Origin of the sequence: Micromonospora sp. NPDC048830 (assembly GCF_043198215.1) — a bacterium.
Classification (GTDB): Bacteria; Actinomycetota; Actinomycetes; order Mycobacteriales; family Micromonosporaceae; genus Micromonospora.
The window spans coordinates 149,429-205,529 of record NZ_JBICUP010000002.1 but is presented as its reverse complement, the minus strand read 5'-3'; the positions used below and the strand labels follow the sequence as shown (position 1 = coordinate 205,529).

Sequence of the window (56,101 nt, the reverse complement as noted above, 5' to 3'; positions counted from 1 at the left end):
GGCCGCCGACCCCGCCCTCGCCCCGCTGGTGGCCGCCGAGCCCGGGGTGCGCGTCCCGCGCGCCGCCGACGGCTTCGAGATGGCCGTCCGCGCCGTCGTGGGCCAGCAGGTCTCGGTACGCGCGGCGCGCACCACCCTCGCGCGCCTCCTGACCGCCACCGCCCCCCTCACCAGCGTCGATCATGGAGTTGGCGGCCGGATCGATCTCCGAAACGGCGGTCAACTCCATGATCAACCCGGGTTCCGGGGCGGGCTGCGGGGGTTTCCCAGCGCCGGGGAGGTGGGTCTGGTCGGGGATGACGCGTTCGGGATGCCCGCGGGGCGGCGGGAGACGATCCGGGCGGTGGCGCGCGGGGTCGCCGACGGGTCGCTGGACCTCGATCCCGGCGGGGACCGCGCGGAGGGCGTGCGGCGACTGCTGGCGGTGCCGGGAATCGGGGCGTGGACGGCCGGCTACGTGGCCATGCGCGCCCTCGGCGACCCCGACATCTTCCTCCCCACCGACCTGGCCGTACGGCGGGGCGCGGCCGCCGTCGGCCTGCCCGACGACCCGAGGGCCCTCGACGCGTACGCGCGCCGCTGGCGCCCCTGGCGCTCGTATGCCGTCATCCGGCTGTGGCGAGCAGCATGACAGTCCGCTGCGGAAAGCACACGGCCACCGGACACCGAAGAGCGACATGACCATCCGACACCGGAAGGCAGCATGAACAGCATCGGCACCACCCTCGACAGCGCCGTCGTCGACACGCCCGCCGGGCCGCTGAGCATCCTGACCGGCCCCGGCGGGGCGGTCCGGGCGGCCGGCTTCACCCCCGAACCGGAGTCGCTCGTGCCGCTGGTGCACCCGGCCCTGCGCGGCCCGGTGCGGCACCGGGCGGACCTCGGGCCCGTGACCGCGGCCGTCGCCGCGTACCTCGACGGCGAGCTGACCGCGATCGACGCGGTGCCCGTCGAGCAGCACACCGGGGGCGCGTTCATGGCGCACGCGTGGCGGGTGCTGCGGGAGGTGGAGCCCGGCCGGCCGGTGACGTACACCGGGTACGCCGAGCTGGCGGGCCGGCCGGCGGCCGTACGCGCCGCCGCGGCGGCCTGCGCCCGCAACGCCGCGGCCCTCTTCGTGCCCTGCCACCGGGTGCTGCGCACCGACGGCGGCCTCGGCGGCTACCGCTGGGGGCTGGACGTGAAGCGGTGGCTCCTCGCCCACGAGGCGGCCCCCGGGCGGTAGCGAGGGACGCCGTGCCGGGATCGTGGCGGGCCAACGCAGGTCGCGGCGGCCGGCGGGGGCAGCGCCGGGCGGCCAGCCGGCGGGGCACCGGACACGCTGGATAAGCCGTGGCCCGTGGCGGGGCGGCTGCCTACGATCGACCGATGACCGACACGGCGAGGACGGCCCGCGCCGGCGTCCCCGAGCGTCCCACGCTGGACGGGCTCGAGGAGACCTGGGCGCGCCGCTGGCAGGAGGAGGGCGCGTACGCGTTCGACCGCTCGAAGCAGCGCTCGGACGTGTACGCGATCGACACCCCGCCGCCGACCGTATCGGGCGAGCTGCACATGGGGCACGTCTTCTCGTACACGCACACCGACACGGTGGCCCGGTTCCAGCGGATGCGGGGGCGGACGGTCTTCTACCCGATGGGCTGGGACGACAACGGCCTGCCCACCGAGCGCCGGGTGCAGAACGTGTACGGGGTGCGCTGCGACCCGTCGCTGCCGTACGACCCGGGCTGGCGGGCGCCGGACGCGCCCGTGGACGACGCGGCCCGGAAGAACCCGACGCCGATCTCCCGACGCAACTTCGTGGAGCTGTGCGAGACGCTGACCGCCGCCGACGAGCGGGCGTTCGAGGCGCTGTGGCGGCGGCTCGGGCTGTCGGTGGACTGGTCGCTGACGTACACGACGATCGGCCGCCGGGCCCGGGCCGCCTCGCAGCGGGCGTTCCTGCGCAACCTGGCCCGGGGCGAGGCGTACCAGGCGGAGGCGCCGACGCTGTGGGACGTCGGGTTCGCCACGGCCGTCGCCCAGGCGGAACTGGAGGACCGGGAGCGGCCGGGGGCGTACCACCGGCTGCGGTTCGCCGGCCCGGACGGCCGGGAGGTGCTGATCGACACCACCCGCCCGGAGCTGCTGCCGGCCTGCGTGGCGCTGGTCTGCCACCCCGACGACGAGCGGTACGCGGACCTGGTCGGCGCGGCTGCGCGTACCCCGGTGTTCGGGGTCGAGGTGCCGGTGCGCGCGCACCCGCTGGCCGACCCGGCCAAGGGCACGGGCATCGCGATGGTGTGCACGTTCGGCGACCTGACCGACGTGACCTGGTGGCGGGAGCTGGCCCTGGAGACCCGGGCGGTGATCGGCCGGGACGGGCGGCTGCTGCCGGTGCCGCCGGCCGGCGTGCCGGCCGAGCCGTACGCGGCGCTGGCGGGGCAGACCGTGGCCGGCGCCCGGCGGACGATCGTCGAGTTGCTGGCCGACGCCGGCGGCCTGGTCGGCGAGCCGCGCCCAATCACCCACCCGGTCAAGTTCTACGAGAAGGGCGACCGGCCGCTGGAGATCGTCACCACCCGGCAGTGGTACCTGCGCAACGGCGGCCGGGACGCCGCCCTGCGCGGCGAGCTGCTGGCCCGGGGCGGTGAGCTGCGCTGGGTGCCGGAGCACATGCGGCACCGCTACGAGCACTGGGTGGCGGGCCTGACGGGTGACTGGCTGGTCAGCCGGCAGCGCTTCTTCGGCGTGCCGGTGCCGGTGTGGTACCGGCTCGACGACACTGGCGAGCCGGACCTCACCCACCCTCTCACACCCGGCGAGGCGGCGCTGCCGGTCGACCCGTCGAGCGAGCCGCCGCCCGGGTACGAGGAGGCCCGGCGCGGCCGGCCGGGGGGCTTCGTCGGCGACCCGGACGTGCTGGACACCTGGGCCACCTCGTCGCTGACCCCGCAGATCGTCGGTGGCTGGGCGGACGACGAGGACCTGTTCCGCCGGATCTTCCCGATGGACCTGCGCCCGCAGGGCCACGACATCATCCGCACCTGGCTGTTCTCCACCGTGGTCCGGTCGCACCTGGAGCACGGGGTGCTGCCCTGGCGGGACGTCGTGCTCTCCGGCTGGATCCTCGACCCGGACCGCAAGAAGATGTCCAAGTCCAAGGGGAACGTCACCACCCCGATGGGGCTGCTGGAGCAGCACGGCTCGGACGCGGTGCGGTACTGGGCGGCCAACGGGCGGCCCGGGATGGACCTGGCGTTCGACCCGGCGCAGATCAGGGTCGGCCGGCGCCTCGCCACGAAGCTGCTCAACGCGTCGAGGTTCGCCCTCGGGCTGGGCGCCGCCGACGCGCTGCGCGCCCCGTGCGACAACTCCAGCTCGGCGCGTCTGACGCCGCGCCGCGACCTGGAGCTGTCGGCCACCGAGCCGCTGGACACCGCGATGCTCGCAGAGCTGTCCACCGTGGTCGCCGCCGCGACCGCCGCCTTCGAGGCGTACGACCACACGGCGGCGTTGCAGGCCACGGAGGCGTTCTTCTGGCGGTTCTGCGACGACTACATCGAGCTGGTGAAGGAGCGCGCCTACGGTTCCGGGCCGGGGGCCGACTCGGCCCGGGCGGCGCTGGCCGCCGCGCTGTCGGTGCAGCTGCGGCTGTTCGCCCCGGTGCTGCCGTTCGCGACCGAGGAGGTGTGGTCCTGGTGGCGGTACGGCTCGGTGCACCGCTCCCCCTGGCCCACCACCTACGAGGTGGGGCGGGCGGTGCGCGGCGAGGGCGACCCGGAGCTGCTGCGGCTGGCCGGCGACGCGCTGAGCCAGGTGCGGCGGGCCAAGTCGGAGCGAAAGCTGTCGATGAGGGCCGAGGTGCCGCTCGCGGAGGCGCTCGGCCCGGCAGCCCTGCTCGACCGGCTCACGCTCGTGGCGGACGACCTGCGCGCCGCCGGCCGGATCGGCAAACTCGACCTGCTGCCGGACCGCACGCCGGAGCTGGTGGTCGCCTGCGCCTTCTGAGTCGTCGGGCCCGCCCGGTGTCGGCGTCGGTCACGGCGGAATGAGCCGCCACCACGGGCCGCCGCCGCGCCGGGAGCGCTCACCAGCCGCGCAACATCCGCACGCCGAGCAGCGCGGCGACCACGGCGGGCCCGATGAGCAGGGTGACGGCCTGCCCACCAGTGGAACTCGCCGGTCGACTGCGCGAGCGTCGTGGTCGCCGCCGCGGCCGCGCCCGCGACCGCCAGGCTGGTCGCCCAGCGCCGGGCCCATGCCGGGTACGACCGCCGGGGCGCCGCCCGGCCCGTGTCCGCCACCATGGCCCCCAGCCTGCCGGGGGCGACCCGGCCGGGTCCATCCGGCCAGCCCTACCCTTCCCGCTGGGGCCGGCCGGCCCCACCTCTCCCGCCGCGCCTGGCCAGTCCTGCCTTTCCCGCCGCGGCCGGCCGGCTCGCTGACCGCCGAGGGGGACCGGCGCGCCCACGATGGCCGCCACCTCGGAAGATCGTGACGGTAGGGTTTGGTGGGCCGACGGACCGTGACGACGGACTCGGTTGACGGAAGAATGGCGCCATGTCTCCCGCCCTGTCGCGCCGCCGCGCGGTCGCCGTCGTCGCCGCCGTCCTCGCCCTCGGCGTTGCCGCCGGCCTGATGTGGTTCAAGCCGTGGACGTACGTCACCGACACCGAGGTCGACGAGCCCCTGTCGACGATCGCCACGGCGCCGGCCTCCCCCGCGGCGCCCGGCGCTTCGGCCGCCCCGAGCCCGGCCGGACCGACCCTGGTCAGTCAGGGCGAGTTCGTCGGCCAGGAGTTCGACACGTCGGGCACCGCCCGGATCGTCCGGAAAGTCGACGGCCGGTACCGGTTGGAACTGGTCGGGCTGGACACCACCAACGGGCCCGACCTGCGGGTCTGGCTCACCGACCAGCCGGTCCGCCCGGGGCCGGGGTCGCGGGGCTTCGACGACGGCCGCTGGGTCGAGGTGGGCCGACTCAAGGGCAACCTGGGCAACCAGGCGTACGACATCCCGGCCGGCACCGACCTCACCGGCCTGACCAGCGTCTCGCTCTGGTGCAAGCGCTTCACGATCTCCTTCGGGGCCGCGCCGCTGCGGGCCACCGTGTAACCGGTCGCGCCCGCCGGCCACGGTACGGGGAGTGGCGGTCTCGACCGATCGCCGGTCGGCTGCGAAACTGTGTGGCGGCCAGTGAGTGGGGGGTGCGATGAGCAACGGGTGGGTGCTGCCCGACGAGGTGCTGCGGGACGCGCCGGCGTACACGCCGCGTCCCGGGGAGCTGGCCGATCTCGGGCTACTGCTCAGCGGGGCGTACGCGCCGCTCACCGGCTTCATGACCCGGGCTGACCTGACCTCCCTCACCCGTCGCGGGCGGCTCGCCGACGGCACGCCGTGGCCGGTGCCGGTGGCCCTCCAGGTGCCCGCCGGGCTCGCGGACGGCCTGCACCCGGCCGACCCGCTGCGCCGGACGCTGGTGCTCACCGACGGCGAGGGCGCGCCGGTCGCCGCGCTGGAGGTCACCGACGTCTGGACGGCCCGCGAGGGCGTCGCCGGGATCGGTGGCCCGGTGCGCCGGCTCGGCGACGGCGGGCACGGCCCGTTCCAGCGGTTGCGCCGCAGCCCGGAGGAGGTGCGGGCGCTGCTGCCCCCGGGGCGGGTGCTCGGGGTTGTCGCCGACCGGCCGCTGCACCGGCCGCAGCTCGCCCAGATCGCCCACGCCGCCCGTACCCTGAACGCGCACCTGCTGGTCATGATCCCGGTCGGCGAGGGGGTGATCAACGGGCTGCCCCCCGAGGCGCTGGTCCGGGCGGTCTTCGCCGCCCGGGACCGGATGCCCCCGGCGACGCTGGTCGCGGTGCCGCTGTCCCGGCGCCGCGACGAGATCAGCGACGCCCTGCTCCAGGCCCGGGTGGCTGCCGCGTACGGGGTGACCCACCTGCTCTCCACCCGCGAGGTGCTCTCCGGAGCCGGGCTGCGGGTGCTGGTCCCCCGCGAGCTGGCCTACGACAACCGGGACGGGCAGTGGCGCTGGCGGGAGGACATCCCGCCGCGCAACCGGCGGCTGGCGCTGAGCCAGGCGGAGCTCGACGACCTGCTCGACCGGGGCTTCCCGCTGCCGGAGTGGCACACCCCGCCGGCCGTGGCCAAGGAGCTGAGCAGGGCCCGTCCGCCCCGGCGGCACCGGGGCCTGGTGGTGTTCATGACCGGTTTCTCCGGCTCCGGCAAGTCCACGATCGCCCGGGGCCTGGCCGACGTGCTGCGTGAGGGCGGCGACCGGACGGTGACGCTGCTCGACGGCGACGTGGTGCGGCGGGAGCTCTCCGCCGGGCTGGGCTTCAGCAAGGCCGACCGGGACCTGAACGTCCGCCGGATCGGCTGGGTCGCCGCCGAGATCGCCCGGCACCGGGGGGTGGGCATCTGCTGCCCGATCGCCCCGTACGCGCAGGCACGGGCGACCGCCCGGGAGATGGCGCAGGCGGCCGGGGCCGGGTTCGTGCTGGTGCACGTGGCGACCCCGATCGAAGTCTGCGAGCAGCGCGACCGCAAGGGCCTGTACGCCCGCGCCCGGGCCGGCCTGCTCACCGGGATGACCGGCGTGGACGACCCGTACGAGGAGCCGACCGACGCCGACGTGGTGGTGGACACGACCGCCCTGACCATCGAGGAGGCGGTGCAGGCGGTGATGCACCACCTGACCGAGACCGGCTGGGTGGAGCCCCGCCTCCAGTCCACCTGATCCTGCCGCCGCTTCGGGTCCGGCCCGGGCCGGCTGCTCCTGTCGCCGTGGCCGGGCCGTGCTTCCATACGGCCAACGCGCGCGCTAGTGTTCGCTTCTGTTGGAACGCGTTCGATCGCGTGCGAGACGCGCGGAGGAAGCCGGAGGTGCGGCGGGGTGCTCGCGCGGCAGCGGCAGGCGGCCATCCTGGAGCGCGTCCGGGCGGCCGGCGGCGTACGGGTGACCGAGCTGGCCGCCGAGTTCGGCGTCTCCGACATGACCATCCGGCGCGACCTGGAGGCGCTGCACGAGCGCGGCCTGCTCGCCAAGGTGCACGGCGGCGCGACGGTGACCGGGGCCGGCTCGGCCGACGAGCCGGGCTTCCGCGCGAAGTCGGTGCGCCAACTGCCGGAGAAGGCCGCCATCGCCGCCCACGCCGCCGGCCTGGTCCGGCCGGGTGCGGCGGTCGCGCTCTCCGCCGGCACCACGACGGCCGAGCTGGCCCGCCGGCTGGTCGACGTGCCGGGGTTGACCGTGGTGACCAACTCGCTGCCGGTGGCCGAGATCCTGCACGCCGGCGGCCGACCGGACCAGACGGTGGTGCTGACCGGCGGGGTGCGGACGCCGTCCGACGCGCTGGTCGGGCCGCTGGCGGTCGCGGCGGTCCGGTCGCTGCACCTGGACCTGCTCTTCCTCGGCGTGCACGGGATCGGCGAGCGGGCGGGCTTCACCACGCCCAACCTGCTGGAGGCGGAGACCGACCGGGCCCTGGTGGCCGCCGCCGACCGGCTGGTCGTGCTCGCCGACCACACCAAGTGGGGCACGGTCGGCCTCTGCTCGATCGTCGAGCTGGCCGCGGCCGACGTGCTGGTCACCGACGACCGGCTGGCGCCCGAGGGCCGGCGGGTGCTGGGCGAACAGGTCGGCGAGCTGGTGCTCGTGGGGTCGGAGCCGGGTGGGCGCCCGGCCGGGGAGGAGACGGCGGAGTGAAGCGCACGGCGATCGAGCTGGCCGACGGCCGGGAGCTGATCTACTTCGACGAGCGGGACGACGCGGTCCGCGACCAGCCGGACCGGCGGGAGCTTCCGTCGCCGCCCCGCGCGTCGCAGCTGCGGTACGACCCGCTGACCGACGAGTGGGTCGCGCTCGCCGTGCACCGGCAGACCCGCACCTTCCTGCCGCCGGCCGACCAGTGCCCGCTGTGCCCGTCCCGGGGTGACCGGCTCAGTGAGATCCCGGCGCCCGACTACGACGTCGCCGTCTTCGAGAACCGGTTCCCGGCCTTCAGCGGGCGGGTCGGCGAGGAGCCGGCGGAGATCACCCCGTTCACCCCGGTCCGGCCCGGCCGGGGTCGATGCGAGGTGGTCTGCTTCACCGACGACCACGACGCCTCGTTCGCGGGCCTCCCGCCGCGCCGGGTCCGCACGGTGCTCGACGCCCTCGCCGACCGGACGGCCGCGCTGGGCGAGCTGCCCGGGGTGGAGCAGGTGTTCTGCTTCGAGAACCGGGGCGTGGAGATCGGGGTGACCCTGCACCACCCGCACGGGCAGATCTACGCGTACCCCTTCGTCACGCCGCGCACCCGGGCGATGCTCGGCGCGGCCCGCCGGCACGCCGAGCGCGCCGGGGGCGGCAACCTCTACGCCGACGTGCTCGCCGCCGAGCGCGCCGCCGGGACGCGCGTGGTGGTCACCAACGAGCACTGGACGGCGTACGTGCCGGCGGCGGCCCGGTGGCCGTTCGAGGTGCACGTCGCCCCGCACCGGCCGGTGCCGGACCTCCCGGGGCTGACCGACGAGGAGCGGGACGCCTTCGGCCCGCTCTACCTGGACCTGCTGCGCCGCTTCGACGGGCTGTTCGACCTGCCGATGCCGTACATCGCGGCCTGGCACCAGGCCCCCGTACGCGTCGAGCGCGAGCTGGCACACCTGCACCTGCAGCTGTTCAGCATCCGGCGCGCGCGGGACAAGCTGAAGTACCTGGCCGGCGCGGAGTCCGGGATGGGCACGTTCATCAGCGACGTCGCCCCCGAGCACGCCGCCGAACTCCTGCGCGCTGCCTGACCCTGTTGACACCGCCCGCACGGGGCGCGGGGGGCCCGGGACAGGGCCCCCCGCAGGGAAGGGACGGCTGGCTGCGTGCGACAGCCGGGAAGGTCGGCTGATCCGCGCCCGCGCCGCGGGGCGATCCCGGCCTTCCTTGGACGCGACTGGCACCACGTCCACCAAGCTCAACGAGCTACGTCACCCACGGTGACGCCTGTGCGGGACGCCCTGGACTCCGGCCGGCCCGGCATCGCCGCCGCGAGGGGGCCCGCCGGGGCGTACCGGACGACCGAGCCCGCTAGGGCATACCGGACGACGGAGCCCGCCGGCGCGGGGGCCGGCGGGCTCGGTCGGTGTCGCGGTGGGTCAGGCGGCCAGCTTGCGCGCCAGGTTCTCGTCCAGGGCGTTCATGAACTCGTCGGTGGTCAGCCACGGGGCGTCGCGCGAGATGAGCAGCGCGAGGTCCTTGGTCATCTGGCCACCCTCGACGGTGTCGATGATGACCTGCTCCAGCGTGCTGGCGAACTCGGTGACCGCCGGGGTGCCGTCGAGCTTGCCGCGGTGGGCCAGGCCCCGCGTCCAGGCGTAGATCGAGGCGATCGGGTTGGTCGAGGTCTTCTCGCCCTTCTGCCACTGCCGGTAGTGCCGGGTGACGGTGCCGTGCGCGGCCTCCGCCTCGACGGTACGGCCGTCCGGGGTCATCAGGACCGAGGTCATCAGGCCGAGCGAGCCGAAGCCCTGCGCGACGGTGTCGGACTGCACGTCACCGTCGTAGTTCTTGCAGGCCCAGACGAAGCCGCCCTCCCACTTGAGCGCGGCGGCGACCATGTCGTCGATCAGCCGGTGCTCGTAGCTGATGCCGGCCGCCTCGAACTCCGCCTTGAACTCGTTCTCGTAGACCTCGGCGAAGATGTCCTTGAACCGGCCGTCGTACGCCTTGAGGATGGTGTTCTTCGTCGACAGGTACACCGGGTAGCCGCGGTTCAGGCCGTAGCGCATGGAGGCGCGGGCGAAGTCGCGGATGGAGTCGTCGAAGTTGTACATGCCCATGGCGACGCCGCCGCCGGGGAACTTGGCGACCTCCATCTCCACCGGCGCGGAGCCGTCGGCCGGGGTGTAGGTGATGGTCACCGTGCCCGGGCCGGGGACGACGAAGTCGGTGGCCTTGTACTGGTCGCCGTGGGCGTGACGGCCGATGACGATCGGCTTGGTCCAGCCCGGGACCAGCCGCGGCACGTTGGACATGATGATCGGCTCGCGGAAGACGACGCCACCGAGGATGTTGCGGATGGTGCCGTTCGGCGACCGCCACATCTTCTTCAGGCCGAACTCCTCCACCCGGGCCTCGTCCGGGGTGATGGTGGCGCACTTGACGCCGACGCCGTGCTCCTTGATGGCGTTGGCGGCGTCGATGGTGACCTGGTCGTCGGTCTCGTCGCGGTACTGGATCGACAGGTCGTAGTAGTGCAGGTCGACGTCGAGGTAGGGCAGGATCAGCTGCTCCCGGATCTGCTTCCAGATGATCCGGGTCATCTCGTCGCCGTCGAGCTCCACGACCGGGTTGTTTACCTTGATCTTCGCCATCGGCCGGCGCTCCTCTCGGGGGACACGTGCTCAAGCAGTACGAGCGTACTGGAAACCGGACGGCGCCCCCCAGCCGGCCTGGCGTCGACGGCGGGAACCGGGGTGCGCGGCGCGGTGGACCCCTGGCGCCATCGGCCGATGCCACTGAGCCGCACCCTCGGGTCTATCACGGTCACCGCCCTCCTCGACGGGGAGGGGCCGTTCTTCCAGCCCCGCGAGCAGGCGTTCCCGGACGCCACGGCGCGGGGCTTCGCCCCGGTGAACGGCGCGTGCCGGATCAGGGGGCCTCGCCCGGCGCGTGCACCCACTGCACCAGCTGGAGGATCACCCCGTTCGGGTCGGTGACCTGGAAGAATCGCTCCCCCCAGGGCTCGGTCTGGAGCGGAGTCGTGACCGGCACGCCGGCGGCCTGGATCCCGGCGTACTCGGCGTCGATGTCGTCCACCACGAAGGCGACGATCAGGCCCTGGGCCCGCTGCTGCTTCAGGCTCTCCGGCTGGAGGCTGGCCAGCCCGGTACGCAGGAAGATCAGGTTGAAGCCGACCCCCTCGCGGGCCAGCGAGACGAATCCGTCGGCCGCCATCTCCTGCCGGAAGCCGAAGTGCTGCTGGACGAACGCGGCCGAGGCCGCCGGGTCGTCGACGTTGAGCGAGACGGCCGCTGCGGTGATCTGCACGTGGGCTCCCTGGGATCGGACGGCTTACTTCGTACGCTGTACATAGTACTGCGTACGGGGTTTTGGCCTGAGAGGATCAGGGGGTGCCCAACCACCGCAGCGGAGCCGGCGACCCGGCGCGCACCCTGCGACTGCTCTGGCGGCAACCCGACGAGAGCCCACGCCGGGGTCCACGCCAGGGCCGGTCGCTGGACGAGATCGTCACGGCCGCGATCGGACTGGCGGACACCGACGGGCTGGACGCGGTGACCATGCGGGCGGTCGCCCAGGCCGTCGGCGTGGCGGCGATGACCCTCTACACGTACGTGCCGGGCAAGGCCGAGCTGCTCGACCTGATGCTGGACGCGAGCTACGCCCGGATGCCCCGGCCGGACCGCTCCGGCGAGCCGTGGCGGGTGCGGGTGGCGGCGCTCGCGCAGGACAACCGGGAACTGTTCACCGCCCATCCCTGGGCCGCCGAGGTCGCCACCGGCCGGCCGCCGCTGGGCCCCGGCATGATGGCCAAGTACGAGTACGAGCTGCGCGCCTTCGACGGCACCGGCCTGGACGACGTGCAGCGGGACGCGGCGTTGACCCACGTCCTCGACTTCGTCCGGGCCTCGGCCCGCTCGGCGACCGAGGTGCGGCTCGCGCAGCGGGAGAGCGCGTGGAGCGATGAGCAGTGGTGGGCGGCGAACGCCCCGCTGCTCGCCCGCGTCCTCGACGAGCAGCGGTACCCGACCGCCGTCCGGGTCGGCGCCGCGGCGGGGGCCGCGCAGCACTCCGCGTACAGCCCGGAGCACGCGTACGAGTTCGGCCTGGCCCGGATCCTCGACGGCCTGGGCGTCCTGATCGACGGGGTGCGCAGCGGCCGGAGCCGCTCCGCCGCGGCCACGGCTGATCCCGGCGCGGAGCAGAGCGACTGATCCCGGCCCGGACCGGCCCGGCTGACCCCGGTCAGGACAGGAAAACGCCCCGCGACCGGCGGCCGCGGGGCGCTTCGGGTGGCTGGGATCACAGGTTGGCGACGTCGCCCTGCTTGGCGCGGACGGCCTCGGCCGCCTCCTTGAGCGCGGCGATCTCGTCGGCGTCCAGGTCGGTCTCGACGACCCGCCGCACGCCCTCGCGGCCGATCTCGGCCTCGACGCCCAGGTAGACGCCGGCGATGCCGTACTCGCCGTCGACCCAGGCGCAGACCGGCATGACCTCGCCCGAGTCCTCCGCGACGGCCTTGGCCATCCGGGCGGCGGCGGCCGACGGGGCGTAGTACGCCGAGCCGGTCTTGAGCAGGGCCACCACCTCGGCGCCACCGTTGCGGGTCTTGACGACCAGCTCCTCGATCTGCTCGGCCGGCATCACCTCGCGCAGCGGCTTGCCGTCGACGGTGCTGCGCGACGGCACCGGCACCATGGTGTCGCCGTGCGAGCCGAGGGTCAGCGTCCTCACCGACCGCACCGGTACGCCCAGCGCCTCGGCGACGAAGTTGGTGAACCGGGCGGTGTCCAGCATGCCGGCCTGGCCGAGCACCCGGTTCTTCGGGAACTGGGTGGCGAGCTGGGCGAGCGCGGTCATCTCGTCGAGCGGGTTCGACACGACGATGACGACGGCGTTCGGGGCGTACTTGGCGACGTTCTCGGAGACCTGACGGACGATCTTGGCGTTCGTCTCCAGCAGGTCCATCCGGCTCATGCCCGGCTTGCGCGGCAGGCCCGCGGTGATCACCACGACGTCCGAGCCCTCGATGGCCTCGTAGCCCTCGCCGTTCGGGCCGGTGGTGACGCCGACGAGCTTGGTCTCGAAGCCCTCGATCGCGCGCGACTGGTTGAGGTCCAGCGCGAGACCGGCCGGCTTGCCCTCCACGATGTCGGTGATCACGACGGTGTCGAAGACGTCGTACTCGGCCAGGCGCTGCGCGGTGGTGGAGCCGTAGAAGCCGGCCCCGACGACAGTGACCTTCTTACCCATGGTCGTCCCACTCCCTGCTACCAGTCGGTTTTCCGGACCGTATCAGTCATCCTGGCACCGATCAGGCCAGGGGCGGCGGCCAACGGCCGGATGGGGCGAAGGTCACGGCCCCCGTCCAGGTTCGGCCGCGGTCGGCTCGGTGGCGGCGTCCTCGGACACCTCTATGTCGGCGACATCGCGGCGTCCAGCCCTCTCCGACACCCCCATGCCGGCGACATCGCGGCGTCCGAGGCAGCCGGCGACCTGGCGGCCCGCGCGACCTCAGCCGCGCTCGGCCCGCTCGACCACGTTGGTGAGGAGCATGGCCCGGGTCATCGGGCCGACGCCGCCGGGCATCGGCACGAGCTTGCCGGCCACCTCGGCGACCTCCGGGTCGACGTCGCCGGTGTAGCGGCCCTTGCCGTCCGCGCCGACCACCCGGGTGATGCCGACGTCGACCACCACCGCACCCGGGGTGATCATCTCGGCGGTGAGCAGGCCCGGCACCCCGGCGGCGACGATGACGATGTCGGCGGCCCGGGTGTGCGCGGCGAGGTCGAGGGTGCCGGTGTGGCACAGGGTCACGGTGGCGTTCTCGCTGCGCCGGGTGAGCAGCAGGCCGAGCGGGCGGCCCACCGTGTTGCCCCGGCCGACCACCGCGACCTTGGCGCCGCGCAGCGCCACGTCGTGCCGGCGGAGCAGCTCGACGATGCCGCGCGGGGTGCACGGCAGCGGCGCGTCGTAGCCGAGGACGAGCCGGCCGAGGTTGACCGGGTGCAGGCCGTCGGCGTCCTTGCCCGGGTCGATCGCCTCCAGCGTCCGCTGCGTGTCCAGGTGGCCGGGCAGCGGCAGCTGGACGATGTAACCGTGGCAGGCCGGGTCGGCGTTCAGCTCGGCGAGCACGTCGTCGAGCTGCTGCTGGGGGGCGTCGGCGGGCAGCTCGCGGCGGATCGAGGCGATGCCCACCTCGGCGCAGTCGCGGTGCTTGCCGTTGACGTACGCCTGGGAGCCGGGGTCGGCCCCGACCAGGACAGTGCCCAGCCCGGGGATCGTGCCGCGCTCCGCCAGCGCCTTGACGCGTACCCGCAGCTCGTCCTTGATCTCCGCCGCGGTCGCCTTGCCGTCCAGGATCGTCGCCGTCACGCCCAGATCGTCTCATGGCCGGGGCGCGCCGTTCCGCGGACCCGTGTCCCGGCGCCCGACCCGAACCGGCCGGGCCGACCGGACGGGCGCCACCGGACCGTAACGATCCGTCACGTGGCATTAGTCGCGGGGGTAATTCGGGCCATGTATCGGGATCGGGCGCCGAGTCCGAGAACGCCCTGGACCCGGCGAGCGGTCGACATCGGGACGGGCGACGCGGGACGCCGCCGGGCATGTCCTGGCTGACAAGGCGTACAGCTCGAAGGCCATCCGTGCTCACCTGCGCCGCCGCGGTATGAAGGCCACGATCTGGATCAAGGCCGATCAGGCGGCCAACCGCCGCAAGAAGGGATCTCGCGACGGCCGGCCACCGACCTTCGGCCGGGAGCGCTACAAGCAGCGCAACGCCCCCGAACGCGCGTTCAACAAGCTCAAGCAGTTCCGGGCGGTCGCGACCAGGTCAGCACACCTTGGTGCTGCTGGCGCGGTCGTTCCAGCCGTACGCGCGGAAGTCACTGATCTGCGTGTTCGGCGGGAACACCAGGTAGTTGCCACTGTAATTCGCGTGCTCGTAAAGGCACCACCTGTAAATCGATTTGTTCACGGCAGAGCTGGCCACGTCGTTGAAGTTTACGTAATTGAAGTTGGAATTCTGGGTCGAGCTGAGGCCCGTGGGACGGATGTAGTCCCACCCGGTGAAATTGATGGGGTTCCAGATGCAGAACTGGCCCGACGGGCAGTCCGACGAAGCGGCGCTTGCCGGAGACGGGCTGACGAGAGGGGCAAGCATACCCGCCAGACCGACGGTAAGCGCGGTAGCTAGCAGCGTGCGCATCCGCTTCACGTGGTTCCATCCTTCACGTTCGGTGATGTACTGGGACCCTACTGTGGATCAGTTGCGCCTGACACGCGCGCAACATCTCTGCAGTGGAACGGGCGCATCCGGTGCTGGGTTCACGGAACCTCGCAGAAACTTTCCCCAATCGGCCCGGCTCTTCGTCGCGTCCGGCGGCCAAGCCAGCGACGCCTGGCGCGACCTGCGCCGCAACCCGATCTTCTGGATCAGCCTGGCCCTGGTCGTGGCGGTCGCCGCGATGGCGGCCCTGGCACCATGGGGGGATGCGACGGCATCGGGGCATCTCAATGATCGCGGTGGCGGCGGCCCTGACGGCCGCGAGCTGTACGGACGCCGGGGAGCGGCCCGACGGCGACGGCACCGGCGGCCGTACGACGGAGGTCTCCGCCCCGCCGTGCCCGGCCGACCACCGCTACGGCACCGGCCTCGCCGAGGTCGCGGGCACGCCCGGCGTCTTCTGGGCGCTGCTCTTCATCGACGGCGCGGAGCTGCGCGCGGGCCGGTTGACGAAGATCGCCTTCCGGGTCACCGGCCACGGCGACCTGACGCTGGCCGCCGCGGGGCCCGCCGGCGCCCGGCTGGAGCCCGCGGACGTCACCGGGCACACGGGCGGCAGCACCTGGCAGCGCCCGGGCGACGAGTGGGGCAGCCGGTGGACCTTCCCCACGGCCGGCTGCTGGACCATCCGGGCGGAGCGCACCGACGGCACCCGGGCCGCCCTCACCCTCCGCGCCGGCTGACCGCTGCCGGCAAGGCGGTGCGACGGTGCGGGCGCCGGCGGCACACCCACGCGCTCCCCGGTCGCTCAGTGGAAGAAGTGGCGGGTTCCGGTCAGGTACATCGTCACGCCGGCCTCCTTGCAGGCGGCGGCGACCTCCTCGTCCCGGATGGAGCCGCCGGGCTGGACGATGGCGCGGATGCCGGCCTCGATGAGGATCCGCGGGCCGTCGGCGAACGGGAAGAACGCGTCCGAGGCGGCGACCGCCCCCCGGGCCCGGTCGGCACCGGCGCGGGTGACCGCGAGCCGCGCGGAGTCGACGCGGTTGACCTGGCCCATGCCGACCCCGACGGTCGCGGCGTCCCGGGCCAGCAGGATCGCGTTGCTCTTCACCGCGCGCACCGCCCGCCAGGCGAAGGCCAGGTCGCGCAGCGTCTCCTCGTCGGCCGCCTCGCCGGTGGCCAGCCGCCAGGCGGCCGGATCGTCGCCCTCGGCGTCCACCCGGTCGCGCAGCTGGACCAGGACCCCGCCCGTGACCTGCCGCCACTCCGCCGGCAGCGGGTCGAACGCGGGGGCGTGCAGGAGCCGGATGTTCTTCTTGCCCCGCAGGATCTCGACCGCGCCGTCCTCGTAGCCGGGGGCGACCAGCACCTCCGTGAAGATGTCGGCCACCTGCCGGGCCAGCTCGACGCTCACCGGGCGGTTCACGGCGATCACCCCGCCGTACGCCGACACGGGGTCGCACGCGTGCGCCTTGCGGTGCGCCTCGGCCACGTCGGCGCCGACCGCGATCCCGCACGGGTTGGCGTGCTTGATGATCGCCACCGCCGGCTGGTCGGCGAAGTCGTTCGCCGCGCGCCACGCGGCGTCCGCGTCGACGTAGTTGTTGTAGGACATCTCCTTGCCGTGCAACTGCTCGGCCTGGGCCAGCCCCGCCGGGCTGGCCGGGTCGGCGTAGAGGGCGGCGGCCTGGTGCGGGTTCTCGCCGTAGCGCAGCACCGCCCCGCGGCGCAGCGTCAGCCCGGCGAACCGCGGCCAGTCCTCGGCGTCCGGGGCCAGGGTGACCGCGCACCACTCGGCCACGGCCAGGTCGTACTCGGCGATCGCGGCGAACGCGCGGGCGGCCAGCGCCCGGCGCTCGGCCAGGGTGTAGCCGCCCTCGCCCAGCGCCGCCAGCAGGGCCGGGTACGCCGCCGGATCGGTGACCACGGCGACCGAGGCGTGGTTCTTGGCGGCGGCCCGGACCATCGCCGGCCCGCCGATGTCGATCTGCTCCACGCACTCCTCGACGTCGGCGCCGGAGGCGACCGTGGCCTGGAACGGGTAGAGGTTGGACACCAGCAGGTCGATCCCGGCGATGCCGTGCTCGGCGAGCTGGGCGGCGTGCGACTCCTTGCGCAGGTCGGCCAGGAGGCCGCCGTGGATCTTCGGGTGCAGGGTCTTGACCCGGCCGTCGAGGATCTCGGGGAAGCCGGTCACCGACTCGACCGGGGTCACCGGCACCCCCGCCGCGGCGATGGTGGACGCGGTGCTGCCGGTCGAGACGATCTCCACCCCGGCCCCGTGCAGGGCCCGGGCGAGCTCGACCAGGCCGCTCTTGTCGTACACGCTGACCAGCGCCCGCCGGATCGGGCGGCGCTCGTCCTGAGTGGAACTCACGGGACCGTGACCTTTCTTCCGGTGATCGTCCAACCTTCGCGGACCAGGCGACCGACCTGCTCGACGAGCTGGCGCCGCTCGGCCTCCTTGATGCGCTCGGTGAGCGTCTCCTCGTCGTCGTCGTCCAGCACGGGCACGGCGACCTGCGCCACGATCGGACCGGTGTCCATCCCGGCGTCGACGAAGAACAGCGTCGCCCCGGTGACCTTCACGCCGTAGGCGAGGGCGTCGCGGGGGCCGTGGATGCCGGGGAACGCCGGCAGCAGGGTGTTGTGCGTGTTGAGGTACCGGTCGCCGAACGCGGCGAGGAAGTGCGGGCCGACCAGCTTGAGGAAGCCGGCGGAGATGACCAGGTCGGGCCGGTGCTCGGCGACCCGCGCGGTCAGCGCGACGTCCCAGTCCGCCCGGGTCGGGTGGTCCTTCACCCGCTCGACGAACGTCGGCACCCCCACGGCGGACGCCCGGTCCAGGCCGGCGATGCCGTCCCGGTCGGCGCCGACGGCCACCACCCGCGCGCCGTACGCCGGATCGGCGGCGGCGTCGAGCAACGCCTGGAGGTTGCTCCCGGAGCCGGAGACGAGGACGACGATGCGGGCGACGGGCGCGGTCACTCGACAACCCTATCGGGCAGGTCGAAGGGGGTGACGCGCGGGCGCGTGGGGGGCGCGGACGCCGCTGCGGGCCGCCCCGGATCCCGCGCGCCCGGGGGCAACCAGGATGCGGACAACGGAAAACGGTGACCACCGTTGTCGCCGGCACCCTGTACGCTCCCGTCGCTCGGGGCCCCCCGCACGCCCGGCGCGCGCCCGGCCCCGCACCCGTCAGTGATCCGACATGTGCGTTGTGTCGATGAAAAAGGAGTAGGCAGCGATGCAGCCCGGTTACCAGGCGCCCCAACCGCAACAGATCAATAACAACATGACGATGTCCATCGTGGCCATCTTCCTCTTCTGGCCGCTGGCCATCCCCGCCATCATCAACGCGTCCAAGGTCAACGGGCTGCTGCAGCAGGGCGACTACGCCGGAGCGCAGGCGGCTGCCGCCGAGTCGAAGAAGTGGTCCAAGTGGGCCATCATCGTCGGCATCGTGTGGTTCGTGATCGTCCTCGTGTGCTGCGCGGTGGGCGGTCTGGCCGGGATCATGGGTGCGGACACGAGCACCAGCAGCTACTGACAGCACCCTCAGCCAAGGAGCACCAGCGAATGCAGCCCGGTCAGGACCCGTACGGCCAGCAGCCCCACGATCCGTACGGCCAGCAGCCCCACGACCCGTACGGCCAGCAGCCCCACGACCCGTACGGCCAGCAGCCGCAGGCGCCGTACGGTCAGCAGCCCACCTCGGGCCAGCCGTACGGGCACGACCCGTACGGCCAGCAGCCGCAGGCGCCGTACGGCCAGCAGCCCACCTCCGGGCAGCCGTACGGGCAGCCGACGTCGGGCCAGCCGTACGGACAGCCCACCTCCGGGCAGCCGTACGGGCAGGACCCGTACGCCCAGCAGCAGCCCTACGGCGCGGCCCCGTCGTACCCGGGCGCCGGCTACCCCCAGGCGCAGGGGCAGCAGAACACGCTGGGCCTGGTGTCGATGATCCTCGGCATCGCGTCGATCCCGCTGGCGTGCTGCCTGTACCTGGGCATCCCCGTCGGCATCGCCGCGGTCGTCACCGGCCACCTCGGCCGGCAGAAGGCGGCCCAGGGCCTGGCCAACAACGACAGCCAGGCCAAGACGGGCTTCATCTGCGGCATCGTGGGCGCGGGCCTCGGCATCCTGGTGCTGATCCTGGGCATCGTGGCGAACGTCAGCCTGCCCACCACCTGAGGCGGGCCGGCCCGGCCAGCAGGGGCGCTCCGGATCTCCGGGGCGCCCCTTCCCGCGTCCGCGCCCCGGCTGCGCCGCGAAGCGCGCCGCCGGCGCGGAGCGCCGGCCACAGGCGGGCAGGTGAGAGCCGCCCCACCGGAGACGTCAGGCGGGAGCCCTACCTTTTCCCCAGGGCGCGGGGGGCGGCGGCCCCGAGCAGGGCACCGACGGTGATCACGGCGGTCGCCACCGCGGCCACCTGCCACGGGACCGGGCCGATCTCGGCCAGCCGGCCGCCGCCGAGCGGGCCGCCGGAGGCCGCCGCGAGCGCCCCGAGCAGCAGCCCGGCGACCGGTCCGGCGAGCGCCGCCGGGCCGAGCAGCGCCGGCCACGCCACCTCGACGCGGTCCTCCGCGGCCAGCCGGAGCAGCCGGCGGGCGAGCAGCCAGCCGGCGGCCATGCCGGCCAGCGCCGGGACCGCGAGCAGGGCGGCCCCGAACCCCTCGACCGGGCCGCCGGGCAGGCCGGCCAGCAGCGGTACGGCCGGCAGCGCGCCGACGGAGACCTCGCTGGTGCGTACGGCGGTGTCCGTGCCGACGGCGAAGCCCGGCCCGAGCAGGTAACTGGTCGACCAGATCGTGGCGTTGGGCGCGTAGGCGAGGCTGACCAGGGTGATTCCGGCCTGGCCGGCCACCCCCGTGTGGTAGGCCGCGATAAGGTCCGCGGCGTCCCCGCCGCCGGTGGCCACCGCCAGCCCGGCTGCTCCGGCCCCCGCCCCGAGCAGCAGCAGGCCCGCAACCAGGCCGGTGCGCAGGCCGTCGCGCGCCACGGCGGGCGCCCGGGCGGCGAGCAGGCCGGCCACCCCGGTGGTGCGGACCGCCCCGGCCAGGGCCGCGAGCGCGCCGAACACCGCGAAGGTCACCCCGGCGCGGACCGGGGACGCCCGGAGCCCGCCGCCGCTGACCAGCACCGCGGCGAGCGTGCCGAGGACCGCGTACCCGACGCCGACGGCGCCGGCCGCGGTGAGCGCCTGGCGGGGGGAACGCCGACCCCGGGCGCCGATGGCCCGGCTCGTGTGCACGCCGGCCCGGGTCAGCCGCCAGACGGCCAGCACGGCCAGCGCCAGCGGGGCCAGGCCGAGCGGCCCGGCGTCGGTGGACAGCGGCACGCCGTGGCCGAGCAGCCATCCGGCCAGCCCGGCGCGCAGCGCCCCGGTGACGGAGCCGGCACCCTCGCTGAGCTGGGCGAGGCCGAGCACCAGGGCGACGGGCAGGTACGACGTGAGCGCGGCCCCGACGGCGGCGACCCCGGCGGCCACCGCGAGCGGCGCGCGGCCCCGGGGCGCCTCGCCGGCCCGGGGCGCGGGCACCCGGGGACCCGGGACGCGGGCCGCGGGCCGGTCGTCGGCGCCGACCCCGGCGTCCGGACGGCGGGGCTGGTCAGGGGTGACGGAGGACATCGGCTCTACTCTGGCATGCCGCGCGGATGCCGGCAGTCCGATAACACCCCGGGCCCGCCGCGAGTTCGGTGATCCAGCGCCCAGCGGCCCCGATCCGGAATAGCCTCGGCCCAGTACGCGACCTTTCCCAGGGACCGCTCGGAGGAAGCCGTGAACGCTCCGTATCCGCCGCCCCCACCGCCGGCCGCCGCCGGCCGCGACCGCACCACGCTGTGGGGTGTGCTGGGCATCGTCCTCGGCCTGCTCTGCTGCGGCGTCCTGGGGATCATCTTCGGCTACCTGTCGATCCGGGACGCCAAGCGGTACGGGAAGTCCCCCGTGCTCGGCTACCTCGCCATCGCGTTCGGCGTGATCAACATCATCGCCAGCGTCATCCTACGGGCCGGCGGCAACCATCCGCTCTACCGCTGACCGGACGACGCGAGGGGGCCGACCGTTGTGGTCGACCCCCTCGGCGCCTCGGAACTGCGTCAGCCGGCGGACATGATCTCCCGCATCAGCTTGGCGGTCTCGGTCGGGGTCTTGCCGACCTTCACGCCGACCGCCTCCAGCGCCTCCTTCTTCGCCTCGGCGGTGCCCGCCGAGCCGGAGATGATCGCGCCGGCGTGGCCCATGGTCTTGCCGGGCGGGGCGGTGAAGCCGGCGATGTAGCCGACCACCGGCTTGGTCACGTTCGCCTTGATGAACTCGGCGGCCCGCTCCTCGGCGTCGCCGCCGATCTCGCCGATCATCACGATGGCGTCGGTGTCCGGGTCGGCCTCGAACGCGGCGAGGGCGTCGATGTGGGTGGTCCCGATGATCGGGTCACCGCCGATGCCGACGCAGGTCGAAAAGCCGATGTCGCGCAGCTCGTACATCATCTGGTACGTCAGCGTGCCGCTCTTGCTGACCAGGCCGATGCGGCCGGAGCCGGTGATGTCGGCCGGGATGATGCCGGCGTTGGACGCGCCCGGCGAGGCGATGCCGGGGCAGTTCGGCCCGATGATCCGGGTCCGCTCCCCCTTGGCCACGTTGTACGCCCAGAAGGCGGCGGTGTCGTGCACCGGGACGCCCTCGGTGATCACCACGGCCAGCGGGATCTCCGCGTCGATCGCCTCGATCACGGCCGCCTTGGTGAACTGCGGCGGCACGAAGATGACGGTGACGTCGGCACCGGTCTCCGCCATGGCGTCGGCGACGGTCGCGAAGACCGGCAGCGCCGTCCCGTCGAAGTCCACGGTCTGGCCCGCCTTGCGCGGGTTGGTGCCGCCGACGACGTTGGTGCCGGCGGCGAGCATCCGCCGGGTGTGCTTGGAACCCTCGGAGCCGGTCATCCCCTGCACGATGACCTTCGAGTCCTTGGTCAGCCAGATAGCCATGATTCAGACCCCCGCAGCGGCCAGCTCGGCGGCCCGCTCGGCCGCGCCGTCCATCGTGTCGACCCGCTGCACCAGCGGGTTGTCGGCCTCGTCGAGGATCGCCCGACCGGCCTCGGCGTTGTTGCCGTCGAGGCGGACCACGAGCGGCTTGGTGACCTTCTCACCCCGCTGCTCCAGCAGGGCCAACGCCTGCACGATGCCGTTGGCGACCTCGTCGCAGGCGGTGATGCCGCCGAAGACGTTGACGAAGACGCTCTTCACGGCCGGGTCGGACAGGACGATCTCCAGCCCGTTCGCCATCACGGCCGCGCTCGCGCCACCGCCGATGTCGAGGAAGTTGGCCGGCTTGACGCCGCCGTGCCGCTCGCCCGCGTAGGCGACCACGTCGAGGGTCGACATGACCAGGCCCGCGCCGTTGCCGATGATCCCGACCTCGCCGTCGAGCTTGACGTAGTTGAGGTCCTTCTCCTTGGCGGCCTGCTCCAGCGGGTCCACGGCGGCCTGGTCGACCAGCGCCTCGTGGTCCGGGTGCCGGAACGCCGCGTTCTCGTCCAGGCTCACCTTGGCGTCGAGGAGCAGCAGCTTGCCGTCCCCGGTCTTGGCCAGCGGGTTCACCTCGACCAGCGTGGCGTCCTCGGCGACGAACGCCTTCCACAGCCCGACGGCGACCTCGACGACCTGGTCGGCGACCTCGGCCGGGAAGCCGGCGGCGGTCACGATCTCCCGCGCCTTGGCCTCGTCCACGCCGGTGTTCGCGTCGATCGGCTCCTTGACGACCTTCTCCGGCGTCTCGGCGGCGACCTGCTCGATGTCCATGCCACCCGCGACGCTGGCGATGCAGAGGAAGGTACGGTTCGCCCGGTCGAGCAGGTAGGAGAAGTAGTATTCCTCGGCCACGTCCGCGGTCACGGTGATCATGACCTTGTGGACGGTGTGCCCCTTGATGTCCATGCCCAGGATGTCGGTGGCCCGGGCCACCGTCTCGTCCGTGCCCTCGGCCAGCTTGACGCCGCCCGCCTTGCCTCGGCCGCCGACCTTCACCTGCGCCTTGACGACCACCCGGCCGCCGAGGCGCTCGGCGATCGCCCGCGCCTCCTCCGGGGTGTCGGCGACGCCGCCGGCCAGCACGGGCAAGCCGTGCCGCTCGAACAGGTCCCGCCCCTGGTACTCGTACAGGTCCACGATTGCGCGTCCCGTCCTGTCTCCGCGGCGCGCCGTCGCGCCGCCACCAGCGTTGTGAAAACAGTTTGACGCCTGTCATCAGCTGACACAGGCCATTGCCGCAGCCTAGCGAGGCCGGCACGACCGGCAACCGAGCGGGTGCGCGGTGTGCCCTACTCCACAGCGCCCCCGGGCACGCGTACCAGCCCGGACGGTCCCACCGGTCGCGGCCGGCGGCCCGGCGAAAATCTCCGGACGATGTTGGCCGGGCGCGTAACCCCGCCGTGGGGGCGTCGTTGAGTCAGATGTCGGAGCGCTGGTCAGCGCGATGACGGGAGACGGCCGATGCCCTGTCGGTCGAGGGGTGGCGGCGGGGCATCGTGCATAGAGGGGCCGGACGTGTGAGGGGTGCGTCCGGCCCCTCCCCCCGTTCTCCGGGGGGAGGGCCGGCCCGTTCGTCGCCCGAGGGCGCCGGCCCGGGTCAGCCGACCGGCTGGGCCACGTTCGCCCGGACCCACTCCACGATCGACTGCGTGGTCGCGCCCGGGGTGAAGATCTTGGCGACGCCGAGCTGCTCCAACTCGGGAATGTCGGCGTCCGGGATGATCCCTCCGCCGAAGACGACGATGTCCCGGGCGTCCCGCTCGCCGAGCAACTCGATCACCCGACGGAACAGCGTCATGTGCGCCCCGGAGAGCACCGAGAGCCCGACCGCGTCGGCGTCCTCCTGGATCGCCGTCTCCACGATCTGCTCCGGAGTCTGGTGCAGGCCGGTGTAGATGACCTCCATGCCGGCGTCGCGCAGGGCGCGCGCGACCACCTTGGCCCCGCGGTCGTGGCCGTCGAGGCCCGGCTTCGCCACGACGACCCGGATACGAGAGCTCATCAGCGGACACCCTTCCCGGCGCTACGACTGTCACCTGAACGAACGGTAACCCGACCGGCCGCCGGCGGGGAATCCGGGCGGCGCCACTCGGAGGCCCCGGGGCGCGGCGGCCGGGCCGAACGTGTCCGCCGTCACGCTACGCGACGAAAGCGCTCCGCAGGGGTGCCATCCGCCAAAGCGACTAGATCTGACAATACGGGATGCAAACGGACAGATCGACACGCCAATTCGGCCGTCTGGCTTGTGACCAGCGTGGCCGTTGGCTACGGTGTCCACGGTTGTCATCAGATCCACGGACGGGTGACGACGCGGCCAGCCGAGGTTCACCATCGCTTCACGGACGCCAGCGGGTCGTATCGGAACCCCGACAACGGAGGGTGTGCGTGCGCCAGCGCCTGTCGTCTGAGCCCGATAGATATCGCGGTCGCCGCCGCGTGCCCACGCCCCCGCGGAGCCGCTACGCCGCCGTCGTCACCACCGCGTTCGTCGGTGCTGGCATGGTCGCGCTCGGCGCGGCCGCCCTGCCGGACGCCAAGAGCGTCGACCCGGCGGTCCTCGACGATCTCAGGCAGGCCTCCGTCGCCAGCCAGGACGCGACCCTACGCGCCGACTCCGCCGACCGCGCCTCCCGCGCCGACCGGTCGGAGACCAAGGCCTCCACCGAGCAGGACGTCTGGCTGCTGCCCCTGCAGGGCTACGACTTCGACTCCGCGTACGGCATGCGCTGGGGCAAGCTGCACACCGGCGTGGACCTGGTCGCGCCGGAGGGCACCCCGTACGTCGCGATCCACGACGGCACGGTCACCAAGGCCGGCTGGTTCGGCGGCTACGGCTACACGGTGATCGTCAAGCACGCCGACGGCAGCGAGGCCATCTACGGCCACTCCTCCGCCCTCACCGTGCAGGAGGGCCAGCAGGTCAAGGCCGGCGACCAGCTCGGCCTGGTGGGCGCCACCGGCCACGCGTACGGCTCGCACCTGCACCTGGAGATCCATGTCAAGGGCGAGCCGAAGGACCCGGTGCCGTGGCTGCAGGAGCGCGGAGTGGACATCAAGATGCAGGTCGAGGCTTTCTACACCGAGGTAGCCGCGTCCTGACGCTGCGTATCGCCCGTTGACCGCCCGGATCGGCCGATCCGGGCGGTTTTTCGTCGACGTCACCGGTCGAATGTCTACTGCGCCACACAGACAAGTGTGACGGGCGACACGGGCCGCATGATCAATTATCGGGACAGATCGGCGAGGCGGGGCACACAACGGGCGCGGGCGTTCCCCCGGCCGCCGCCCGCACCCCGCCCCCGTACCCGGCCGGACCGGCGCGGACACCAGTATTTCGAGGTCCGCCCCACCCCGAGACGTGAAGGCCCGCCCGTGCAGGAAGACGACATCCACAGCGGAAGCACCACGGCCGCCCCGGGCCGGCACCGCCTGGACCGCCGCCGCCGCGGCGGCCGTGCCCTCGTGGTCGGCGGGGTGGCCCTGGTCGGGCTCGGCCTGGCCGGGGTGTCCGTCGTCACCGCCGCCGGCGGTAGCGACGAGCCGACCGCCGCCGTCGCGGTCGACGCCCAGGCCCGCGCCGAGGAAGCCGCCCGCGCTGACCGCTCCACACGGGACTCCGCCAGCCCGGTCACCCCCTCGGCCGGCCCGGCCACCTCGTCCCCGAGCCCGTCGACCGCCAGCCCGAGCCCGACCAGGACGCTCAACTCCACGCCCACCGCCACGGCGAAGCCGAGGACGACCAGCAAGCCCACTCCCGCCTGGGTCATCCCCATGAAGGGCGCCCAGATCACGTCCTGCTACGGCCAACGCTGGGGCACCCTGCACGCCGGCATCGACTTCGCGATGCCCGCCGGCACCCCGATCCACGCCGCCGCCGCGGGCACCGTGGTCAAGGCCGGCGACGTCGGCGACGGGTACGGCATCTCGGTCTTCGTCGACCACGGCAACGGCTACCTCACCCACTACGCCCACCAGAGCCGCACCGCCGTCAGCGTGGGGCAGCGGGTGAAGGCCGGCCAGGTCCTCGGCTACGAGGGCGCCACCGGCGACGCCACGGGCCCGCACCTGCACTTCGAGGTGCACAAGGGCCAGATGTGGAACCAGATCGACCCCGCGCCGTTCCTGCGCGCCCGGGGCATCGACGTGGCCTGCTGAGCCTCTGCAGATCCTTCCCAGCCCCTTCGCACCGCGCTCCGGGCAGGCGTCACGAGCCCAGCGGGGAGGGCGCCGGATCTGGTTCCGGTGCGGCATCGCGCTGCCCCGAGCGGACCCGGCCGCCGGCGACTCGGCGACGTAGCCACCGCACTGGTCGGACGCGTTCGATCGGCAGGAAGCTCAACATCGCCACCTGGTGCGGAAGGAAAGAAATCGAGATGGCCGCGAACGTCACGAGGTGAAACAGATAGAAGCCGGAGATCGCGACGTAACGGGCACGCTTGCGCAGGACGAAGACCAACGGACTGGCCAGTTCGAATGCCACGATGCCGAACTGCGCGGCGATGAGCAGGCCGGGCACGTCGGTCAGCAGTTCCGTCCATTCCGCGCCCCGGCGGACGACGGCCCGGGTGAGTGTGGCTCCCGTGAGCCACCCGATACCTCCGTAACGGAGCTTCGCCCACGCGGCGAGGAAGTACGTGGCGACAACGGCGAGTTGGGTCACCCGCAGGGACCACCCACCGCGAACGCTTCTCGTCGAGTCGCCATGTCGGGCGCGCCCGACGGTCGGCAGGGTCAGGAGCGCGACAAGGAGGGCGAACCGGTCGTGGTCGACTTTGCCGTAGCTGAAGACGATCACCAGCCACTCCAGGTACAGGGCGGCGACGGTCCACCCCAGCAGTCGGGGCGCGCGACCGGTGGCGGCGACGAGCGCTGACACCAGGAGCACCCAGAACACGGTGGTGACCACCGCGGCGGTGGGAGCCGGCAGCGGCAGGATCCGACCGATACGCAGTGGCTCGTACAGCTCCGGTGGCACGGCGGTGCGGTTGCGAACCCAACCGGTGAAGATCGTGATGTCGGCGATGACGAACAGGTAGACACACGTGCGGAGGGCCGCCACGCGGCCGAGCGGCACCGGGGGCATCAGCCACTCGGTCACCCGCCTCATCGGGGCACCTGCCACTCAGCGACTACCTCGTCCCGGAAGGATCCAGTGGGGCGCCCATCGGACAGCTCATGCCGGCGGATGATCACGGACACCGTGGCGAGCCGGACGTCCGGATGCCGCCGCCGATAGGCGTCCGCGATTATCCGCAGCTCCGTGGGATCCGCGGTGAACCGCCCCACCTGGCCCTCCACCTCGGCTCGCCGCACCCCGGTGTCGTTCTCGGTCAAGATGATGCGCCTACCCGTGTCGGTGGCCGCCAGAACGAGTGCCTCGGACACCGGCTCGTCCGGACTGTCCGCGTAGGCGTACATTTTGAAGGGACCGAACGGGAAGTCGTCGTCACTTCCCGCGACAGTGCCGGCCACGAGCAGGCCGGCGGTCAGAACGGTGACGACGAGGCGCGCAAGCCGACCGGGCCTGGTCATGGAGTCCATGCCAGCACCTTACTGTTGACGGGCATGCGGGCTGCCCCCTCGAGTTGGCTCGCGGGGAGGAAAGAATGCAGCCGCAGGGTAGGCGGACGCTCTGGTTGGCCCGCACCGGTCTCTGGTTTGCGGTCGCACTCGTCGTGGCCCTGCAGGTGGCGGGAGCGCTGAACCGTCCGGTCCGGGACCGCCTGGCCGACCTCCATGTCTACTGGGGCTCCGTGCGGGTGCTCCTGGACGGGGGCAGTCTCTACGACTTCGCGGCGGGGAACGATGCCCCCTTCACGTACCCGCCTTTTGCCGGCCTGCTGTTCACGCCCCTGGCCTGATAGCCGAGGCGCCACTGCGGGTGCTCCGGACGGCGGCGACGATCGGCGTGGTGATCGGGCTGGCGGTGATCGTCAGGCGGGCGGACGGGCTCCGCCGGGTCGATCCCGCGCTGCGCGTACCGGTCGTGGCGCTGCTGCTGTTCGGCTCCGCGCCGGTGTCGAGCAACCTCCGCTTCGGGCAGATCAGCGTGGTACTGGTCGCCCTGGTGCTGGTCGACTGCCTCGGCATCCTGCCCACCCGGTACCGCGGCGCACTCACCGGCATCGCGGCGGCGATCAAGCTCACCCCCATGATCTTCGTGGTGTACTGGTGGGTTTCCGGCCAGCGGCGGACGGCGATCAACGCCGTGGCGGCGTTCGGCGCCTGCACGGGTATCGCCTGGCTTGTCCTGCCGGGGGAATCGGTCCGGTTCTGGTTCACCGAGATCTGGAACGTGGACCGCGTCGGCAACATCGCCACCGGTGGCAACCAGTCCCTCAACGGGGCCCTGCTCCGCTTGGAGCTGCCGGACACCTGGCGTACCGCCCTGGCGGGGACGATCGGCGTCGCGGTCGGGGGGCGGCGCGGCACCATCGCCTGGTTCGCGCTGGTGGCGGCAGTCATGGTCCTACCCGTGACATCGCTCGGGGCGGCGCTGCCGACCACGGCCCTCACCGGAAACGCCCGGCTGCTGCTCGCCGTGGCCGTGGCGTGCCTGGTGCCGTTCGCCGCGCTGCGGAGGAAGAGGGCGGATCAGGAGCCGGCGGCGAGACCGTCCGCCGGCGCGCTGTCGATGGACGCCGGCCCGGTCTGATCCGACGTCAGGCGGCTGCGGTGCGCGGGCGGGGAGGCGTCGGCGGGCGAGTCCTTCGACGCGGCCCACCGCCACGGCCAGATAACCTTGGGCCCCATGACCACGAGGCTCACAGAGGCGTCGCCCGCCGCGCCGGATGTCGAGAGGCCGGAGCTGCGCAGGCGCCGGATGCGGGCGGTGGGGATCTGGACGGCGGCCTTCGGCGCCGGCTGGTTCCTGATCGGGCTACCGACCGATCCGCTCTACGCGTTCTTCTGGCTGTGGGCGTTGACCATCGCCTGGCGCAGCCACCTGCCCTGGCGGCGGCATCTCGCCTTCGCCCGCGACTGGGTGCCCGTGGTGGTCCTGCTGGCCGTGTACAACTTCTCCCGGGGCTTCGCCGACAACGGCACGGTTCCGCACGTACAGGAGCTCATCGACGCCGACCTGGCCATGTGGGGCTGGGCCACCGGCGGCCAGGTGCCCACCGTGTGGTTGCAGAGCCACCTCTACGACCCGGATTCGATCCGCTGGTACGACGTGCTCGCCAGCTGGGTCTACTTCTCCCACTTCGTGGCATCGCTCGGTGCGGCCGTGTACCTGTGGTTGCGGTCCAGGCCCCGTTGGGCGAAGTTCATGCGGAGATGGTTCGCGCTCAGCGCGGCCGGCCTGGCGACGTACTTCATCTACCCCGCCGCTCCGCCGTGGTGGGCGGCGGAGTACGGCTACCTCACCGAAGAGGTGGCCCGCATCTCCACCCGGGGATGGCACGCGTTCGGCATGCACGGTGCCGGCAATCTGGTCAACCTGGGTCAGTACGCCGCCAACCCCATCGCCGCCATCCCGTCGCTGCACACCGCGTTCGCGCTGTTCGTGGTGCTGTTCTTCCTGCCGACGACGCGGCGGCGCTTCTGGCCGCTCCTGTTGGCCTACCCGCTGGCCATGACCTTCACGCTGGTCTACGCGGGCGAGCACTACATCATCGATGTCCTGATCGGTTGGGCCTACGTCGTGGTGATCTTCCTGCTGGTCGGTGCGGGCGAGCGCTGGTGGAGCGCCCGCCGCCGCACTAACTCTCCCGGCCCTGACCTGGACCGGCGCGTCGAGTGCTCCTGACGGTGCCCCGGGCCGGTGGGTCCGGGGCACCGCCGCGTTCCTAAAGCTTCTCGATGGGCGCGTGCCGCAGCACCAGCCACATCGTCTGGTCCCCGAAGTCGATCTGGACACGCGCGCCGGGGCCGTGCCCCTCGACGGCGAGCACCCGGCCCAGGCCGTACCGCTGGTGGTTGACCCGGTCCCCGGCCGCCACCTTCGGCGCCTGCGGCAACTCGCTCGCCGTCGTCAGCCGGCTGCCGTCCACGCCGAGCCGCTTGGCCAGCTGGGCGGCCCGGGGCGTGCCGCCGGTGAAGCCACCGCCCCCGCGGTCCGCGCCGCCCGCTCGGCCGCCGACCCCGCCGCCGCCCCCGGCCCACGACGTGTACGCCCCCTCGGTGCGCTCCCACCGGACCAGTTCCGGCGGCAGTTCCTCCAGGAAGCGCGACGGCGGGTTGTAGGCCGGCTGCCCCCACGCCGATCGGGTCACCGCGCGGGACAGGTAGAGGCGCTGCCGGGCCCGGGTGATGCCCACGTACGCCAGTCGGCGCTCCTCCTCCAACTCGCGGGTGTCGCCGAGGGAGCGCAGGTGCGGGAAGACGCCGTCCTCCAGCCCGGTCAGGAACACCACCGGGAACTCCAGGCCCTTGGCGGTGTGCAGGGTCATCAGGGTGACCACGCCCTGGTGGTCGGGGTCGTCGGCGGGAATCTGGTCGGCGTCGGCGACCAGCGCCACCTGCTCCAGGAAGCCCGCCAGCGTGGCCCGCTCCCCCTCGGCCCCCAGCGCCTCGACCCGCTCGGTGTACTCCCGGGCGACGCTGACCAACTCCTGGAGGTTGTCCACCCGGCCCGCGTCCTGCGGATCCAGGCTCTCCTCCAGCTCGGTCAGGTAGCCCGAGCGGGTCAGCAGCGCCTCCAGGACCTCCTCCGGAGTGCCCGTCTCGGCCACCTCCCGGGCGCCGTCGAGCAGGACGACGAACTCGGCGATGGCGTTGGCCGCGCGGGTGGAGATGCCCGTGGCCTCCCTGGCCCGGCGCAGCGCGGCGCCGAAGGAGATGCGGTCCCGGCTGGCCAGCGCCTCCACGCATGCCTCCGCCCGGTCGCCGATGCCGCGCCGGGGGGTGTTCAGGATGCGCCGCAGGCTCACCGTGTCGTCGTCGTTGACCACCGCCCGCAGGTACGCCAGCGCGTCGCGGACCTCCTTGCGCTCGTAGAAGCGCACCCCGCCGACCACCTTGTACGGCAGCCCGACCCGGATGAACACCTCCTCGAAGACGCGGGACTGGGCGTTGGTGCGGTAGAAGACCGCGACGTCGCCGGGGCGGGCGTCGCCGGCGTCGACCAGCCGGTCGACCTCCCGTCCCACCCAGTCCGCCTCGGCGTGCTCGGTGTCGGCGACGTACCCGACGATCTGCTCGCCGGCCCCGGCGTCGCTCCACAGCCGCTTCGGCTTCCGGCCGGTGTTCCGGTCGATCACCGCGTTGGCGGCGTTGAGGATGGTCTGGGTGGAGCGGTAGTTCTGCTCCAGCAGGATCGTGCGGGCGTCGGTGAAGTCCCGCTCGAACTCCAGGATGTTGCGGATGGTCGCGCCCCGGAACGCGTAGATCGACTGGTCGGCGTCGCCGACCACGCACAGCTCGGCCGGCTCGACGCCCTCGGTGCCGGAGACCAGCTCCTTGATCAGCACGTACTGGGCGTGGTTGGTGTCCTGGTACTCGTCGACCAGGACGTGCCGGAACCGGCGGCGGTAGCTCTCCGCGACGTGCGGGTGCGACTGGAGCAGGTGCACCGTCGTCATGATCAGGTCGTCGAAGTCCAGCGCGTGCGCCTCGCGCAGCCGCCGCTGGTAGAGCGTGTACGCCTCGGCCAGCGCCCGCTCGTTGGGGCCCTTGGCCCGGGCGGCGAACTCTTCCGGATCGACCAGCTCGTTCTTCAGGTTGGAGACCTGGGCCGCGAGCCCGCGCGCCGGGTAGCGCTTCGGGTCGAGATCCAGCTCACGGGCGACAAGTTGCATCAGCCGACGGGAGTCGTCGGCGTCGTAGATCGAGAAGGTCGACTTCAGGCCGGCGTGCTCGTGCTCGGCCCGCAGGATGCGCACGCAGGCGGAGTGGAACGTCGACACCCACATGAGCCGGGCGCGCGGGCCGACGAGCTGCGTCACCCGGTCCTTCATCTCGCCCGCGGCCTTGTTGGTGAAGGTGATCGCGATGATCTCGCCGGGATGCACGTCCCGGGCGGCGAGCAGGTACGCGATCCGGTGGGTGAGCACCCTGGTCTTGCCGGAGCCGGCGCCGGCCACGATCAGCAGCGGCGAGCCGCCGTGGGTGACGGCGTCGCGCTGGGGGCCGTTCAGGCCCTCCAGCAGCTGCTGCGGGTCACGGTGGACGACCGGGCCGGGCCGGCGCGGCGGGGCCGACGCGGGCTCGGGCGCGGGCGGGGACGCGGGGATGTCGAAGAGAGGCTGCATCGCACGGCGAGTCTATGCCTCCGGCCGGACACTTCCCGACCGCGCACGGATGAGTTTCTGCGAGGTTCCGTGAACCCAGCACCGGATGCACCCGTTCCACTGTCGAGATGTTACGCGCGCGTCAGGCGCAACTGATCCACAGCAAGGTCCCAGTACATCACCGAACATGAAGGGTGGAACCACATGAAGCGGATGCGTACGTTCCTAGCTACCGCGCTTACCGTCGGTCTAGCGGGTCTGCTTGCCCCTCTCGTCAGCCCGTCTCCGGCAAGCGCCGCTTGGTCGGACTGCCCGTCGGGCCAGTTCTGCATCTTTGACAACATCTATTTCGGGGGAGCCTATTTCACCCCCTGGTGGAGCAGCCCAAGCCAGTTGAACAACTTCTCTTACGCAAACTTCAACGACAGAGCCAGCTCTGCCGTGAACAAAACGGGTTACAGGTGGTGCCTTTACGAGCACGCGTATAAGGGTGGCAACTACTTGGTGTTCCCGCCGAACACGCAGATCAGTGACTTCCGCCCGTACGGCTGGAACGACCGCGCCAGCAGCACCGCAATATGCTGACCCAGCGTGACGCGGACTAGCTAGTCAGCCGAGCACGAGACGGCGTCGCCCGGCCGCCCCTTCGAGCCCAGTATGCCGCTCCCATTCAGCGACGCTGAGAGAGCGTCGGGTAACCCGGCTGGGTGTGATGGGTTACGACGAGACACCCCTTGGGCGCGGGGGCCCTTGTCAGGGCCGCTGGACGGCCGGCGGACCGAATGGCGGGAATCCTTGCGAACCCGGAGCCGGGCTGGGCATACTCGACGGCGTGTTCGGTCAGCGCTACTACTTTTACTACGGCACCGGGAGTCCGGCAGCCGTGGGTCGCGCCTGATCAGATCAGACCTACGAAAGCCCCGGGTTCCTGGAGCCCGGGGCTTTTCCGTTCCGGGATCCGGGCACCGGGCCCGACACCCGAGGGGTACGGCGATGATGACAGACGTGGTGGAGCAGAACGGCAACGCAAAGTCCCGTCAGGGCGGCGAGCGACCCGATGCGCCGGCCGGGGCGACCGGGACGGGCACCGAGGACACGGCCGCCGCAGCCCGGATCGTCGCCATCCGCGAACGCATCGACGAGATCGACCGTACCCTCATCGAGCTGTGGCACGAGCGGGCGAGCCTCTCCCGGGAGGTCGGGGCGACCCGGATGGCCTCCGGCGGCACCCGGCTGGTGCTCTCCCGGGAGCGCGAGATCCTGGAGCGGTTCCGTCAGGAGCTGGGCACCGACGGCACCCAGCTCGCCCTGTTGCTGCTCCGCGCCGGCCGCGGCCCGCTGTAGACCGGCGCCTACGGGGCCGCTGCAGACCGGCCCACCGGCCCGCTGTAGACCGGCCCACCGGCCCGCTGTGGGGCCGCCATGGACGGCCCGGCGCACCGGCCCGCCGCCACCGCCGTGACGTGCCCCGGCCTCAGGGGTCCGGAGACGCGGAACCGCCTGCCGGCATCCGCGTGGACGCCGGCAGGCGGTCGGGGCCGGTCAGCCCGCGAGGCTCACGCCTCGTGGGTGGCGACGATCTCGCGCTTCTCCGCGAAGTGGCAGGCGCTCGGGTGGTCCGAGCCGGAGCGGATCTCCAGCAGTGGGACCTGCTCGGCGCAGACGTCCTGCGCCTTCCAGCACCGGGTGCGGAACCGGCAGCCCGAGGGCGGGCTGACCGGGGACGGGACGTCACCGGTGAGCCGGATGATCGCCTTGTTCTCCCGCAGCGTCGGGTCCGGCACCGGCACCGCCGACAGCAGCGCCTGCGTGTACGGGTGGGTCGGCCGCTCGTAGATCTCGTCCTCGGTGCCGATCTCGACGATCTTGCCGAGGTACATGACCGCGACCCGCTCCGACAGGTGGCGGACCACCGACAGGTCGTGCGCGATGAAGATGTACGACAGGCCGAACTCCGCCTGGAGCTTCTCCAGCAGGTTCATGACCTGGGCCTGGATCGACACGTCCAGAGCGGACACCGGCTCGTCGCAGACGATGATCTCCGGGCGCAGGGCCAGCGCCCGGGCGATGCCGATGCGCTGCCGCTGGCCGCCGGAGAACTGGTGCGGGTACCGGTTGATGTGCTCCGGGTTCAACCCGACCAGGTCGAGCAGCTCCTTGACCTTGCCCCGCCGGCTGCCCTTCGGGGCGACCTCGGGGTGGATCTCGAACGGCTCACCGATCAGGTCGCCGACCGTCATCCGCGGGTTCAGCGACGTGTACGGGTCCTGCATCACCAGCTGGATCTGGCGGCGCAGCCGGCGCAGCGCGCCGCCGGACAGCCTGGAGATGTCCTGCCCCTTGTAGTGCACGCTGCCGGCGGTCGGCCGCTCCAGGTTCATCAGGACCCGGGCCAGCGTCGACTTGCCGCAGCCGGACTCGCCCACCACGCCGAGCGTCTCGCCGGACTTCAGCTCGAACGAGACCCCGTCGACGGCCTTGACGTGACCGATGGTCTTCTTGAACACGATCCCGCGCGTGACGGGGTAGTGCTTGACCAGGTCACGGACCTCGAGGATGTTCTCAGTCACGGTTCACCAGCTCCTCGGCGAAGTGGCAGGCGCTGGCCCGGCCGCTGCCGATCTGCAGCAGCGGCGGCAGCTTCTCCCGGCAGACCGGCTGCGCCATGGGGCAGCGCGGGTTGAACGGGCAGCCCGGCGGGATGTTCATCAGGTTCGGCGGCAGGCCCTTGATGGTGCGGAGCTGCTGCCCCTTCTCGTCCATCCGCGGAATCGAGTCGAGCAGGCCGAGGGTGTACGGGTGCGCCGGCTTGGCGTACAGGTCGTACACGTTGGCTTCCTCGACGATCCGGCCGGCGTACATCACCGCGATCCGGTCCGCGACGTCGGCGACCACGCCGAGGTCGTGGGTGATCAGGATCAGGCCCATCCGCCGCTCGCGCTGGAGCTCGGCCAGCAGGTCCATGATCTGGGCCTGCACGGTCACGTCGAGCGCGGTGGTCGGCTCGTCCGCGATCAGCACCTCCGGGTCGAGCGCCAGCGACATCGCGATCATCGCGCGCTGCCGCATGCCGCCGGAGAACTGGTGCGGGTAGTTGCTGTACCGGCCCTTCGCGTTCGGGATCTTGACCTGGTCGAGCATCTCGATCGCGCGCTTCTTGGCGTCCGCGCGGCTCATGCCCCGGCGGACACGGAACTGCTCGGCGATCTGGAACCCGACGGTGAAGACCGGATTCAACGCGGAGAGCGCGTCCTGGAAGATCATCGCGATGCCCTCGCCGCGGATGCGGCGGCGCTCCTCGGCGGACATCTTGAGCATGTCCTTGCCGTGGAAGCGGACCTGGCCCCCGGTGACGAAGCCGGGCGGCGTGTCGAGGATGCCCATGATGGTCTGCGCTGTGACGCTCTTGCCGGAGCCGGACTCGCCGAGCACGGCGAGGGTTTCCCCCGCGTCGACGTGGTACGTGACACCGTTGATGACCTTGGCGACGCCGTCCCGGGTGCGGAACTCCACCCGCAGGTCCTCGACCTCGAGGAGGCGCCCCGAGGGACGACCGGATCCGTCGGCGCCCGTCGCGGACTGCTCGGACACGAGAATGTCGGACATTGAAGAATCTCCCCTAGCGCAGTTTCGGGTCGAGGGCCTCGCGGACCGTCTCGCCGAGCATCACGAAGCTGAGGACGGCGGTGACGAGGAACGCGGCAGGGAAGAAGAGCAGGTAGGGCGAGACCCGGAGGTAGTTCTGCGCCTCACTGATCATGATGCCCCACGAGACCACCGGGGTCTTCAGGCCGATGCCCAGGAAGGACAGCGTGGCCTCCGCGCCGATGAACGACCCGACCAGGATCGTGCCGTAGACGAGCAGCGGGGCGAGGCAGTTGGGCAGCAGGTGCTTGAGGATGATCCGGCCCGTGCCGGCCCCCAGCGCCCGCGCGGCGACGATGTAGTCGGCCTCCTTGGTGGCCAGCACCGAGGAACGCATCAGCCGCATCACGACCGGCCAGCCCAGCACGCTCAGGGACATGATGACCAGGGCCATGATCTGCCACTCGCTGTTGCTCGAGTCCGCCCCGTTGAAGGTGGTGAGAATGACGATCGCGCCGAGCACGAACGGCAGGCCGAAGAAGATGTCGGCGAACCGGGAGAGCAGGGCGTCCACCCAGCCGCCGCGGTAGCCGGCGATGATGCCCAGCGTGCCGCCGATCAGCAGCGTCCCCATCACCGAGAGCAGGGCCACCACGATGGAGGCGCGGGCGCCGTAGATGGTCCGGGCGAAGACGTCCCGGCCCTGCACGTCGTAGCCGAACCAGGCGTCGCCGGACGGCCCGACGCGGCTGTTCGCCAGCGTGCCGTTGACCGCGTCGCCCGAGGTGAACAGCGACGGGAAGGCCGCCATCACCACGAAGACCAGGATGAAGGCCGCGGAGATCCAGAACAGCGGCTTGCGGCGCAGGTCGCGCCAGGCGTCGCCGAGCAGGCCGCGGGGCTTTTCCTTGCGGGCGTTCTCCGGCAGGCCCGCGTTGACGGGGGCGCCGGCCCCCGCCTCGTTGGGGTTGGTCGACGGCGGGGTCGAGACGACCGATGCGGTGCTGGGGTCACTCATAGCGAATCCTCGGGTCCAGGGCGGCGTAGAGCAGGTCCACCAGCAGGTTCATCAAGAGGTAGACCAGCACCAGGACCACCACGATGGAGACGACCGTAGAGCTCTGCTTGGTCACGATCGCCCGGAGCGCCTCGCTGCCGATGCCGTTGATGCCGAAGATTCCCTCGGTGATGATCGCGCCACCCATGAGCGCGCCGAGGTCGGTGCCGAGCAGGGTGACCACCGGGATGAGCGAGTTGCGCAGCAGGTGGACGCCGACGACCCGCCGCATCGGCAGGCCCTTCGCGATGGCCGTGCGGACGTAGTCGGCGCGCCGGTTCTCCGCGATGCTCGTGCGCGTCACCCGGGCGACGTACGCCATGGACGCGCTGCCGAGGACGAAGCCCGGGATGATCAGTTCCGTGAACCGCATCTCGCTGGAGACCGTCGGCTTGACGATCTGCAACTGCACGCCGAACAGCCACTGGAGCACGAAGCCGACGACGAAGACCGGCAGCGCGATCAGGAACAGCGTCGAGACGAGGACCAGGTTGTCGAGGAAGCCGTTGCGCCGCAGGCCGGTCAGGACGCCGGCGGTCAGCCCGATGATCGCCTCGATCGACAGGGCCACCACGGCGAGCTTCAGCGTGTTCGGGTACGCCGTCGCGATGATGTCGCTGACCGCGCGGTTGTTGAACGTGGTGCCGAAGTCCCCCTGGAACAGGTTCTTCATGTAGGTGGCGTACTGCACCCAGATCGGCTGATCGAGCTGGTACTTCTCGGTCATCATGTTGATGTACACGTCCGGGCACCGGCGGTCGCCGCACTTGCCGGCGAACGGGTCACCCGGCACGGACCAGACGAGCCAGTAGATCAGGAACGTCGTACCGATGAAGACCGGGACGAGTTGCAGTAGCCGTCTCAACAGATAACGGCCCATGGGGTGGACCTCCAGACAGGGGGGCGTCGGGCGACCGGCGCGGGGGCGTCAACGTAGCGAGGGCTTTGGTACACCTCTCGCGGAACGGCCCCGGGCCGGACCCACCGGTAGGTGAGCCCGACCCGGGGTCAGACCGTTCGGATCAGAGCTCGACCGAGGTGATGTCGAGCTCGCCGACGTTGGTCAGCTCCATCTTCTTGATCTTCGTCGAGTAGCCGGACTGCTGGCCACCGAAGTAGATCGGGACGGACGGCACATCCTGGTCGATCAGCTTGACGGCCTCGGCGAACTTGGCGTGCGAGGCGTCGAGGCTGGGAGCACCGCTGGCCTCCTTGGCCAGGGCGTCGACCTGCGGGTTGCTGTACAGACCGTCGTTCGAGGAACCACCGGTCACGTAGAGCGGGTTGACCCAGTTCTCCACGTCCGGGTAGTCCTGCTGCCAGCCGGCGCGGTACATGCCCTTCATCTTGTGGGCGTTGATGTTCTGGCGGAACACCGCGAAGGTCGGCACACCCTCGGCGACGGCGTCGATGCCGAGGTTGGTCTTGATCTGCTGCGCGACGGCCTCCATCCACTCCTTGTGGCTGGCGTCCGCGTTGTAGTAGAGGGACAGCTTGCCGGTGAAGCCGCCCGCCTCGGCGAGGAGCTTCTTGGCCTCCTCGACGTTGAACTGGCAGGCGGTGCAGTTGCCCGGCTGCGCGCCCGGGGTCAGCGGATTGGCCCAGCTGTCGGCCGGCTTCCGGTTACCGAAGAAGATCTTGTCGGTGATCTCCTGCCGGTTGATCGACATCGAGATCGCGCGACGCAGCTTCGGGTTGGTGAAGCGCTTGTCGTAGATCGGGAAGGCGATGATGCCGGTCGACGGGGTGGTCGACGCGACGGCGCGCTCGCCCAGGTCCGTCTTCCACTTGTCACCCGCCAGGGCGGAGACCGGAACCTGCTGCTGGAAGTCCAGGTTGCCCGAGACCAGGTCGCTGTAGGCGGCGTTGTCGTCCTGGTAGATCTTGACGGTGACGTCCTTGATCTTCATCTTGTCGCGCAGCTGGTAGTCGTCGAAACGAGTCAGCTTGATGGCGACGTTGTTCTCCCAGGAGACGAACTTCACCGGGCCGTTACCGATCGGCTTCTTGCCGAACTCCTCGGCGCTCTGGGTGAAGAACGCGTCCGGCAGCGGCATGAAGGTGCTGTAGCCGAGCTTGGTGGGGAACACCGCGGTCGGCGCCGCCAGGGTGACCTCGAAGCTCCAGTCGTCGAGGACCTTGAGGCCCTTCATGGTCTTCTGCGCCGGCTCCGGGGCCTTCTGCGGGCCGTCCGGGCCGTCCGGGTCGACCGTGTTCACCTCGGAGAAGCCGTCGATGTCGGCGAAGAAGCTGGAGTTCTGCGCGCCGTTCGGCCCGTAGGCGCCCCAGTTCCAGGCGTCCACGAAGTTCTTGGCCTTGACGGGGGTGCCGTCGTGGAACTTCGTGTTCTGCTTGATCTTGATCGTGTAGACCTTGGAGTCGGTCGTCTCGATCGACTCGGCGACGGCGTTCTGCGGAGCACCACCGTTGTTGGGGTACTCGACCAGGCCGGTCCACATCCAGTCGATGATCTTGCCACCGTTGGTCTCGGTGGTGCTCGCCGGGATCAGCGGGTTCTCCGGCTCGCCACCGTCGATGACGATGGCGCCGTCCGTGCTGTTGCCGGTGTCGTCGCTGCCACTGTCGCTGCTCGAGCAGCCGGACGCGACGAGCGCGAACGCCGCGCCCACCGCGATCGCGCCGCTCGCCCGCTTCGAGACTCTCATTCCGAGGGGCCTCCTCTTTCTAACCAGGTTCGTCGTCGTTCGACGTGTTGGGGTGACGCCGCCGGTGGCCTCGACCACCGACCACCGGTCCACCGCAGAGAAATCGGGACACCCCTGATGTACCGATCCGCCGGGCTGCCGCACCGTCCGGGCTCGCCACCACGCAGGACTCGACGACCACGAAGCGTGACCTCTCGGTCAGATCCATGGTCGTGGAACCGTACGGATGCCTCACGCCGGGAGTGAGGTGCTGCAACTGTGACACCTACCGGCCCGTTGCGTGAAGGTGCCGTTATCAAGCCGTTAGTTGCCCGCAGTGCTGCCGATACTGAAAAAAGATCATGAAGCGGACCGGCCGAGCCACACTGAGCAGGCAGGGCGTCACACTGAGCGCAGCCAGACGCGGAGCATAGCCTCGACTCCGTGAGCTTTCCCGCTTCCGCGCCGGCGCTCGCCGGCATCCGCCGCGCGCTGGCAGTCTTCGCCCATCCGGATGATGTCGAATTCGGCTGTGCGGGCACCATAGCCGGCTGGGTGGACGAGGGGGTGGAGGTGGCCTACCTCATCGTCACGCACGGTGAGGCCGGCGGGTTCGACGACACCCCCCGCGCGGAACTGACCCGGCTGCGCGAGGAGGAGCAGCGGGCCGCCGCGGCCGCCGTGGGCGTGCGTCGCGTCGAGTTCCTCGACGGGTACGCCGACGGCACGCTCGCCCCGACCCCGGCCCTACGCCGCGACATCACCGCGACGATCCGGCGGTTCCGCCCGGACCGCGTGCTCACCAACTCCCCGCTGCGCCGCTGGGAGCACCTCGCCGGCCCCAGCCACCCCGACCACCTGGCGGTCGGCGAGGCCACCACCTGCGCGATCTACCCCGACGCGCGCAACCGGTTCGCGTACCCGGAGCTGCTGGCGGCCGGGCTGGAGCCGTGGGTGGTCCGGGAGGTCTGGTACGCCGGCGGCCCGGCGCCGGACCACGTCGTGGACGTCACCGACCGGTACGACCGCAAGATCGCCGCGATGCGGGCGCACCGGTCGCAGACCGGTCACCTCGACGTGGAGACGTGGGTGCGGGACCGGCTCACGACGGTGGCGGACAACGCCGGGCTGCCACCGGGCCGGCTGGCGGAGGCGTTCACCGTGCTGCGGACGGAGTGACCGCCCGGCCGGCGTCACACCAGGCGCCGGTCCGCGGCCCAGCGGGACAGCTCGTACCGGTTGGACATCTGGAGCTTGCGCAGCACGTTCGACACGTGCGTCTCGACCGTCTTGATCGAGATGTAGAGCTCCTTGGCGATCTCCTTGTACGCGTACCCCCGGGCGAGCAGCCGGAGCACCTCGCGCTCCCGGTTGGTCAGCTGGTCCAGCTCCGGGTCGGCCACCGGCACGTCCGGCCGGGCCGCGAACGCGTCCAGCACGAACCCGGCCAGCCGGGGGCTGAACACCGCGTCCCCCTCGGCAACCCGGCGGACCGCCGCGGCCAGCTCGTCCGGGGAGATCGTCTTGGTGACGTAGCCCCGGGCCCCGGCCCGGATCAGGCCGATCACGTCCTCGGCCGCGTCGGAGACGCTCAGCGCCAAAAACCGCACCTGCGGGTGGGTACGCCGCATCGCGTCCAGCACCGCCCGGCCGCCGCCGTCGGGCATGTGCACGTCCAGCAGCACCACGTCGGGCAGGGTCGCGGCGATCCGGCTGACCGCCTCCGCGACCGTCCCGGACTCGCCGACCACCTCGACGTGCGCCCCCAGTTCCGCACGGACCCCCGCGCGGAACATGGCGTGGTCGTCGACGAGGAAAACGCGCAGCCGCTCGGGGCGGTCGCCCACGTCCCCGACCGGCCCGGTCGCCTGTTCAGCCATGGTCATCTGTCCCTTTCCGCCGTGGCCTGGTCCCGGGAGATCGGCAGCATCAAGCGGACCTCGGTCCCCTCCCCCGGCTCGGAGCGGATCTCCGCCCGGCCGCCGTGCCGCTTCATCCGGCCGATGATCGAGCCCCGGACGCCGTGCCGGTGATCCCCCACCGTATCCGGGTCGAAGCCCTTGCCCCGGTCCCGGACGAACGCGCTGACCTGATCCGGCTCCACCTCGGCGTACAGGGAGACGGTCCGCACCCCGGCGTGCCGGGCGGCGTTCACCAGCGCCTCCCGGGCCGCGGCGACCAGCGCCCCGACCCGCTCGTCGGTCTCCCGGTCGCCCACCACCACCGCCTCCACGGTGATCGCGAAGGTGTCCTCCACCTCGGCCGCGGCCTGCTCCAGCGCCGCGGCGAAGCGCTCGTTGGGCGAGGCGGTGGGCTTGTAGAGCCAGTTGCGCAGGGAGCGCTCCTGCCCCCGGGCCAGCCGCTGCACGGTCGAGACGTCGGCGGCGTTGCGCTGGATCAGGGCGAGGGTGTGCAGCACCTGGTCGTGCACCATGGCGGCCAGTTCCGCCCGCTCCTGCTCCCGGATCCGCCCCTCCCGCTCCGAGCGGAGCTGGTTGTACGTCCGCCACAGCACCGGCGCGGCCACCACCCCCACGCCGGCCAGCCCGACCAGCGCGAAGATGACGCCGTTGACCACGGCGTCGAAGTTCTGCACCGGCGAGTAGACCGCCGCGACCCCGATGATGCCGACCGCGACCAGTACGCCGCCGCCGATGAACCGCAGCACGAACGCGCGCCGGTCACTCTCCTCCACCACCGCGCCCAGCCAGGGCACCGGCAGCGACTCGCCCCACCGGCGGCGGCGCTCCGGCGCGGACTGGTGCCAGATCACGCCGGCGCCCACCGCGATGATCGCGACCAGCCAGCCGGCGGTGCCCGCCGCGCCGACCGAGTCGAAGACCATCATCTGGATCGCGAGCACCACGAGCCCGATCGCCACGAACGGCAGCAGCTGCGCGGGGTCCCGCCGGGCCGGTGCGGTGTTGTCGCCCGGGCGTAGTGGGACCACCGCCCAGAAGGCGGCGTAGAGCAGCAGGCCGAGCCCGCTCAGGCCCATGAGCACCAGGAACGCGACCCGCACCCGGACCACCGAGATGCCGAGGTGCTCGGCGATGCCGGCGGCGACCCCGGCGGCCATCCGGTGCTCGGGTGCCCGGTAGAGGCGCGGTGGCTGGGTTGCGGTGGTGATCGGAGGCTCCCTGGTCGGGGCGGGCGGGGGCGGTCGCCGGACGGTCGGCGCCGCTCCGATCGTCACACGCGGCGACCGCCGGGGACCACGGGGACGCCCCCGACATTCCAGGCCCGCGGATCTCAGGGTGGGGTCAGGGTCGGCTCCTGAGGCCGCCGGCCGGTCCGGGCGAGCAGGATCGAGGCATGACCGAGGAAGCTGCCCCGTCGCCCCGCCCCGGGGCGGCCCAACCGGGCGGACCGCCGCCGCCCCCGCCGGCCGGACCGGCGCCCACCACGCCCGCCGGCTGGACCGCGCCGACCACCTTCGGGCCGACGTCTGCCGGACCCGAGGCGCCCGCCGGCCCGGGAGCGCCCGCCGGCGCAGGCTCCGGCGGGACCGCGCCGCCAGCCGTTGGGTACGCGGCCCCGCCGCCCCCCGGCGGATCGGCGTTCACCTCCCGGTACGGGCTGGTCCGGCCCCGCGACGGCCGCTACCTGGCCGGCGTCTGCGCGGCGATCGGCCGCGCCACGAACACCGACCCGGTGCTCTGGCGGGTGCTGCTGGCCGTGCTCGGCTTCTTCGGCGGCATCGGCATCCTCGTGTACGTCACGGCCTGGCTGATCATCCCGGGTGAGGGCGACACCGCCTCCCCGGTCGAGTCGATGCTCGGCCGCGGGCGCTCCAGCATGTCGCCGGTGACCGTGATCGTGCTGAGCATCCTCGTCGCGGTGAGCTTCGGGTACATCGTCACGGACGCCTTCCGGGCCGTGCTGCTCGGCGCGGCCATCCTGGTCGGCGGCGCGCTGCTGCTCAACCGCGACCAGGGCGCGGCCGCGCGTGCCGCCCAGACCCACCCGGGGCCCGTCCCCGGCCCAGGCGTGCCGCCGGCCACCCCGCCGGGCCCGGTGCCGCCGGTGAGCTGGCCGGCGCCCGGAGTCTTCACCCCGCCCGCCGGCGCGTCCCCGGTGTACGGGCAGCCGTCGGCCCCCTCGGCCGCCGGGCAGCCGGCTGGTTCCCCTGGGCGCCCCTCGAACGTCCCGGTCTCCGGGCAGCCCGCCGCCACCTGGGCGGCCCCACCGGCCCGGCCCCCGGCCGAGCCGACCGCCGAACTGCCACCCTGGCCGCCCGCGCCGGCGGCGGGCCCGTCGACCGGTACCCTCCCCCCGGTCGGCGGGCCGGTCGGGGCCTACCCGCCCTCCTCGCCGGCCGGCTACCGGCCCCCGTTCGCCCCGCACGGCCCGTACGCCACGAGGCCGCAGCCGGCCCCTCCGCCGCCCGCACCGGCGAAGCCGCCGAAGCGGCCCCGGGAACGCTCCCCGCTGGGCGCCGTGACGTTCTCGCTGATCTTCCTGGCGTTGGGCGTGGTCGGCATGCTCGACCTGTTGGACGTCATCCACGTCGGGGCGGCGGCGTACTTCGCGGCGGCCCTGGCCACCATCGGCCTCGGCCTGCTCGTCGGGGCGTGGTTCGGCCGGGCCCGGTGGCTGATCGCGCTCGGGCTGGTCACCGCGGCGGCGCTCGGCGTGGCGACCGTGGCCGAGTCCTACGACCGGATCCGGGGCGTGGACGGGGACGTGACCTGGGCGCCCACCGACCACCGCGACCTCGCCGACCGCTACGAGAACAACTTCGGCAACGCCGTCCTCGACCTGCGCGCGATCGACTTCGACAAGCGGGAGACCAACGTCACCGTCGCGATCAGCTTCGGGGAGGCGACCGTGGTGGTGCCGCCCAGCGTCGACGTGACCACGATCGCCGACGTGAACGCCGGGGACGCCACGGTCTTCGGCAAGCGGTCGAGCGAGCTGGACGGCCGGCTCCGGGAGAGCGTCGACCTCGGTCCGGACGGCCCCGGCGGAGGGAAGCTGCGGCTCTACATCCACGTCAACGCCGGCAACCTGGAGGTGACCCGGTGAAGGCGCACCGCACCGATCTCGTCTCGCTCGTCTTCGCCCTGCTCTTCCTCGGCCTGGCCGCCTGGTGGCTGTCCGCCCAACTGCTCGGCCTGGCCCTGCCGCCGGTCGGCTGGTTCCTGGCCGGCGGGCTGATCCTGATCGGCATGCTGGGCCTCGTCGGGGCGCTGCGTGCAGGCCGGGGTGACCGGCGGACCGCCGCAGGGCCGGACGCGACCGACGCTCCGGCGACGGATGCCGCGCCGGGTGCGCGGGACGTGGACGCCGCCCTCACGGAGCCGGGCGGCGCGCCCGTGACCGACGCCGGCCCGGCGCCCGCCGACGAGTGGCCGACCACCGCGGCCGCCGACGCCGGGACGACCGCCGTCGAGGACCGCCCGGCGGACGACGGGTACGGGCCGGCGGGCTGGTCCCCGACGGACCCGCTCGACGCCGACCCGTCCGCGCCCGGTGGGCGGGCGGCGGCCGGGCCGGACCGGGCGGACGGCTGACCACGGCGGTGCGACTCGGCGGTACGACCCCGTGGCGGTGCGACCCGCGGCGGTGCGATCGGCGGCGGGGGACGCATATGCTGGCCGGTGGGGTTCTCGCCTCCGCCGGCCGGCCCGCGCCGCCGGGCCTCGTTCGCGGCGAACCGCCGGGTCGCCGCGGATCGCCCGTGGCCGAGCCGCCGGGTCGCGGGCCTCGTCCGCGGTCCGGCCGACCAGGTTGCTGTGGCGGTCCCGCCGCGTATGTCGTCTCTACCCGTCAGGAGCCCGTCCGACATGACCCAGTCCCCCGCCGTGCCCGCCGCCGGCCGGTCCGGTCCGGTCCGCATCGGCGAGCGCGCCGCCCGTACCCTCGTCAGCGAGTTGGCCCGGCGCAACGACCCCAAGCCCGCACTGCTGGTCGGTGCGGCCCCGGAGTCCGCGGTGCTGGCCGCGGCGATCGACGCCCTACTGCCCGGCGACACCCTCACCGTCGTGCCCGCCGCGACGGCCGGGCCGGCCGCGCTGCGCGAGCACGTGACGGCCCACGGCCGCTGGGTCGCCGACCGGGTACGGGTGGTGGACTCCCTCGCCGAGGCCGACACCGCCGAGGTGGTGATCGCCGCCGAGGCGCTCACCGGCACCGTCGACGAGACCCGGACGACCATCGACGGTCTGGGCAAGTACCTTGCCGACGGCGCGGTGCTGAGCGTGGCCGCGCCCGCAACCCCCGGCCGCACCGCCGGCGCCTCCGCCGAACTGGAGCGGCAGGCGGCACTGCACGGCGTCGGCTCCGACCTGGTGCTGCGCAACGCCCCGCCGGTGCGGGTGCACCGGCTGCGGTTCACCCCGGCCAGCCCGGCGCTGGCGGCCCGGCTCGCCCCCGCGTACCGCCCGTCCAGCGTCCCGCTGACCCGGAGCATGCACATCGACTCCAACGGCGTGGCCGCGGCGGGGATCGCCCTCGGCCTGGCCGCGCTGGCCCGGGTCGCCCGACCGAAGTCCCGCCTCTGGCTGCTCCCGGCGCTGGCCGCCGCCCCGGTGGCCGCGTTCTTCCGGGACCCGGAGCGGGACGTGCCGGAGGACCCGTCGGCCGTGGTGGCCGCCGCCGACGGGCAGGTGCTGTCGGTGCAGCGGCTGCACGACGAGCGCTTCGGCGACGGCGAGTGGCTGCGGGTCGCCGTCTTCCTGTCGGTGCTGGACGTGCACGTCAACCGGTCCCCGGTGGCGGGCAAGGTGGTGGACTACTTCGTCGCCGACGGCGGGTTCGTCAACGCGATGAAGCCGGACGCCGAGCACAACGTGGCGGCGTACACGGTGGTCGACACCGAGCACGGGACGGTCGTCGTCGCGCAGCGTACCGGGCTGATCGCCCGGCGGATCGTGCAGCGCGCCCCCATCGGCGCGCTGCTGACCAAGGGCGAGCGCTTCGGGCTGATCCGGTTCGGCTCGCGTACCGATGTCTACCTGCCGGCGCACGCGGCCGAGCCGCTGGTCGGGCCGGGTGACAAGGTCGCCGGCGGCGCCACGGTCATCGCCCGCTGGCGCTGAGCGCAACACACGAGGAAGGGGCGCCGCTGCTCTCAGCGGCGCCCCTTCTGCTTCGTCGGGCCGGTCAGGCGGTGCGGCGCTGGTGCAGCCACAGCAGCGGGCCGCTGACCAGGTATCCCACCACGACCAGGGCGAAGGTGAGCCGGATGTCGACGAGCGCGCCGATCACCGGAGCCAGCCAGAGCCACGGCGGCAGCTTCACCAGCCGGGCCAGCTTGGCGTACGGGAAGCTGCTGACCATGGCGAACGCCAGCAGCGCCACCCCGGCGATCTGCACCATGCCCGGCAGCGGCAGCCCGAGCGCGACCGTCAGGGCCAGCACGGCCGCGGCCATGGTGGTCGGCACGCCGCAGAAGAAGCGGCCGTCCTTCGGCGAGACGTTGAACCGGGCGAGCCGGATCGCGGCGCAGGCGGCGACCAGCGCGGCGGCGACCGCGGCGGCGGCGGGCGGGGCCGACCCGGCGAGCGAGGCGTACACCACCACCGGGGCGGCGAGGCCGAACGAGCACATGTCGGCCAACGAGTCCATCTGGGCGCCGAACGGGCTGGCGACCCCGAGCTTGCGGGCGAGCGCCCCGTCGAGCCCGTCGAACGCCACGCAGGCGATCAGGAGGAGCGCGCCGAGCCGCACGTCGCCCCGCATGGCCACGAAGATCGCGTTGATGCCGAGCATCAGGCTGGCCAGGGTGCAGGCGTTGACCAGGGCGAACTTCGCCCGGCGGGCCGCGGTGCGCTCGCCGGGCAGCAGCGGGATCGCCATCGAGGACGAGTCGTCGTCGACCGCGGAACTGGGGGCGAGGGCCGGGCTGACCGGCACGATCGCCTCGACGTCGGTGCGCTCGTACCGGTCGAGGCCGTACCGGCGACGCTGCCGGTCGAGGTAGCGGTGCTCGGGCGAGGCCAGGTCGGCGGCCGGGGCGGCGACGCCGTCCCGGCGTCCCACCCGGACAAGCAGCACCTGGCGCGCGAACGTGCTGCTGCGGCGCAGCCGGCCCGCCCAGCGACGCCCTGCGGGGCGCGGACTGTCAGTCGTACGACGCCGGCGCCATGGGGCTCTCGGCACGTTTCCTCCATCACCGGATCGGCTGGCCGCCTCGGGGGCGGACGTCCGGCTGTCTCGTGCCGGACCGCTGCTGGCCCGGCAGCCGTTCAAGCGGAGTACACCATTGCACAGGGGGGTGGGGCTTGGCGATAGCTGCCGGCGGCCTTACGTCTCCGTCAACCGCGCGAACCGCCTCTTCATTCCCATCTCGGGCCTCATCGCCCGTTTCTCCATCAACCCCGTCCCCAGCGTACCGGAGCGGACCGGTGCCGACCGAACCCGCGCCGGCTATCCGACCCGACGTCCGGTTGCCAGCGCGACGACCTCGGTGACCCGCAGCCCGCCGAGCTGCTCGGGACTGAACCAGGCGGCGTCGGCCGTCGAACCGCCGGCCAGCTCGGTGACCCGGGCCTCGGTCGGCTCGTCCACCCGCACCCGGTAGATCACCCGGACTCCGTGCCAGTCCAGCGGCCGACCCTCCGGACCCAGCGCGGCCGGATTGTGCAGATTGTGCACGGCGATCAGCTCCAACACCCGGCCGAGCTGGCCGCCCTCCTCGACCAGCTCGCGGAGCAGGCCGGCCGCCGGCTGCTCGCCGTGGTCGGTGCCGCCGCCGGGCAGGTGCCACAGCCCGGCGCCCGGGTAGCCCTCCGCGATCTTCGTGAGCAGCACCCGCCCGACCGGGTCGGTGACCAGCCCGTACGCCGCGAAGCGCACCCGCCGGTCGGCCGGGGACGGCGGCAGCGGCGCGCGGGGGACGGCGCGGGGCGCGGCGGGCCGCACCGGGACGACCGGCAACCCCAGGGCCTCGGCGGTGAACGGCAGGAGCGGCAGTGCGGCGGCCTCCTCGGGAGTCGCCCAGCGCGCCAGGTCGGCACCGCCGGCCCGGTCGCGGAGCGGCTCGCCGGCCCGGTCGCGCCCGCCGGCCTCGCCGGTGCCGGCGCTGCCGGCCTCGCCGGGCAGGCTGGCGTCGGTTGGCGCGACGGTGAAGACGATCCGGTCGGTGTGCAGCGAGACGCCCTCCTGGGGCAACGAGATGGCGTCCGCGACGGCGGCGACCAGGCCGGTCACCGTGACGGCGCGCCCGGTCTCCTCGGCGAACCCCCGCACCACGCCCGCCTCCGGGTGCTCCGCGTGCGCCAGGCCGCTGCCGGGCAGCCGCCACACCCCCGGGAAGTCGGCCCGGGCCGACTCCCGCACGAGCAGCACCCGCCCGGCGCCGTCCCGGCAGATCCCGTACGCCCCGACCCGCCGCCGCTGCTCCACCCGCACCCTCTTTTCCGCCCGCACACCCCGTCGATCATGAGGTTAGCGGGCACCAGGACCGGCGCGTCGTGCCGTCAACCTCATGATCAACGAAAGGCGGGACCGGGGCGGGTCAGGTGAGGCGGGCGGCCTGGACGGCCTCCGCCGTGACCTCCGTGAGGCGGTCGGTGGGCAGGGCGCCCAGCTCCTCGCGGGCGAACCAGCGGGCCTCGCAGGTGGAGCCGCCGACGTCCGACACGGTCGGCGGGGCGGGCTGGTCGACCACCACCCGGTAGAAGGCGCGTACGCCGTGCCAGTCGATCGGGTAGCCCTCCGGACCGAGCGAGGCGGCGTCCCGGTGGCTGGCCACGCCCAGCAGCTCGACCAGGCGACCCCGCTGGCCGGTCTCCTCGACCAGTTCCCGGATCAGCGCCGCGCCCGGCTGCTCCCCGTAGTCGGTGCCGCCGCCCGGCAGGTGCCAGCGGCCCGCGCCCGGGTACCCGTCGGCGACCCGGGTGAGCAGCACCCGCCCGTCCGGGTCGGTGGCCACCGCGTACGCGGCGAAGCGCTGGGCCCGGTGCAGCCCGTCCGGGCCGGGGACCGCGTAGAACGAGGGGAACTCGGGCACCTCGTCGGGCACCACGTCGGCCGACGAGGCGGGCAGCCCGAGGGCCCGCGCGGTGAACGAGCGCAGCGGCAGCTCGCGGGCCTCCGCCAGGGTGAACCAGCGGGCCAGGTCGGTCGGGCGGTCGACCCGGTCGACCAGCGTGCCGCCGCGCACCGAGACCTTGTAGATCAGCCGGTCGGTGTGGATGGTGATGCCCCGCTCCGGCAGCGCCCGCATGTCGGCCAGCACGTCGTCCAGGCCGGAGACGGCCACCGAGAGCCCCGTCTCGGCGGCGGTCTCCCGGACGACGGTGTGGTTCGGGTCCTCGCCGTGGTCGACGGCCCCGCCGGGCAGCGACCATGTGCCCGGGGTGCCGGAGCGCCCCGACGCGCGTACCAACAACACTCGGCCGGCCGAATCAGCACAAACTGCGTATGCCGCGATCCTGCGGAGCGGCTCCAGCATGGTGGTCACGGGAGAAAATTCTCCCCCGCGGCCGTTTCCTCCATCGAAAAGTGTCAGATTCCTGACCCAATGCTGGATCATCAGGGGTCGATCAGGGTAGGGATCCGGGCGGTCACCGAGGACGTGGCGGCGCCGCGCGCGGAGCGTGGAGTCATGACCTCGACCCAGAGCCACCAGGCCCCGTACAAGCAGCTCCGTCGCCCCACCACCGACCGGATGGTCGCGGGGGTGGCCAGCGGCCTCGGCCGCTACTTCGTCGTCGATCCCACCCTGGTCCGGGTGCTCTTCGCCGTCGCGACGCTGGTCACCGGCGGGTTCGCCGCGCTCGCGTACCCGATCATGTGGTTCCTGATGCCGGAGGAGCCGGCCGGCGCCCCGGCCTGGCCGCACCCGACGGGCCCCGCGACGCGGTCCACGGGTTATGCCCCGCAGCCGGCCCACCCGTCGGCCGCGCCGACGACGCCGGCCCCGCCGCACAACGCCGGCTCCGAGGCGCCCACCACGCCGCTCGCCCCGCCGGTGCCGCCGACCGCGCCCACCTCCGGGCCGGTGCCGCCGACCGCCGGTTGAGGCGGTCGGGGCGGCGTCACTCCCACTCGATGGTGCCCGGCGGCTTGCTGGTGACGTCCAGGACCACCCGGTTCACCTCGGCCACCTCGTTGGTGATCCGGGTGGAGATCCTGGCCACCACCTCGTACGGCAGCCGGGACCAGTCGGCGGTCATCGCGTCCTCGCTGGAGACCGGGCGCAGCACCACCGGGTGGCCGTAGGTGCGCCCGTCGCCCTGCACGCCCACGCTGCGTACGTCCGCCAGGAGCACCACCGGGAACTGCCAGACGCCCCGGTCCAGGCCGGCGGCGCTCAACTCGTCCCGGGCGATCAGGTCGGCCTTGCGGAGCACGTCGAGCCGCTCCCGATCGACCGCGCCGATGATCCGGATGGCCAGGCCGGGGCCCGGGAACGGGTGCCGCCAGACCATCGCCTCGGGCAGGCCCAGCTCCAGGCCGAGCGTGCGGACCTCGTCCTTGAACAGCGTGCGCAGCGGCTCGACCAGGGCGAACTTCAGATCCTCGGGCAGACCGCCGACGTTGTGGTGGCTCTTGATGTTGGCGGTGCCGGTGCCGCCGCCGGACTCCACCACGTCCGGGTAGAGGGTGCCCTGCACCAGGAACTCGACGTCGCCGTGCGAGGCGATCTCCCGGGCGGCGGCCTCGAAGACCCGGATGAACTCCCGGCCGATGATCTTGCGCTTCTGCTCCGGGTCGGTCACCCCGGCCAGGGCGCCGAGGAAGCGCTCCTGCGCGTCGACCACCTTGAGCTTGATGCCGGTGGCGGCGACGTAGTCCTTCTCCACCTGCTCGGCCTCGCCGGCCCGCAGCAGGCCGTGGTCGACGAAGACGCAGGTGAGCTGGTCCCCCACCGCCTTGTGCACCAGCGCGGCGGCGACCGCGGAGTCCACCCCGCCGCTCAGGCCGCAGATGACCTCCTTGTCGCCCACCTGCTCGCGGATGCGGGCCACCTGCTCGTCGATGATGTTCTCGGGCGTCCAGGTCGGCTCGATGCCGGCGATGTCGTACAGGAACCGGGTGAGCATCTCCTGCCCGTGCGCGGTGTGCCCGACCTCGGGGTGGAACTGCACCCCGGCCCGGCGGCCCGCCAGATCCTCGAACGCGGCGACCGGAGCGCCGGCCGACTCCGCGGTGACGGTGAAGCCGGCGGGCGCCTCGGTGACGCAGTCGCCGTGGCTCATCCAGACCGGCAGATCCGCCGGAAGGTCGCGGAGCAGCACACCCGGGTCGAGCAGACGGGGGCGCAGCGGGGTGCCGCCGTACTCACGGTTACCGGTGCGGGCGACCGTGCCGCCGAGCGCCTGGGCCATCGCCTGGAAGCCGTAGCAGATGCCGAAGACCGGCACCCCCGCGGTGAACATCCCGGCGTCGACCTGCGGGGCGCCCGGGGCGTAGACGCTGGCCGGGCCGCCGGAGAGGATGATCGCGGCCGGGTTCTTCGCCAGCATCTCGGCGACGGGCATCGAGTGCGGGACGATCTCCGAGTAGACCCTAGCCTCGCGCACCCGGCGCGCGATGAGCTGGGCGTACTGGGCTCCGAAGTCCACGACGAGGACGGGGCGCGGCGTGCTCATGTGCAGAAAGCCTACCCACCGTCACGCCGACTCCGGGCAGCGCCCGCCGGTCCTGTGACGCGCCACCGGGAGGAGCCGGTGGAAGATGCCTCAGGCGTTGACAGGGGGCCCTTCCTTACCGCAGGGCGGCGGGGGCGTCCGCCGGGACCGCCGGGTGGGCCGGCGGGACCGGGTCGAGGCGGCGGTACGGCTGGCCGAGCGGTGGCCGGAGGTCGGGCTCGCCCCTGTTGGGCCAGAACGACATCGCCCGCTCGGCCTGCGCGGTGATGGTGAGCGACGGGTTCACCCCGAGGTTGGCCGAGACGGCCGCCCCGTCCACCACGTGCAGCCCGGGGTGCCCGTGGACCCGGTGGTACGGGTCGATCACCCCGTCGGCCGGGGTGACGCCGATCACCGCGCCGCCGAGGATGTGCGCGGTCATCGGGATGTCGAACGGCTCGGTGAGCGAGCCGCCGGGAATGCCGCCGATCTCCTCGGCCAGCAGCCGGGCGGCCTGGTTGCCGGCGGGGATCCAGGTCGGGTTGGGCGCGCCGTGGCCCGGGGCGGCGGCCAGCCGCCGGCCGAACAGGCCGCGCCGCCAGCGCGTGGTCAGCGAGTTGTCCGCCGACTGCATGACCAGGGCGACGACCGTGCGCCGCGACCAGTCGCGCACGGTCAGCATCCGGGCGGCCACCCCGGGCTGCCGCAGCAGCGTGGCCACCCAGCGGCGAACCCGGTGCGGGCCGCCGTCGACCAGCAGGGACTGGAGCACCCCCATGGCGTTGGAGCCCCGGCCGTAGCGCACCGGCTCGATGTGCGTCTGCGGGTCCGGGTGGAACGAGCTGGTGATCGCCACCCCCGCGGTGAAGTCCATCCCCTCGGCGCGGGCACGCCGCCGCGTGACGGACGCCCCGAGGATCGCCTCGGAGTTCGTCCGGGTCAGCTCGCCGAGCCGGGGCGACAGGTGGGGCAGCGCGCCGGCGGCCCGCATCCGGTGCAGCAGCCGCTGGGTGCCCAGCGCCCCGGCGGCGAGGACCACCTGGTCGGCGTGGAACACCCGGCAGCGGCGCAGCCAGGCCCCGGTGCGGACGGTCTCGACCCGGTAGCCGCCGCCGTCCGCGGGGCGCACGGCGGTGACCGTGGTCAGCGGGTGCACGTCCACGCCGAGCCGCTCGGCCAGCCACAGGTAGTTCTTCACCAGCGTGTTCTTCGCCCCGTGCCGGCAGCCGGTCAGGCACGAGCCGCAGTGCGTGCAGCCGGACCGGTCGGGCCCGGCCCCGCCGAAGTACGGGTCGGCGGCCCGCTGTCCCGGCCGGCCGATGTGCACCGCGACGGGCGTGGGGTGGAACGTGTGCCCGACCCCCATCCGCTCGGCCACCGCCCGCATCGCCCGGTCCGCCGGGGTGTGCACCGGGTACGTGGTGACGCCGAGCATCCGTTTCGCCTGGTCGTAGTGCCGCGCCAGCTCGGCCCGCCAGTCGGTGACGTCCCGCCACTGCGGGTCGGCGTAGAACGCGTCGAGGGGCTCGTAGAGCGTGTTCGCGTAGACCAGCGAGCCGCCGCCCACCCCGGCTCCGGACAGCACCAGCACCCCGCCGCCGGCCCGGCGGTCGGCGGCGCGCAGCAGGTCGATCCGTTGCAGCCCGTAGCAGCCGAGCCGCGGCGCCCACAGGAATCGCCGCAGCCGCCACGACGTCTCCGGGAACTCGTCGTCGGCGAAGCGCCGCCCGGCCTCCAGCACGCCGACCGAGTACCCCTTCTCGGCCAGCCGGAGCGCGGTGACGCCGCCGCCGAAACCGGACCCGATGACGAGCACGTCGTACCGCATGGACGCATCATTACCGATGAGTAGCACTCGCGCCACAGCCAGTTCTCGCGGGACCATGCACCCACCGGCCCCGGTGTGACGTCTGGCAGTCCGGCGTCACCGCCGAGCCTGGTGTCGGGGAGGGTGGCAAGCATGGTCGGACAGGCGGGACAGGCGTTCCGGCGGTGGCGGCTCGGGCTGGCCGTCCTCGCGGCGGTCGCCCTGCTGGCGGTCGGCGCCACGGTGGTCGTCCGGCTGGCCGCAGGCCTTGGGCCGCCGCGCGGGCCGGGGACGACCACCACCACCGCCGTCGCGCCCTCGGCGGCCGAACCCAGCCCCACGCCGAGCCCGACGCCCAGCCCCACCCCGCCGCCGGGGGCGGGGATCACCGGCCCGCTCAACCTGCTGCTGGTCGGGGTCGACACCCGGGTCAGCGTGCCCGGCTGGGAACCGCACGGCGACGCCGTACTGGTGGCGCACGTGACGAAGGAGCTGGACCGGGCATACCTGTTCTCGCTTCCCCGCGACCTGCTTGTCGACATCCCGGCGTACCCGGAGTCGGGCTACCGGGGCGGGCGGACCAAGCTCACCCACGCGATGAGCTACGGCAGCCGGGTGCCGGGCAAGCGGCGGCAGCCGAGCACCGCGCAGGGGTACGAGCTGCTGCGCAGCACCGTCAGCGGGTACACCGGGCTGCGGTTCGACGCCGGCGCGGTGGTCACCTTCCAGGGCTTCGACAAGCTGGTGGACGCCGTGGGCGGGATCGACGTCTACATCGACCAGCGGACCCCCTCGCTGCACCGGCGGCCGGACGGCCGGCACCGCGCCCCGGCGCCGGGCGGAGGCGGGTACGTCGGGCCGCAGATGGTCTACGAGAAGGGCGAGCGGCACCTCAACGGCTGGCAGGCGCTGGACTACGCCCGCCAGCGCTACATCCCCGGCGGCGACTACGCGCGGCAGCGCCACCAGCAGCAGCTTCTCCGGGCGCTGCTCCGCAGGATCCAGGCCGAGGACCTGGCCCGGCAGCCGGAGCGGGTCGAGCAGGTCGTCGCCGCGCTCGGCGACACCCTGACGTACGCGGGCGGGCCGCGCGTCGTCGACCTCGCGTACGCCCTCGGCGGGCTGCCGGCCGACCGGCTCGTCCTCGTCGGCCTGCCCGGCGACTCGGTCGGCTCCGGCGGCGGGTACCGGGGCGAGCAGCTCACCCGGGTCGGCCGGGGGTTCCTGACGGCGCTCAGGGCGGGGCGGGCCGACGAGTACCTCGCCGACCACCCGGAACTGGTGGTGAAGAAGTAGGGCCGCCGGTCAGCGGGGCGCGGGGCGGGGTGGTTGCTCGGTGCCGTACAGCCAGGCGTCGAAGAGGGCGGCGAGCTGCCGGCCGGCGACCTGCTCGGCGAGGTCGACGAAGTCGGCCGTGGTGGCGTTGCCGTCGCGCCGGTCGGCCGCCCAGCTCCGCAGGATCTCGAAGAACGCCTTGTCCCCGACCGTGGTGCGCAGGGCGTGCACGGTCATCGCGCCGCGCTGGTACACGGACTGGCTGAACAGGTTCGCCGGCCCCGGCCTGCCGGGCGGGGTCCGCCACACCTGGCTGCCCGAGCCGAGGTACGCGTCGTCGAACGACTGCTGCGCGGTCCGCCCGCCGCGGTGCTCCTCCCAGAGCCACTCCGCGTACGTGGCCAGCCCCTCGTTGAGCCAGATGTCCTGCCACCTGGCCAGGGCCACGCTGTTGCCGAACCACTGGTGGGCCAACTCGTGCGCGACCACTCCGGTGTTCTCGCCCCCACGGAAGAAGTTGGCCGAGTAGACCGGGCGGCTCTGGGTCTCCAGCGCGTACCCGATGCCCGGCTCGGAGACCACCACCCCGCCGTACGCGTCGAACGGGTACGGACCGAAGACGCCCTCCAGGTAGTCCGCCACCTCGACCGTACGGGCGATCGAGGCGTCGGCGGCCCCTTGCGGCAGCTTCGTGGTGACCGCGCTGAACACCGGCCGTCCCTTGTGCTCGCCCCGGGTCACCCGGAACTCCCCGATCGCCACGGTGCTCAGGTAGCTCGCCATCGGCGACCGCTCGGCCCACTTCCAGGTGGTCCAGCCGCCGCTGGTGCTGTTCCCCACGGGCACGCCGTTGCTGACGGCCGTCAGCCCCTTCGGGACGGTGAACTCGAAGTCGTACGCGGCCTTGTCGGAGGGGTGGTCGTTGACCGGGAACCAGGTGCTCGCCGACTCGGGCTGGCCGAGCGCCACGGCGCCGTCGGAGGTGTGCCGGAAGCCGCCCTCGCCGAGGGCCTCGTTGCGCAGCGGCGCCGGCTCGCCGACGTAGCTGATCTCCGCGGTGAAGCCGTTGCCGGA

Annotated in this window: 51 protein-coding genes and 3 pseudogenes (2 of these 54 cut by a window edge); 27 read left to right on the top strand and 27 right to left on the bottom strand. The window is 73.0% G+C overall.

The genetic code is table 11. The features are described 5' to 3' along the window. The 7 genes from ACGFIZ_RS03330 to galT all read left to right on the top strand — a co-directional run. Nucleotides 1–631 carry the end of a DNA-3-methyladenine glycosylase 2 family protein gene (locus ACGFIZ_RS03330; RefSeq protein ID WP_393415348.1) on the top strand. 872 nt of this gene lie to the left of the window's left edge, so 631 of the gene's 1,503 nt are visible here — the last part of the coding sequence; its start codon lies beyond the left edge, outside the window; its stop codon occupies nt 629–631. A gap of 72 nt (nt 632–703) precedes the next feature. Beyond that, a complete protein-coding gene (locus ACGFIZ_RS03325) occupies nt 704–1,225 on the top strand; it encodes a methylated-DNA--[protein]-cysteine S-methyltransferase (RefSeq protein ID WP_393415345.1) in 522 nt (173 codons plus the stop codon). A gap of 143 nt (nt 1,226–1,368) precedes the next feature. After that, nucleotides 1,369–3,987 (top strand): valine--tRNA ligase, encoded by a 2,619-nt coding sequence (gene valS / locus ACGFIZ_RS03320; RefSeq protein ID WP_393415342.1) that lies wholly within the window; start codon nt 1,369–1,371, stop codon nt 3,985–3,987. A 552-nt stretch (nt 3,988–4,539) separates the two neighbouring features. After that, nucleotides 4,540–5,094 (top strand): DM13 domain-containing protein, encoded by a 555-nt coding sequence (locus tag ACGFIZ_RS03315; protein ID WP_393415339.1) that lies wholly within the window; start codon nt 4,540–4,542, stop codon nt 5,092–5,094. A gap of 97 nt (nt 5,095–5,191) precedes the next feature. Then, on the top strand, nt 5,192–6,721 hold the full coding sequence (gene cysC, locus ACGFIZ_RS03310) for an adenylyl-sulfate kinase (protein WP_393415336.1): 1,530 nt from the start codon (nt 5,192–5,194) through the stop codon (nt 6,719–6,721). Nucleotides 6,722–6,877: 156 nt separating this feature from the next. Continuing rightward, nucleotides 6,878–7,690, top strand: coding sequence for a DeoR/GlpR family DNA-binding transcription regulator (locus tag ACGFIZ_RS03305; RefSeq protein WP_393415333.1), 813 nt, complete (start codon nt 6,878–6,880; stop codon nt 7,688–7,690). Continuing rightward, nucleotides 7,687–8,763, top strand: a complete 1,077-nt coding sequence (gene galT / locus ACGFIZ_RS03300) for a galactose-1-phosphate uridylyltransferase (protein WP_393415330.1) — start codon at nt 7,687–7,689, stop codon at nt 8,761–8,763. The genes ACGFIZ_RS03305 and galT overlap by 4 nt, the downstream gene beginning before the upstream one ends. A gap of 348 nt (nt 8,764–9,111) precedes the next feature. Here galT and ACGFIZ_RS03295 read toward each other — a convergent pair whose 3' ends face one another. Together ACGFIZ_RS03295 and ACGFIZ_RS03290 are read right to left on the bottom strand one after the other, a co-directional pair. Then, the gene (locus ACGFIZ_RS03295) at nt 9,112–10,329 is read right to left on the bottom strand and encodes an NADP-dependent isocitrate dehydrogenase (RefSeq protein ID WP_393415327.1); all 1,218 of its coding nucleotides are present in this window, start codon (nt 10,327–10,329) and stop codon (nt 9,112–9,114) included. 277 nt (nt 10,330–10,606) lie between these two features. Then, nucleotides 10,607–11,005, bottom strand: a complete 399-nt coding sequence (locus ACGFIZ_RS03290; RefSeq protein WP_393415324.1) for a VOC family protein — start codon at nt 11,003–11,005, stop codon at nt 10,607–10,609. Nucleotides 11,006–11,088: 83 nt separating this feature from the next. On the opposite strand from ACGFIZ_RS03290, the gene ACGFIZ_RS03285 reads away from it, so the two are divergent. Continuing rightward, a complete protein-coding gene (locus ACGFIZ_RS03285) occupies nt 11,089–11,910 on the top strand; it encodes a TetR/AcrR family transcriptional regulator (RefSeq protein ID WP_393415321.1) in 822 nt (273 codons plus the stop codon). 88 nt (nt 11,911–11,998) lie between these two features. Here ACGFIZ_RS03285 and ACGFIZ_RS03280 read toward each other — a convergent pair whose 3' ends face one another. Together ACGFIZ_RS03280 and ACGFIZ_RS03275 are read right to left on the bottom strand one after the other, a co-directional pair. Next, a complete protein-coding gene (locus ACGFIZ_RS03280) occupies nt 11,999–12,949 on the bottom strand; it encodes a malate dehydrogenase (RefSeq protein ID WP_393415318.1) in 951 nt (316 codons plus the stop codon). Nucleotides 12,950–13,210: 261 nt separating this feature from the next. Then, on the bottom strand, nt 13,211–14,071 hold the full coding sequence (locus tag ACGFIZ_RS03275) for a bifunctional methylenetetrahydrofolate dehydrogenase/methenyltetrahydrofolate cyclohydrolase (RefSeq protein WP_393415315.1): 861 nt from the start codon (nt 14,069–14,071) through the stop codon (nt 13,211–13,213). Between the two features lie 148 nt (nt 14,072–14,219). On the opposite strand from ACGFIZ_RS03275, the pseudogene ACGFIZ_RS03270 reads away from it, so the two are divergent. Continuing rightward, a pseudogene (locus ACGFIZ_RS03270) lies at nt 14,220–14,522 on the top strand (transposase); the annotation flags it as partial. A gap of 9 nt (nt 14,523–14,531) precedes the next feature. Here ACGFIZ_RS03270 and ACGFIZ_RS03265 read toward each other — a convergent pair. Then, nucleotides 14,532–14,906 (bottom strand): peptidase inhibitor family I36 protein, encoded by a 375-nt coding sequence (locus tag ACGFIZ_RS03265; RefSeq protein ID WP_393415620.1) that lies wholly within the window; start codon nt 14,904–14,906, stop codon nt 14,532–14,534. 181 nt (nt 14,907–15,087) lie between these two features. Here ACGFIZ_RS03265 and ACGFIZ_RS03260 point away from each other — a divergent pair. Together ACGFIZ_RS03260 and ACGFIZ_RS03255 are read left to right on the top strand one after the other, a co-directional pair. Beyond that, a pseudogene (locus ACGFIZ_RS03260) lies at nt 15,088–15,181 on the top strand (hypothetical protein); the annotation flags it as partial. Between the two features lie 9 nt (nt 15,182–15,190). Then, nucleotides 15,191–15,667 carry a hypothetical protein gene (locus tag ACGFIZ_RS03255; RefSeq protein ID WP_393415312.1) on the top strand — a complete coding sequence of 159 codons (477 nt, stop codon included), beginning with the start codon at nt 15,191–15,193 and terminating at the stop codon, nt 15,665–15,667. Nucleotides 15,668–15,732: 65 nt separating this feature from the next. Here ACGFIZ_RS03255 and purH read toward each other — a convergent pair whose 3' ends face one another. Together purH and purN are read right to left on the bottom strand one after the other, a co-directional pair. Continuing rightward, nucleotides 15,733–17,304, bottom strand: coding sequence for a bifunctional phosphoribosylaminoimidazolecarboxamide formyltransferase/IMP cyclohydrolase (gene purH / locus ACGFIZ_RS03250; RefSeq protein ID WP_393415309.1), 1,572 nt, complete (start codon nt 17,302–17,304; stop codon nt 15,733–15,735). After that, on the bottom strand, nt 17,301–17,915 hold the full coding sequence (gene purN / locus ACGFIZ_RS03245; protein ID WP_393415306.1) for a phosphoribosylglycinamide formyltransferase: 615 nt from the start codon (nt 17,913–17,915) through the stop codon (nt 17,301–17,303). The genes purH and purN overlap by 4 nt, the downstream gene beginning before the upstream one ends. A 307-nt stretch (nt 17,916–18,222) precedes the next feature. Between purN and ACGFIZ_RS03240 the strand changes: the two genes are divergently transcribed. After that, nucleotides 18,223–18,477, top strand: coding sequence for a CD225/dispanin family protein (locus tag ACGFIZ_RS03240; protein WP_393415303.1), 255 nt, complete (start codon nt 18,223–18,225; stop codon nt 18,475–18,477). A gap of 29 nt (nt 18,478–18,506) precedes the next feature. Further along, nucleotides 18,507–19,121 (top strand): hypothetical protein, encoded by a 615-nt coding sequence (locus ACGFIZ_RS03235; RefSeq protein ID WP_393415300.1) that lies wholly within the window; start codon nt 18,507–18,509, stop codon nt 19,119–19,121. A gap of 157 nt (nt 19,122–19,278) precedes the next feature. On the opposite strand, the gene ACGFIZ_RS03230 is transcribed toward ACGFIZ_RS03235, so the two are convergent. Continuing rightward, complete coding sequence (locus ACGFIZ_RS03230; protein ID WP_393415297.1) at nt 19,279–20,559, bottom strand: DUF6350 family protein; 1,281 nt, start codon at nt 20,557–20,559, stop codon at nt 19,279–19,281. A 150-nt stretch (nt 20,560–20,709) separates the two neighbouring features. Here ACGFIZ_RS03230 and ACGFIZ_RS03225 point away from each other — a divergent pair, with 150 nt between their 5' ends. After that, a complete protein-coding gene (locus tag ACGFIZ_RS03225) occupies nt 20,710–20,970 on the top strand; it encodes a DUF4190 domain-containing protein (protein ID WP_393415294.1) in 261 nt (86 codons plus the stop codon). Between the two features lie 59 nt (nt 20,971–21,029). Here ACGFIZ_RS03225 and sucD read toward each other — a convergent pair whose 3' ends face one another. The 3 genes from sucD to ACGFIZ_RS03210 form a co-directional block, all read right to left on the bottom strand. Continuing rightward, nucleotides 21,030–21,917 (bottom strand): succinate--CoA ligase subunit alpha, encoded by an 888-nt coding sequence (gene sucD, locus ACGFIZ_RS03220; RefSeq protein WP_393415291.1) that lies wholly within the window; start codon nt 21,915–21,917, stop codon nt 21,030–21,032. A gap of 3 nt (nt 21,918–21,920) precedes the next feature. Then, nucleotides 21,921–23,099, bottom strand: coding sequence for an ADP-forming succinate--CoA ligase subunit beta (gene sucC, locus ACGFIZ_RS03215; protein ID WP_393415288.1), 1,179 nt, complete (start codon nt 23,097–23,099; stop codon nt 21,921–21,923). A gap of 460 nt (nt 23,100–23,559) precedes the next feature. Then, nucleotides 23,560–23,964 (bottom strand): cobalamin B12-binding domain-containing protein, encoded by a 405-nt coding sequence (locus ACGFIZ_RS03210; protein ID WP_145773587.1) that lies wholly within the window; start codon nt 23,962–23,964, stop codon nt 23,560–23,562. Between the two features lie 383 nt (nt 23,965–24,347). Here ACGFIZ_RS03210 and ACGFIZ_RS03205 point away from each other — a divergent pair, with 383 nt between their 5' ends. Both ACGFIZ_RS03205 and ACGFIZ_RS03200 read left to right on the top strand, forming a co-directional pair. After that, nucleotides 24,348–25,061 carry a M23 family metallopeptidase gene (locus ACGFIZ_RS03205; protein ID WP_393415285.1) on the top strand — a complete coding sequence of 238 codons (714 nt, stop codon included), beginning with the start codon at nt 24,348–24,350 and terminating at the stop codon, nt 25,059–25,061. 273 nt (nt 25,062–25,334) lie between these two features. Then, nucleotides 25,335–26,117, top strand: coding sequence for a M23 family metallopeptidase (locus ACGFIZ_RS03200; protein WP_393415282.1), 783 nt, complete (start codon nt 25,335–25,337; stop codon nt 26,115–26,117). 49 nt (nt 26,118–26,166) lie between these two features. Here ACGFIZ_RS03200 and ACGFIZ_RS03195 read toward each other — a convergent pair whose 3' ends face one another. Both ACGFIZ_RS03195 and ACGFIZ_RS03190 read right to left on the bottom strand, forming a co-directional pair. Beyond that, nucleotides 26,167–27,069, bottom strand: a complete 903-nt coding sequence (locus ACGFIZ_RS03195; protein WP_393415279.1) for an MFS transporter permease — start codon at nt 27,067–27,069, stop codon at nt 26,167–26,169. Continuing rightward, a complete protein-coding gene (locus ACGFIZ_RS03190) occupies nt 27,066–27,503 on the bottom strand; it encodes a hypothetical protein (protein WP_393415276.1) in 438 nt (145 codons plus the stop codon). Before ACGFIZ_RS03190 ends, ACGFIZ_RS03195 begins: the two co-directional genes overlap by 4 nt. A 65-nt stretch (nt 27,504–27,568) precedes the next feature. Here ACGFIZ_RS03190 and ACGFIZ_RS03185 point away from each other — a divergent pair, with 65 nt between their 5' ends. The 3 genes from ACGFIZ_RS03185 (at nt 27,569) to ACGFIZ_RS03175 (ending at nt 29,712) form a co-directional block, all read left to right on the top strand. Next, nucleotides 27,569–27,823 carry a hypothetical protein gene (locus ACGFIZ_RS03185; protein WP_393415273.1) on the top strand — a complete coding sequence of 85 codons (255 nt, stop codon included), beginning with the start codon at nt 27,569–27,571 and terminating at the stop codon, nt 27,821–27,823. 20 nt (nt 27,824–27,843) lie between these two features. After that, on the top strand, nt 27,844–28,617 hold the full coding sequence (locus ACGFIZ_RS03180) for a glycosyltransferase family 87 protein (RefSeq protein ID WP_393415270.1): 774 nt from the start codon (nt 27,844–27,846) through the stop codon (nt 28,615–28,617). A gap of 168 nt (nt 28,618–28,785) precedes the next feature. After that, the gene (locus ACGFIZ_RS03175; RefSeq protein ID WP_393415618.1) at nt 28,786–29,712 is read left to right on the top strand and encodes a phosphatase PAP2 family protein; all 927 of its coding nucleotides are present in this window, start codon (nt 28,786–28,788) and stop codon (nt 29,710–29,712) included. A gap of 40 nt (nt 29,713–29,752) precedes the next feature. On the opposite strand, the gene pcrA is transcribed toward ACGFIZ_RS03175, so the two are convergent. Further along, entirely contained in the window at nt 29,753–32,155 is a 2,403-nt protein-coding gene (pcrA, locus tag ACGFIZ_RS03170; RefSeq protein ID WP_393415267.1) for a DNA helicase PcrA, read from the bottom strand. 183 nt (nt 32,156–32,338) lie between these two features. On the opposite strand from pcrA, the gene ACGFIZ_RS03165 reads away from it, so the two are divergent. Next, the gene (locus tag ACGFIZ_RS03165; RefSeq protein ID WP_393415264.1) at nt 32,339–32,719 is read left to right on the top strand and encodes a peptidase inhibitor family I36 protein; all 381 of its coding nucleotides are present in this window, start codon (nt 32,339–32,341) and stop codon (nt 32,717–32,719) included. 408 nt (nt 32,720–33,127) lie between these two features. Further along, complete coding sequence (locus ACGFIZ_RS03160) at nt 33,128–33,478, top strand: chorismate mutase (RefSeq protein ID WP_393415261.1); 351 nt, start codon at nt 33,128–33,130, stop codon at nt 33,476–33,478. A 212-nt stretch (nt 33,479–33,690) separates the two neighbouring features. Here ACGFIZ_RS03160 and ACGFIZ_RS03155 read toward each other — a convergent pair whose 3' ends face one another. The 5 genes from ACGFIZ_RS03155 to ACGFIZ_RS03135 all read right to left on the bottom strand — a co-directional run bounded on the left by ACGFIZ_RS03155 (nt 33,691) and on the right by ACGFIZ_RS03135 (nt 39,442). Next, a complete protein-coding gene (locus ACGFIZ_RS03155) occupies nt 33,691–34,704 on the bottom strand; it encodes an ABC transporter ATP-binding protein (protein ID WP_393415258.1) in 1,014 nt (337 codons plus the stop codon). Next, the gene (locus tag ACGFIZ_RS03150) at nt 34,697–35,740 is read right to left on the bottom strand and encodes an ABC transporter ATP-binding protein (protein WP_393415255.1); all 1,044 of its coding nucleotides are present in this window, start codon (nt 35,738–35,740) and stop codon (nt 34,697–34,699) included. Before ACGFIZ_RS03150 ends, ACGFIZ_RS03155 begins: the two co-directional genes overlap by 8 nt. A gap of 13 nt (nt 35,741–35,753) precedes the next feature. Next, entirely contained in the window at nt 35,754–36,737 is a 984-nt protein-coding gene (locus ACGFIZ_RS03145; protein WP_393415252.1) for an ABC transporter permease, read from the bottom strand. Then, nucleotides 36,730–37,656 carry an ABC transporter permease gene (locus ACGFIZ_RS03140; RefSeq protein WP_393415249.1) on the bottom strand — a complete coding sequence of 309 codons (927 nt, stop codon included), beginning with the start codon at nt 37,654–37,656 and terminating at the stop codon, nt 36,730–36,732. Before ACGFIZ_RS03140 ends, ACGFIZ_RS03145 begins: the two co-directional genes overlap by 8 nt. Nucleotides 37,657–37,798: 142 nt before the next feature. Further along, entirely contained in the window at nt 37,799–39,442 is a 1,644-nt protein-coding gene (locus ACGFIZ_RS03135) for an ABC transporter substrate-binding protein (protein WP_393415246.1), read from the bottom strand. A 423-nt stretch (nt 39,443–39,865) separates the two neighbouring features. Between ACGFIZ_RS03135 and ACGFIZ_RS03130 the strand changes: the two genes are divergently transcribed. Continuing rightward, complete coding sequence (locus tag ACGFIZ_RS03130; protein WP_393415243.1) at nt 39,866–40,600, top strand: PIG-L deacetylase family protein; 735 nt, start codon at nt 39,866–39,868, stop codon at nt 40,598–40,600. A gap of 14 nt (nt 40,601–40,614) precedes the next feature. On the opposite strand, the gene ACGFIZ_RS03125 is transcribed toward ACGFIZ_RS03130, so the two are convergent. Further along, entirely contained in the window at nt 40,615–41,301 is a 687-nt protein-coding gene (locus tag ACGFIZ_RS03125) for a response regulator (RefSeq protein ID WP_393415240.1), read from the bottom strand. A gap of 2 nt (nt 41,302–41,303) precedes the next feature. After that, nucleotides 41,304–42,551 carry a PspC domain-containing protein gene (locus ACGFIZ_RS03120; RefSeq protein ID WP_393415616.1) on the bottom strand — a complete coding sequence of 416 codons (1,248 nt, stop codon included), beginning with the start codon at nt 42,549–42,551 and terminating at the stop codon, nt 41,304–41,306. Between the two features lie 185 nt (nt 42,552–42,736). On the opposite strand from ACGFIZ_RS03120, the gene ACGFIZ_RS03115 reads away from it, so the two are divergent. From ACGFIZ_RS03115 to ACGFIZ_RS03105, 3 genes and pseudogenes are all read left to right on the top strand, one after another. Beyond that, nucleotides 42,737–44,449 (top strand): PspC domain-containing protein, encoded by a 1,713-nt coding sequence (locus ACGFIZ_RS03115; RefSeq protein ID WP_393415237.1) that lies wholly within the window; start codon nt 42,737–42,739, stop codon nt 44,447–44,449. Next, a pseudogene (locus ACGFIZ_RS03110) lies at nt 44,446–44,691 on the top strand (hypothetical protein); the annotation flags it as partial. The gene ACGFIZ_RS03115 and the pseudogene ACGFIZ_RS03110, both read left to right, overlap by 4 nt. 519 nt (nt 44,692–45,210) lie before the next feature. After that, nucleotides 45,211–46,464 (top strand): phosphatidylserine decarboxylase, encoded by a 1,254-nt coding sequence (locus tag ACGFIZ_RS03105; RefSeq protein ID WP_393415234.1) that lies wholly within the window; start codon nt 45,211–45,213, stop codon nt 46,462–46,464. Nucleotides 46,465–46,528: 64 nt separating this feature from the next. Here the strand turns inward: ACGFIZ_RS03105 and ACGFIZ_RS03100 are convergent, their stop codons facing one another. From ACGFIZ_RS03100 to ACGFIZ_RS03090, 3 genes are all read right to left on the bottom strand, one after another. Further along, on the bottom strand, nt 46,529–47,452 hold the full coding sequence (locus ACGFIZ_RS03100; protein ID WP_393415614.1) for a CDP-alcohol phosphatidyltransferase family protein: 924 nt from the start codon (nt 47,450–47,452) through the stop codon (nt 46,529–46,531). A gap of 342 nt (nt 47,453–47,794) precedes the next feature. Beyond that, entirely contained in the window at nt 47,795–48,772 is a 978-nt protein-coding gene (locus ACGFIZ_RS03095) for an NUDIX hydrolase (protein WP_393415231.1), read from the bottom strand. A 112-nt stretch (nt 48,773–48,884) separates the two neighbouring features. Next, a complete protein-coding gene (locus ACGFIZ_RS03090) occupies nt 48,885–49,832 on the bottom strand; it encodes an NUDIX domain-containing protein (protein WP_347666483.1) in 948 nt (315 codons plus the stop codon). Between the two features lie 144 nt (nt 49,833–49,976). On the opposite strand from ACGFIZ_RS03090, the gene ACGFIZ_RS03085 reads away from it, so the two are divergent. Next, nucleotides 49,977–50,393 carry a PspC domain-containing protein gene (locus ACGFIZ_RS03085; RefSeq protein WP_393415228.1) on the top strand — a complete coding sequence of 139 codons (417 nt, stop codon included), beginning with the start codon at nt 49,977–49,979 and terminating at the stop codon, nt 50,391–50,393. 16 nt (nt 50,394–50,409) lie between these two features. On the opposite strand, the gene guaA is transcribed toward ACGFIZ_RS03085, so the two are convergent. After that, nucleotides 50,410–51,966, bottom strand: a complete 1,557-nt coding sequence (gene guaA / locus ACGFIZ_RS03080; RefSeq protein ID WP_347666485.1) for a glutamine-hydrolyzing GMP synthase — start codon at nt 51,964–51,966, stop codon at nt 50,410–50,412. 115 nt (nt 51,967–52,081) lie between these two features. Beyond that, a complete protein-coding gene (locus ACGFIZ_RS03075; RefSeq protein WP_393415225.1) occupies nt 52,082–53,773 on the bottom strand; it encodes an FAD-dependent oxidoreductase in 1,692 nt (563 codons plus the stop codon). Nucleotides 53,774–53,905: 132 nt separating this feature from the next. Between ACGFIZ_RS03075 and ACGFIZ_RS03070 the strand changes: the two genes are divergently transcribed. Next, on the top strand, nt 53,906–55,048 hold the full coding sequence (locus tag ACGFIZ_RS03070; RefSeq protein WP_393415222.1) for an LCP family protein: 1,143 nt from the start codon (nt 53,906–53,908) through the stop codon (nt 55,046–55,048). 9 nt (nt 55,049–55,057) lie between these two features. On the opposite strand, the gene ACGFIZ_RS03065 is transcribed toward ACGFIZ_RS03070, so the two are convergent. After that, nucleotides 55,058–56,101, bottom strand: partial view of a M1 family metallopeptidase gene (locus ACGFIZ_RS03065; protein ID WP_393415219.1) — the 3' portion only. 414 nt of this gene lie beyond the right edge of the window; only the last 1,044 of its 1,458 coding nucleotides appear in the window; its start codon lies off the right edge, out of view — the gene reads right to left on this strand; its stop codon occupies nt 55,058–55,060.

Coding starts and splice junctions, on each gene's coding strand:
- ACGFIZ_RS03325 (WP_393415345.1), top strand. CDS start 704: ATGAACAGCATCGGCACCACCCTCGACAGCGCCGTCGTCGACACGCCC.
- valS (WP_393415342.1), top strand. CDS start 1,369: ATGACCGACACGGCGAGGACGGCCCGCGCCGGCGTCCCCGAGCGTCCC.
- ACGFIZ_RS03315 (WP_393415339.1), top strand. CDS start 4,540: ATGTCTCCCGCCCTGTCGCGCCGCCGCGCGGTCGCCGTCGTCGCCGCC.
- cysC (WP_393415336.1), top strand. CDS start 5,192: ATGAGCAACGGGTGGGTGCTGCCCGACGAGGTGCTGCGGGACGCGCCG.
- ACGFIZ_RS03295 (WP_393415327.1), bottom strand. CDS start 10,329: ATGGCGAAGATCAAGGTAAACAACCCGGTCGTGGAGCTCGACGGCGAC.
- ACGFIZ_RS03280 (WP_393415318.1), bottom strand. CDS start 12,949: ATGGGTAAGAAGGTCACTGTCGTCGGGGCCGGCTTCTACGGCTCCACC.
- ACGFIZ_RS03265 (WP_393415620.1), bottom strand. CDS start 14,906: ATGCGCACGCTGCTAGCTACCGCGCTTACCGTCGGTCTGGCGGGTATG.
- ACGFIZ_RS03255 (WP_393415312.1), top strand. CDS start 15,191: ATGCGACGGCATCGGGGCATCTCAATGATCGCGGTGGCGGCGGCCCTG.
- ACGFIZ_RS03240 (WP_393415303.1), top strand. CDS start 18,223: ATGACGATGTCCATCGTGGCCATCTTCCTCTTCTGGCCGCTGGCCATC.
- ACGFIZ_RS03235 (WP_393415300.1), top strand. CDS start 18,507: ATGCAGCCCGGTCAGGACCCGTACGGCCAGCAGCCCCACGATCCGTAC.
- ACGFIZ_RS03230 (WP_393415297.1), bottom strand. CDS start 20,559: ATGTCCTCCGTCACCCCTGACCAGCCCCGCCGTCCGGACGCCGGGGTC.
- sucD (WP_393415291.1), bottom strand. CDS start 21,917: ATGGCTATCTGGCTGACCAAGGACTCGAAGGTCATCGTGCAGGGGATG.
- ACGFIZ_RS03210 (WP_145773587.1), bottom strand. CDS start 23,964: ATGAGCTCTCGTATCCGGGTCGTCGTGGCGAAGCCGGGCCTCGACGGC.
- ACGFIZ_RS03195 (WP_393415279.1), bottom strand. CDS start 27,069: ATGAGGCGGGTGACCGAGTGGCTGATGCCCCCGGTGCCGCTCGGCCGC.
- ACGFIZ_RS03190 (WP_393415276.1), bottom strand. CDS start 27,503: ATGGACTCCATGACCAGGCCCGGTCGGCTTGCGCGCCTCGTCGTCACC.
- ACGFIZ_RS03185 (WP_393415273.1), top strand. CDS start 27,569: ATGCAGCCGCAGGGTAGGCGGACGCTCTGGTTGGCCCGCACCGGTCTC.
- ACGFIZ_RS03175 (WP_393415618.1), top strand. CDS start 28,786: ATGCGGGCGGTGGGGATCTGGACGGCGGCCTTCGGCGCCGGCTGGTTC.
- pcrA (WP_393415267.1), bottom strand. CDS start 32,155: ATGCAGCCTCTCTTCGACATCCCCGCGTCCCCGCCCGCGCCCGAGCCC.
- ACGFIZ_RS03165 (WP_393415264.1), top strand. CDS start 32,339: ATGAAGCGGATGCGTACGTTCCTAGCTACCGCGCTTACCGTCGGTCTA.
- ACGFIZ_RS03160 (WP_393415261.1), top strand. CDS start 33,128: ATGATGACAGACGTGGTGGAGCAGAACGGCAACGCAAAGTCCCGTCAG.
- ACGFIZ_RS03150 (WP_393415255.1), bottom strand. CDS start 35,740: ATGTCCGACATTCTCGTGTCCGAGCAGTCCGCGACGGGCGCCGACGGA.
- ACGFIZ_RS03145 (WP_393415252.1), bottom strand. CDS start 36,737: ATGAGTGACCCCAGCACCGCATCGGTCGTCTCGACCCCGCCGTCGACC.
- ACGFIZ_RS03140 (WP_393415249.1), bottom strand. CDS start 37,656: ATGGGCCGTTATCTGTTGAGACGGCTACTGCAACTCGTCCCGGTCTTC.
- ACGFIZ_RS03135 (WP_393415246.1), bottom strand. CDS start 39,442: ATGAGAGTCTCGAAGCGGGCGAGCGGCGCGATCGCGGTGGGCGCGGCG.
- ACGFIZ_RS03125 (WP_393415240.1), bottom strand. CDS start 41,301: ATGGCTGAACAGGCGACCGGGCCGGTCGGGGACGTGGGCGACCGCCCC.
- ACGFIZ_RS03115 (WP_393415237.1), top strand. CDS start 42,737: ATGACCGAGGAAGCTGCCCCGTCGCCCCGCCCCGGGGCGGCCCAACCG.
- ACGFIZ_RS03105 (WP_393415234.1), top strand. CDS start 45,211: ATGACCCAGTCCCCCGCCGTGCCCGCCGCCGGCCGGTCCGGTCCGGTC.
- ACGFIZ_RS03085 (WP_393415228.1), top strand. CDS start 49,977: ATGACCTCGACCCAGAGCCACCAGGCCCCGTACAAGCAGCTCCGTCGC.
- guaA (WP_347666485.1), bottom strand. CDS start 51,966: ATGAGCACGCCGCGCCCCGTCCTCGTCGTGGACTTCGGAGCCCAGTAC.
- ACGFIZ_RS03075 (WP_393415225.1), bottom strand. CDS start 53,773: ATGCGGTACGACGTGCTCGTCATCGGGTCCGGTTTCGGCGGCGGCGTC.
- ACGFIZ_RS03070 (WP_393415222.1), top strand. CDS start 53,906: ATGGTCGGACAGGCGGGACAGGCGTTCCGGCGGTGGCGGCTCGGGCTG.